General features: G+C 58.5%; 56 protein-coding genes and 5 pseudogenes (2 of these 61 cut by a window edge). 37 read left to right on the top strand and 24 right to left on the bottom strand.

The annotated features are described in order from the left end of the window. Positions 1-227, top strand: partial view of a FadR/GntR family transcriptional regulator gene (locus tag FHT28_RS16570; protein ID WP_113102530.1) — the 3' end only. It extends 529 nt beyond the left edge of the window; 227 of the gene's 756 nt are visible here — the last part of the coding sequence; its start codon lies off the left edge, out of view; it ends in the stop codon at positions 225-227. A gap of 48 nt (positions 228-275) precedes the next feature. Further along, positions 276-1,268, top strand: a complete 993-nt coding sequence (locus FHT28_RS16565; protein WP_037201355.1) for an MDR family oxidoreductase — start codon at positions 276-278, stop codon at positions 1,266-1,268. 478 nt (positions 1,269-1,746) lie between these two features. On the opposite strand, the gene FHT28_RS16560 is transcribed toward FHT28_RS16565, so the two are convergent. Then, positions 1,747-2,895: a GGDEF domain-containing protein gene (locus FHT28_RS16560; protein WP_234904005.1), complete on the bottom strand. Its 1,149-nt coding sequence runs from the start codon at positions 2,893-2,895 to the stop codon at positions 1,747-1,749. Positions 2,896-3,310: 415 nt separating this feature from the next. Here FHT28_RS16560 and FHT28_RS16555 point away from each other — a divergent pair, with 415 nt between their 5' ends. Next, entirely contained in the window at positions 3,311-3,817 is a 507-nt protein-coding gene (locus FHT28_RS16555; RefSeq protein ID WP_037201058.1) for an Hsp20/alpha crystallin family protein, read from the top strand. Positions 3,818-3,915: 98 nt separating this feature from the next. On the opposite strand, the gene FHT28_RS16550 is transcribed toward FHT28_RS16555, so the two are convergent. The 4 genes from FHT28_RS16550 to FHT28_RS16535 all read right to left on the bottom strand — a co-directional run bounded on the left by FHT28_RS16550 (position 3,916) and on the right by FHT28_RS16535 (position 6,888). Beyond that, positions 3,916-4,563, bottom strand: coding sequence for a BON domain-containing protein (locus FHT28_RS16550; protein WP_037200582.1), 648 nt, complete (start codon positions 4,561-4,563; stop codon positions 3,916-3,918). A gap of 247 nt (positions 4,564-4,810) precedes the next feature. After that, positions 4,811-5,248 carry a DUF3775 domain-containing protein gene (locus FHT28_RS16545; protein ID WP_168596773.1) on the bottom strand — a complete coding sequence of 146 codons (438 nt, stop codon included), beginning with the start codon at positions 5,246-5,248 and terminating at the stop codon, positions 4,811-4,813. A gap of 76 nt (positions 5,249-5,324) precedes the next feature. Further along, positions 5,325-5,975: a BON domain-containing protein gene (locus FHT28_RS16540; RefSeq protein ID WP_037200578.1), complete on the bottom strand. Its 651-nt coding sequence runs from the start codon at positions 5,973-5,975 to the stop codon at positions 5,325-5,327. 100 nt (positions 5,976-6,075) lie between these two features. Then, on the bottom strand, positions 6,076-6,888 hold the full coding sequence (locus tag FHT28_RS16535) for a 3'(2'),5'-bisphosphate nucleotidase CysQ (protein WP_037200577.1): 813 nt from the start codon (positions 6,886-6,888) through the stop codon (positions 6,076-6,078). Between the two features lie 140 nt (positions 6,889-7,028). Here FHT28_RS16535 and FHT28_RS16530 point away from each other — a divergent pair, with 140 nt between their 5' ends. Next, a complete protein-coding gene (locus tag FHT28_RS16530) occupies positions 7,029-8,585 on the top strand; it encodes a bifunctional aminoglycoside phosphotransferase/ATP-binding protein (RefSeq protein ID WP_168596772.1) in 1,557 nt (518 codons plus the stop codon). Between the two features lie 332 nt (positions 8,586-8,917). Here FHT28_RS16530 and FHT28_RS16525 read toward each other — a convergent pair whose 3' ends face one another. Beyond that, complete coding sequence (locus tag FHT28_RS16525) at positions 8,918-9,865, bottom strand: bifunctional enoyl-CoA hydratase/phosphate acetyltransferase (RefSeq protein ID WP_051964230.1); 948 nt, start codon at positions 9,863-9,865, stop codon at positions 8,918-8,920. Positions 9,866-10,089: 224 nt separating this feature from the next. Next, positions 10,090-10,482, bottom strand: coding sequence for a hypothetical protein (locus tag FHT28_RS16520; protein WP_037200574.1), 393 nt, complete (start codon positions 10,480-10,482; stop codon positions 10,090-10,092). Between the two features lie 731 nt (positions 10,483-11,213). Here FHT28_RS16520 and FHT28_RS16515 point away from each other — a divergent pair. Further along, entirely contained in the window at positions 11,214-11,492 is a 279-nt protein-coding gene (locus tag FHT28_RS16515; RefSeq protein WP_092576737.1) for a c-type cytochrome, read from the top strand. Here the strand turns inward: FHT28_RS16515 and FHT28_RS16510 are convergent. Next, positions 11,480-12,007 carry a transposase gene (locus FHT28_RS16510; RefSeq protein WP_234903987.1) on the bottom strand — a complete coding sequence of 176 codons (528 nt, stop codon included), beginning with the start codon at positions 12,005-12,007 and terminating at the stop codon, positions 11,480-11,482. The genes FHT28_RS16515 and FHT28_RS16510 overlap by 13 nt on opposite strands. A 152-nt stretch (positions 12,008-12,159) precedes the next feature. Between FHT28_RS16510 and FHT28_RS16505 the strand changes: the two genes are divergently transcribed. The 7 genes from FHT28_RS16505 to FHT28_RS16475 all read left to right on the top strand — a co-directional run bounded on the left by FHT28_RS16505 (position 12,160) and on the right by FHT28_RS16475 (position 19,300). Next, complete coding sequence (locus tag FHT28_RS16505) at positions 12,160-12,597, top strand: curlin (RefSeq protein ID WP_037200572.1); 438 nt, start codon at positions 12,160-12,162, stop codon at positions 12,595-12,597. 64 nt (positions 12,598-12,661) lie between these two features. Then, a complete protein-coding gene (gene csgH / locus FHT28_RS16500) occupies positions 12,662-13,060 on the top strand; it encodes a curli-like amyloid fiber formation chaperone CsgH (RefSeq protein ID WP_047557538.1) in 399 nt (132 codons plus the stop codon). A 172-nt stretch (positions 13,061-13,232) separates the two neighbouring features. After that, positions 13,233-13,646 (top strand): curlin, encoded by a 414-nt coding sequence (locus FHT28_RS16495; RefSeq protein ID WP_047557655.1) that lies wholly within the window; start codon positions 13,233-13,235, stop codon positions 13,644-13,646. 531 nt (positions 13,647-14,177) lie between these two features. After that, entirely contained in the window at positions 14,178-15,359 is a 1,182-nt protein-coding gene (locus FHT28_RS16490; RefSeq protein ID WP_168596771.1) for an acyltransferase, read from the top strand. A 16-nt stretch (positions 15,360-15,375) separates the two neighbouring features. Next, a complete protein-coding gene (locus FHT28_RS16485) occupies positions 15,376-16,479 on the top strand; it encodes a glycosyltransferase family 2 protein (protein WP_168596770.1) in 1,104 nt (367 codons plus the stop codon). A 1-nt stretch (position 16,480) separates the two neighbouring features. After that, positions 16,481-17,506, top strand: coding sequence for a glycosyltransferase family A protein (locus FHT28_RS16480; RefSeq protein WP_168596769.1), 1,026 nt, complete (start codon positions 16,481-16,483; stop codon positions 17,504-17,506). 6 nt (positions 17,507-17,512) lie between these two features. Beyond that, on the top strand, positions 17,513-19,300 hold the full coding sequence (locus FHT28_RS16475; RefSeq protein WP_168596768.1) for an ABC transporter ATP-binding protein: 1,788 nt from the start codon (positions 17,513-17,515) through the stop codon (positions 19,298-19,300). Between the two features lie 85 nt (positions 19,301-19,385). On the opposite strand, the gene FHT28_RS16470 is transcribed toward FHT28_RS16475, so the two are convergent. Next, positions 19,386-19,910, bottom strand: coding sequence for a universal stress protein (locus FHT28_RS16470; protein WP_037200564.1), 525 nt, complete (start codon positions 19,908-19,910; stop codon positions 19,386-19,388). A 136-nt stretch (positions 19,911-20,046) separates the two neighbouring features. On the opposite strand from FHT28_RS16470, the gene FHT28_RS16465 reads away from it, so the two are divergent. The 4 genes from FHT28_RS16465 to FHT28_RS16450 all read left to right on the top strand — a co-directional run bounded on the left by FHT28_RS16465 (position 20,047) and on the right by FHT28_RS16450 (position 25,744). Next, on the top strand, positions 20,047-21,552 hold the full coding sequence (locus FHT28_RS16465; protein WP_168596767.1) for a trypsin-like peptidase domain-containing protein: 1,506 nt from the start codon (positions 20,047-20,049) through the stop codon (positions 21,550-21,552). Positions 21,553-21,679: 127 nt separating this feature from the next. Beyond that, complete coding sequence (locus FHT28_RS16460; protein ID WP_168596766.1) at positions 21,680-22,996, top strand: DUF4010 domain-containing protein; 1,317 nt, start codon at positions 21,680-21,682, stop codon at positions 22,994-22,996. Positions 22,997-23,497: 501 nt separating this feature from the next. Beyond that, positions 23,498-25,117: a chaperonin GroEL gene (groL, locus tag FHT28_RS16455; protein WP_168596765.1), complete on the top strand. Its 1,620-nt coding sequence runs from the start codon at positions 23,498-23,500 to the stop codon at positions 25,115-25,117. A 258-nt stretch (positions 25,118-25,375) separates the two neighbouring features. Next, on the top strand, positions 25,376-25,744 hold the full coding sequence (locus tag FHT28_RS16450) for an SPW repeat protein (RefSeq protein ID WP_168596764.1): 369 nt from the start codon (positions 25,376-25,378) through the stop codon (positions 25,742-25,744). A 267-nt stretch (positions 25,745-26,011) separates the two neighbouring features. On the opposite strand, the gene FHT28_RS16445 is transcribed toward FHT28_RS16450, so the two are convergent. Further along, positions 26,012-26,881 (bottom strand): AraC family transcriptional regulator, encoded by an 870-nt coding sequence (locus FHT28_RS16445; protein WP_168596763.1) that lies wholly within the window; start codon positions 26,879-26,881, stop codon positions 26,012-26,014. 811 nt (positions 26,882-27,692) lie between these two features. Between FHT28_RS16445 and FHT28_RS16435 the strand changes: the two genes are divergently transcribed. From FHT28_RS16435 to FHT28_RS16405, 7 genes and pseudogenes are all read left to right on the top strand, one after another. After that, positions 27,693-28,013, top strand: a complete 321-nt coding sequence (locus FHT28_RS16435) for a hypothetical protein (RefSeq protein ID WP_210255775.1) — start codon at positions 27,693-27,695, stop codon at positions 28,011-28,013. Positions 28,014-28,366: 353 nt separating this feature from the next. After that, the gene (locus FHT28_RS16430; RefSeq protein ID WP_168596832.1) at positions 28,367-29,119 is read left to right on the top strand and encodes a glucose 1-dehydrogenase; all 753 of its coding nucleotides are present in this window, start codon (positions 28,367-28,369) and stop codon (positions 29,117-29,119) included. Between the two features lie 194 nt (positions 29,120-29,313). After that, positions 29,314-29,523: an NAD(P)-binding domain-containing protein gene (locus FHT28_RS16425; RefSeq protein ID WP_210255774.1), complete on the top strand. Its 210-nt coding sequence runs from the start codon at positions 29,314-29,316 to the stop codon at positions 29,521-29,523. A 67-nt stretch (positions 29,524-29,590) separates the two neighbouring features. Further along, positions 29,591-30,007: pseudogene (locus tag FHT28_RS16420) on the top strand (nuclear transport factor 2 family protein). A 281-nt stretch (positions 30,008-30,288) separates the two neighbouring features. Beyond that, positions 30,289-30,891, top strand: coding sequence for an NAD(P)H-dependent oxidoreductase (locus FHT28_RS16415; RefSeq protein ID WP_168596762.1), 603 nt, complete (start codon positions 30,289-30,291; stop codon positions 30,889-30,891). Between the two features lie 28 nt (positions 30,892-30,919). Continuing rightward, positions 30,920-31,549: an NAD(P)-binding domain-containing protein gene (locus FHT28_RS16410; RefSeq protein WP_168596761.1), complete on the top strand. Its 630-nt coding sequence runs from the start codon at positions 30,920-30,922 to the stop codon at positions 31,547-31,549. Positions 31,550-31,709: 160 nt separating this feature from the next. Then, the gene (locus tag FHT28_RS16405; RefSeq protein WP_210255773.1) at positions 31,710-32,462 is read left to right on the top strand and encodes a pirin family protein; all 753 of its coding nucleotides are present in this window, start codon (positions 31,710-31,712) and stop codon (positions 32,460-32,462) included. 214 nt (positions 32,463-32,676) lie between these two features. Here the strand turns inward: FHT28_RS16405 and FHT28_RS16400 are convergent, their stop codons facing one another. Continuing rightward, positions 32,677-33,099, bottom strand: coding sequence for a GFA family protein (locus FHT28_RS16400; protein WP_037200557.1), 423 nt, complete (start codon positions 33,097-33,099; stop codon positions 32,677-32,679). A 130-nt stretch (positions 33,100-33,229) separates the two neighbouring features. Then, on the bottom strand, positions 33,230-33,976 hold the full coding sequence (locus tag FHT28_RS16395) for a TetR/AcrR family transcriptional regulator (protein ID WP_234903988.1): 747 nt from the start codon (positions 33,974-33,976) through the stop codon (positions 33,230-33,232). 60 nt (positions 33,977-34,036) lie between these two features. Between FHT28_RS16395 and FHT28_RS16390 the strand changes: the two are divergent. The 10 genes and pseudogenes from FHT28_RS16390 to FHT28_RS16350 all read left to right on the top strand — a co-directional run. Next, positions 34,037-34,135 (top strand): annotated as a pseudogene (locus FHT28_RS16390) (NAD-dependent epimerase/dehydratase family protein); the annotation flags it as partial. Continuing rightward, positions 34,136-34,338, top strand: a pseudogene (locus FHT28_RS36210) (NAD(P)H-dependent oxidoreductase); the annotation flags it as partial. A 387-nt stretch (positions 34,339-34,725) separates the two neighbouring features. Then, positions 34,726-35,625: a LysR family transcriptional regulator gene (locus FHT28_RS16385; RefSeq protein WP_168596759.1), complete on the top strand. Its 900-nt coding sequence runs from the start codon at positions 34,726-34,728 to the stop codon at positions 35,623-35,625. 673 nt (positions 35,626-36,298) lie between these two features. After that, complete coding sequence (locus tag FHT28_RS16380) at positions 36,299-37,033, top strand: SDR family oxidoreductase (protein WP_168596747.1); 735 nt, start codon at positions 36,299-36,301, stop codon at positions 37,031-37,033. 78 nt (positions 37,034-37,111) lie between these two features. Next, entirely contained in the window at positions 37,112-37,711 is a 600-nt protein-coding gene (locus tag FHT28_RS16375) for an NAD(P)-binding domain-containing protein (protein ID WP_168596746.1), read from the top strand. A gap of 64 nt (positions 37,712-37,775) precedes the next feature. Next, positions 37,776-38,369 (top strand): malonic semialdehyde reductase, encoded by a 594-nt coding sequence (locus FHT28_RS16370; protein ID WP_168596758.1) that lies wholly within the window; start codon positions 37,776-37,778, stop codon positions 38,367-38,369. Positions 38,370-38,418: 49 nt separating this feature from the next. Further along, complete coding sequence (locus tag FHT28_RS16365; protein WP_168596757.1) at positions 38,419-38,835, top strand: nuclear transport factor 2 family protein; 417 nt, start codon at positions 38,419-38,421, stop codon at positions 38,833-38,835. 105 nt (positions 38,836-38,940) lie between these two features. Continuing rightward, the gene (locus FHT28_RS16360; RefSeq protein ID WP_168596756.1) at positions 38,941-39,573 is read left to right on the top strand and encodes a class I SAM-dependent methyltransferase; all 633 of its coding nucleotides are present in this window, start codon (positions 38,941-38,943) and stop codon (positions 39,571-39,573) included. A gap of 377 nt (positions 39,574-39,950) precedes the next feature. Continuing rightward, a pseudogene (locus tag FHT28_RS36205) lies at positions 39,951-40,175 on the top strand (hypothetical protein); the annotation flags it as partial. Beyond that, a complete protein-coding gene (locus FHT28_RS16350; RefSeq protein ID WP_168596660.1) occupies positions 40,112-40,318 on the top strand; it encodes a hypothetical protein in 207 nt (68 codons plus the stop codon). The pseudogene FHT28_RS36205 and the gene FHT28_RS16350, both read left to right, overlap by 64 nt. 63 nt (positions 40,319-40,381) lie before the next feature. Here the strand turns inward: FHT28_RS16350 and FHT28_RS16345 are convergent, their stop codons facing one another. From FHT28_RS16345 to FHT28_RS16295, 11 genes are all read right to left on the bottom strand, one after another. Further along, entirely contained in the window at positions 40,382-40,960 is a 579-nt protein-coding gene (locus FHT28_RS16345; protein ID WP_168596755.1) for a MarR family transcriptional regulator, read from the bottom strand. A 58-nt stretch (positions 40,961-41,018) separates the two neighbouring features. After that, entirely contained in the window at positions 41,019-41,816 is a 798-nt protein-coding gene (locus tag FHT28_RS16340) for an ATP-binding cassette domain-containing protein (protein ID WP_168596830.1), read from the bottom strand. Further along, positions 41,816-42,748: an ABC transporter permease gene (locus FHT28_RS16335; RefSeq protein ID WP_168596754.1), complete on the bottom strand. Its 933-nt coding sequence runs from the start codon at positions 42,746-42,748 to the stop codon at positions 41,816-41,818. The genes FHT28_RS16340 and FHT28_RS16335 overlap by 1 nt, the downstream gene beginning before the upstream one ends. Beyond that, positions 42,745-43,773: an ABC transporter substrate-binding protein gene (locus FHT28_RS16330; RefSeq protein WP_234903989.1), complete on the bottom strand. Its 1,029-nt coding sequence runs from the start codon at positions 43,771-43,773 to the stop codon at positions 42,745-42,747. Before FHT28_RS16330 ends, FHT28_RS16335 begins: the two co-directional genes overlap by 4 nt. After that, complete coding sequence (locus FHT28_RS16325; protein WP_168596753.1) at positions 43,763-44,983, bottom strand: alpha-hydroxy acid oxidase; 1,221 nt, start codon at positions 44,981-44,983, stop codon at positions 43,763-43,765. Before FHT28_RS16325 ends, FHT28_RS16330 begins: the two co-directional genes overlap by 11 nt. Positions 44,984-45,019: 36 nt before the next feature. After that, positions 45,020-46,447, bottom strand: coding sequence for an FAD-linked oxidase C-terminal domain-containing protein (locus FHT28_RS16320; protein ID WP_168596752.1), 1,428 nt, complete (start codon positions 46,445-46,447; stop codon positions 45,020-45,022). Then, complete coding sequence (locus FHT28_RS16315; protein ID WP_168596751.1) at positions 46,444-47,475, bottom strand: prephenate dehydratase domain-containing protein; 1,032 nt, start codon at positions 47,473-47,475, stop codon at positions 46,444-46,446. Before FHT28_RS16315 ends, FHT28_RS16320 begins: the two co-directional genes overlap by 4 nt. 91 nt (positions 47,476-47,566) lie before the next feature. Then, positions 47,567-48,367 carry a class I SAM-dependent methyltransferase gene (locus FHT28_RS16310; protein ID WP_234903991.1) on the bottom strand — a complete coding sequence of 267 codons (801 nt, stop codon included), beginning with the start codon at positions 48,365-48,367 and terminating at the stop codon, positions 47,567-47,569. Positions 48,368-48,708: 341 nt separating this feature from the next. Next, a complete protein-coding gene (locus FHT28_RS16305) occupies positions 48,709-49,635 on the bottom strand; it encodes a DMT family transporter (RefSeq protein ID WP_246704871.1) in 927 nt (308 codons plus the stop codon). Positions 49,636-49,985: 350 nt separating this feature from the next. Next, on the bottom strand, positions 49,986-51,845 hold the full coding sequence (locus FHT28_RS16300) for a glycoside hydrolase family 15 protein (RefSeq protein ID WP_168596749.1): 1,860 nt from the start codon (positions 51,843-51,845) through the stop codon (positions 49,986-49,988). A gap of 384 nt (positions 51,846-52,229) precedes the next feature. Next, a complete protein-coding gene (locus FHT28_RS16295; protein WP_168596748.1) occupies positions 52,230-53,183 on the bottom strand; it encodes a LysR family transcriptional regulator in 954 nt (317 codons plus the stop codon). A gap of 219 nt (positions 53,184-53,402) precedes the next feature. Here FHT28_RS16295 and FHT28_RS16290 point away from each other — a divergent pair, with 219 nt between their 5' ends. The 4 genes and pseudogenes from FHT28_RS16290 (at position 53,403) to FHT28_RS16275 (ending at position 55,476) form a co-directional block, all read left to right on the top strand. Further along, positions 53,403-54,137, top strand: coding sequence for an SDR family oxidoreductase (locus FHT28_RS16290; RefSeq protein ID WP_168596747.1), 735 nt, complete (start codon positions 53,403-53,405; stop codon positions 54,135-54,137). 78 nt (positions 54,138-54,215) lie between these two features. Then, a complete protein-coding gene (locus FHT28_RS16285; protein WP_168596746.1) occupies positions 54,216-54,815 on the top strand; it encodes an NAD(P)-binding domain-containing protein in 600 nt (199 codons plus the stop codon). Between the two features lie 72 nt (positions 54,816-54,887). After that, positions 54,888-55,243, top strand: a pseudogene (locus FHT28_RS16280) (nuclear transport factor 2 family protein); the annotation flags it as partial. A gap of 11 nt (positions 55,244-55,254) precedes the next feature. Then, entirely contained in the window at positions 55,255-55,476 is a 222-nt protein-coding gene (locus FHT28_RS16275) for a hypothetical protein (RefSeq protein ID WP_168596745.1), read from the top strand. 18 nt (positions 55,477-55,494) lie between these two features. On the opposite strand, the gene FHT28_RS16270 is transcribed toward FHT28_RS16275, so the two are convergent. Then, positions 55,495-55,741: the final stretch of an NAD(P)-binding domain-containing protein gene (locus FHT28_RS16270; protein ID WP_168596744.1), read on the bottom strand. Its footprint extends 374 nt past the window's final position; only the last 247 of its 621 coding nucleotides appear in the window; its start codon lies beyond the right edge, outside the window; its stop codon occupies positions 55,495-55,497.

Raw genomic sequence — 55,741 nt, 5'->3', positions numbered from 1 at the left:
ACATCGTGATCGAATCCTTCATTCCGATCACGAACATGATTGTCTTCAGGGTGCGCGAGCGCCGCCAGGTCGTTGCCTTCCACCAGAGGATCCATGAGGCGCTCAGCAATCGCGATGTCGGTGAAGCAACGGCGGCGCTCACAAATCTCCTCGCCTATGTGCGGGACAGCTATAGCGCCGCGCTCGATGCGCGCGGCCGCCGGGCGAGCGAGCAGGCGCAGTCCTGAACCCAGTCGGCTCACATCCTCAGAAGCATTGAAGTTCAAGGGAATTCCATGTCAGATTCTTTTACGGCAATGGTGATCGATACGGTTGATGGCAAACAGCAGGCCGGCTTCCGACAACTGACCCTGGCCGATCTGCCCGACCATGACGTTCTGGTCGAAGTTGCGTTTTCCACCGTCAACTACAAGGACGGTCTCGCCCTTTCCGGCAAGGGAAGGATTGCGCGCCGCACGCCGATGGTTGGCGGTATCGATCTTGCCGGCGTTGTCGTCGAGTCGCGCTCGGATAAATGGGTTGCGGGCGACAAGGTTGTGCTGAACGGCTGGGGTCTTTCCGAGACCGAATGGGGCGGCTATTCCCGATACCAGCGGGTCAAGGCGGAATGGTTGATTGCGCTGCCGCAGGAGTTCTCCCTGGAGCAGGCGATGGCAATCGGAACGGCTGGCTATACCGCCGCCCTTTGCGTCAATGCCCTGGAGGATTGGGGAACGATCGGCGTCGACGATCGGGAAGTGCTGGTCACCGGAGCGGCGGGTGGCGTCGGCTCGGTGGCTGTGAGCCTGCTTGCCAGCAAGGGCTACAAGGTTACGGCTTCGACCGGCCGGCCCGAAACCCATGATTATCTCGCCTCGCTGGGAGCGTCCGGATTCGTCGAGCGCGCGGCGCTTAGCGAGAAGGGCGGCCCGCTGCAAAAAGAGCGCTGGGCGGGAGCAGTCGATTCCGTCGGCTCGACGACGCTTGCTAATGTGCTGTCCCAGACGGTCTACGGAGGGGCGGTGGCTGCTTGCGGTCTTGCCGGCGGCGCAGATCTGCCGGCGACGGTCTTGCCGCATATCTTGCGCAATGTGGCACTGCTCGGCATCGATTCCGTTATGGCGCCCGTTGCGAAACGTCTACGTGCCTGGCAGATCCTTGGCCAGCACCTAAACCCTTTACACCTGCAAGCGTTAACGCGGATTGAGCCGATGTCCGCGTTGCCGAAAATAGCAGAAGATATCGTTGCGGGTCGCATCCGTGGTCGCGTAGTCGTAGAGATCAGCTGACGTTGCTGTCACATTGATTTCTCATCAATGTTGCTGCGATAGCTGGCAACATGAGCGAGGCAGCCCTGATTTACAAGAACCATCTGTTTTCGGTCGAGATCGTAGCGCGTGCCGTCTGGCTGTTGAATTCCGGCTTGATTTGACCCCTCGGGGATGCGGATAAAAACTTGGACTGGTTTTATATCGTTCGTCCGAACCTCTTTTGGCAAGCGATGGGGTTGAGAGAGCCAAGGGATATTTTTATCCGCTTTTCTTTGTACCAGCGGATACAGGAATCCACGACCTGAATGAACTGCTCAATAGTTGTGGTCTTCCAGTCCCGGGGTAGAACAGTTCCGTGAAGAAGGGGGGCTGCCGTAAGCAGAATTGCAAGCCATGTCTGGCATCAAACCTTCTATATGTCGGGGAGCGCTTACCATATTCAAAGGCCGTCATTTCGGCCGCTCAGTAAGCGGCCTCGGCTGGTCGTGGTTCTGCATCATCCTAAGCGCCGACAATGCTCCGGAACGGAGTTGAGTTCGGCGTCACAAACGCGGTTTCGGCCTGCGGCTTTGGCCAAATACAAGGCCCGGTCGGCTTCCCGGCAAAGATCCGAGAGCTCCGCATGTTCCTGCACGGCTCTTGCTACACCAATGCTCGTCGTCACAGTCATCTCGGCCCCAAGTGTGGGATAGCGAAGCTCAGCGACGGCCTGGCGAATCCGATCGGCATGGAGTAACGCGTCTCCGGCTTTTGCAGGGAGAAAAACTATGAACTCCTCTCCCCCCTGACGTGCAAGCAATGCCGACTGTGGCAAGATCGATTTCATCGCCCGAGCCATCGTCGCGAGAACTTCGTCGCCTGCGGCATGCCCCCAGCGATCGTTCAACTGTTTGAAGTGATCGATATCTAGATAGAGAATGGCGTCGCCATGGCCGGGCCGACTGGGCGTGTTCGCGTTGAAAAAGCGACGGTTATAAAGACCCGTGAGAGCGTCGTGGTCGGCCAGATGTTTAATCTTGATATGCTGGCGCTCGCTGATGAAAATCACGATTGCAATCGCAAGCACGAACTTGGAAAGGATCATCAGAAAAAAGCCGCTCGCCACATCGAGCAGAGGAAAGGCATTGAACGAGAACTCCAGACCCATGACCAATGAGAGAAGACTCGCTGCTGCAAGTATTGCTGCAATCAGTTTCCGAATTGGAAGCGGCTCGCGATGTGCATCGAGAAACACGACAACCGCCGTGGCCGCCATCGTCAAGCAACCGAGAAAAGTGAAGGTCGTCGCACGATACGTGTTGTTCAGATGGAACGCTGTAATCAGTCCCGTTGCCAGCGTTAGTGCGGCGGGGATGAGTATATGTGTGGTGTTTATCTTTCGATCGGGGTTGCTGATCACGATAAATGCCAATCCCAGCATGCAGTAGCCCAGCACGGCAAGAACAATGTTGATAAGGCTGAGAGGCCCATAAAGCGCGGGATGAACTTCGGCATATCCTGCAAGTGTTGAACCTGTCGCTAGAATAATGAAGCTTGCTGCTAATAGTCCTACGCCGCGACTTTCGGCCGAGGTAAGCCGCAGATACCCTAAGGTCAACGCTCCGGCGATATAAGATGTCTTCTGTAAGAAGAGGACCGTCGGCATATCCAAGTGGTTGATCATTAAGCACCAAATTAATGTATGTCGCCGCGGCAATACTTTGAATAGTTGAAAAATTTGTGAAGGTTGACACAGCCCGGAACTTCTTCACTTTTTGCCGGCAATCGTTGACGTATGAGCTTGCCTGCGGAGAGGTTCAAGCCTTCAAGTTGAAGATAGGCATCGGTCCACGACCCCGATCACCTAACCAAAAACAAAGGGGGCGCCGATCGATTTCATGATCGGCAAGATGACGACCGCGATCGCCTCGGGACGCGCGACAGCGCGCCATTTTGATGCTGATCAATGAACAACGTCGCAACACTGTCTTTGATGATATCGCGTCTTACGAAGACGATTTGGAAAAGGGCCGGGGCAAGGTCGTCCTCCAATGGTCCTCGCAACGAAGAGGAGAAATGATATGGCCGATATGGCAAGGAAGCTCCCTGTGAGCACGGAGAAGAAGGCGGCACCCGCTATGGAGCGATGGGCGCCATTCGAGAGCCTGCGATCGGAAATTGATCGCGTCTTCAACGACTTCACCCCTGGCTTTTTCGATCGCACACTCGCACGTTTCCCGAATGCTTTCGCGCGTGGCATGCCGGCCATCGACTTCGTCGAGTCCGATAAGGCCTATGAGCTCACGGCAGAGCTTCCAGGTATCGATGCGAAGGACGTGGAACTGACGCTCGCGGACGGCATCCTGACGGTCAAAGGCGAAAAGCATGAAAGCAAGGAGGAAAAGGAGAAGGAATACTACCTCTCCGAACGGCGCTATGGTTCGTTCCAGCGCAGCCTCCAGCTTCCCGACGGCGTCGATGCCGAGAAGATCGATGCCTCCTTCGCAAATGGTGTTTTGAAGGTCGTTCTGCCAAAGACAGCCAACGCGCAGAAGAATGACCGGAAAATTGCGATCAAGGCAGGCTAACCCATCTGGCCTCAATCCCGTGTCCGTCGCGGCTCAGCTGTGGGTTATCAAGGGGGCCGGCGGCACAGGAAGGGAGGGGTTCACCCCTCCCTTTGGCGTCAACCCACATGAAGGTGATTTTCAACGATGGCGACGCCCGGAACCGACCACGCGGCCTGCTCTGCCGCCTGCCGCTCATTCCAGGCATGTACGTCGCCTTCGAGGACGACCTTGGTGTCGGATACGCGAACTCTTATCCTATCCGCCTCGATCTCGGCATTCCGCTGAAGAGCTCGCTCTATCCGATCCTTGATGTCGGACGTGCCCACAAGTTGCCGGATGGTTAGAGCATTCGTCACACCTACAATGCCGCCGAGCTTTTTGACGGCATTTTCAGCCGCCATGCGCTGGAAGTGCCAGCGCACTTCGCCGGAGAGTGTTACCCATCCGTGCTGGACCTTGACATCAATGGCGCCGTCGGGAAGTGCAGTATCCCAGGAAATGATATCGAGTGCACGCGCCGCGATCTCGTCATCGGCATGCCTTTTCTGCTCGGGCCAACGCACGTCGATCTCCTCAGCAATCGCCCGGACACCCTTCACGCGCCGGGCAACAGCTTCCGCCGCCGTTTTTTCGGCGTAGCTCTTTACATGGCCAGATAGTGTCACGACACCATTCTCTACAGAGACGCCGATCGTGGCTGCGTCAATACTGGGATCAAATTCCAGTTCGTCGAGGATGTCCCGACGTATCTTCAGATCACTCATGATTTCCTCCTTGAAGACAATTGATCGAGGCTCGCACCTCAAATCAAATTTCGGCATTCCGGCGTGTGACGTCATTGCGCTGGGTCAAAGTCGAGGTGGGTCATTTTGTGATCCTGTTCGGCGGCGTGACGCAATCGATGCTGGCACGGCATAGCTTTTGCCCACCCTGGCTTCGGCAATGACTCCGGAGATGAAGAGTTGTCGCGAGCCCGCGGCATAGTTGCGATTTGACTATTCTGCGCGATCGTTAGAGATGCTCGTTTTCCACGGCCTGACAGGATTCGCCAAACATCGACAGGGCTTCCTCGAGATAGTCACCGAGTAATGGAGTGCCCAGAAGATATGCAGCCGTGCGATTGTTATGCGCGTCTGCTGCTGCGCGGCGTATGCTCGACCACTCGGACGCGGTGCCATCACCGCGACCGAGCCAAACAAGAGTCACGAGATCGATTTGCTCGTCGACGCTGAGCGCCCATATGGCGCTACGAAGTTCCTCTTGAACTGGATCGTCGCTGCTGTCTTCCAGTATGTCGATCATACGGTCGTCCGTGGGATTGGAGGAGGAATCCTCGTCGCTCGGGGCTTCCTTGGCGTCGAACTGGCGAGCTTTGAGGATAAAGTAGCAGACTTTTTCAGGCGCTATTGTCATCGGCCAGGCAGGCCGATCCTCATCGATCTTCTTCATCGCGGTTCTCCGGGTGTTTATCATAGCATCGCGGCAGTCGCCGGGCAGCTGATGGATAAGCTGCCCGGCGATCGGCCTAGTAACCGACCAAGAGGCGGTCCTCGACGTTGTGGACGCCAGGAGCCGACCACGCGGCATGTTCCGCGGCCTGTCGCTCCGACCATGTCTTGACCTTGCCTTGCAGCGTGACCTTGCCGTCGGCGACGTTGATATTGATACCCTTCGCCTCAATCTCGGCGTCGCGTCGGAACGCGTCTTCGATGCGCTTCTTGACATCAGCCGAGCTGACCCGTGGAGTCACTTCGATCATGTTGGAAACGCCAACGACACCGGAGAGATCGCGGATGGCGTCGGCGGCCGCCGTCTTTTGATATTGCCACTCAACTCGACCGTTCAGGGTAACCCAACCGTTCTGGACCTTGACCTGAACCGCATCCTTCGGAACGGTGACGTGCCAGCCAAGCGTATTGACTGCGCGTTTTGCAATTTCGTCATCTGCAGTCTTGTGCGTGCCCGCCGGCCGCACTTCGATGTCCTGTGCGATGGCCTTCACCCCCTTGATGCGGCGTGTTGCCCGCTCGGCGGCTTCCCTTTCGGCATAGGTGGAGACATGACCCGTGAGGGTAATAACGCCATTGTCCGCGGCGACGCCGATATTGGCTGCGTCAATGCTCGGTTCGAATTCCAGTTCATCGAGAATGAGTTGACGAAGTGTGATGTCGTCCATGAGATGATCTCCTCTGTTGATATCTCGAACGAGGGAAGACTAAGGGGCGGCGCAATCCTTGACATTGACCTAGCTCAAGGGACGTTTCCCGGGTCCATTCTTAAAGGGATAGCTTTTGTGCGGTGTTGATGCGTTGCGCGAGCTGCGGTGTTCGAGCCGCAATGAAGCCGTCAATCCTGAGCGTGCGCCGCTTCTCGTCGAGTAGTGGCGATCCGTCGGTCCGCAGCACCGTGCCTCCGGCGGCTTCGACAAGCGCCAGCCCGGCAGCGCAATCCCATAGCATCGTTGGTGAGAGCCTGACGTAGGCGTCAGCCTCCGCTGCCGCGATCAAGGCGAACTTAAGAGAGGAGCCGAGTTTGCGGATCGTGCAGGGTTGCAACGTGCTAAGCAGGCCCTCTGTCTGACGGTCAAGGTGCGTACGGCTTACGAGCACGATTGGTCGTCGTGGGGTGACGATGCGGTTGAAAAGGTCGCGGCACTGCCCATCGGGAGCCTCTTCGAACACGTATCCATTGCCATAGGAAAAGAACAGCCTCTCGCGTGCGGGCGCATAGATCAAACCGGCGGTGGCGTGGCCATTCTCGACCAATGCGATATTAATGGTAAACTCATCCCGCCCGCGGACAAATTCCTTCGTTCCGTCGAGAGGATCGATGACAAAGGAAAGAGGTTTCAACGCTTGCGTTGCGGAGTTCTCGTCCTCCTCGCTGATAATTGGAATCGCTGCTGCCAAGGCTTTGCAGCCGGCACACAGAATCTCATGACTGGCAAGGTCGGCGCGTGTAACGGGGGAACCATCCGGCTTGAAGTTCGGTGCGACGCCAGTTTTTTGAAGAGAGCGTACCAACGCGCCAGCCCTTCGAATGACCGGTATCAGGGCTTCGACAAGTTGTTGTCGTGAAGTGAGATCCATTGACCGTGCCCTTGCGCGCCATGACTGCAGCATCTCCTTTAGCGCGACCCGTGTCTTTGCATCATTGACGCACATCAATGATGCAAAGAGCCAAATGAGGTCACATTGGCCCGTAGCGAAATAGCAAATGAGGCTGGTAAATGATTGTCGAAGACCAGTCCGAGGTCACATCCTTTTTGGAGCGTGTCTTGTCTCGGGAAGGCAGCCCGATGCAGAAGATGGAGACGCACATTTCCTGCATATTCCTGTCAGGCGATCGCGCCTACAAGATGAAACGGGCGGTCCTTTTGCCTTACGTGGACTTCTCCACCGTAGAAAAGAGGCAGGCCGCGTGCTTGAGGGAGGTAGAACTGAACGGCCCGACGGCCCCAGGAATCTATCTTGGCGTTCTGAGAATCACGCGGGCATCCGACGGAAGCCTAGCTCTCGACGGAGAGGGACAGGTCATCGACGCGGTGGTCGAGATGCGACGCTTTGACCAGTCGCAGCTGCTTGATCAGGTTGCCCAGTCGGGTGGTTTGACCTCTGCAATAATGACAGCACTTGCTGGTGCTATCGTGCAGTTCCATCATCAGGCGCCGGTCATTCACGACCGCGGCGGAGCGGCAAACGTGGAGGCAGTCCTTAAGATCAACGAGGCGGGCTTCGCGACAAGCCGCGCCTTCCCACAAAAGGACGTCGCGGAACTGACAGCGCTCTTCCGCCGCCGGCTCACTACTCTTGCTGCGTTGCTGGATAAACGAGAATTGGCTGGAAAGATCAGACGCTGCCACGGTGATCTGCACCTGCGCAATATCTTTCTGCCCAATGGCCACCCTTGTCTTTTCGATTGTATTGAATTCAACGATGAGATTGCGACAATCGATATCCTATATGATTTGGCGTTCCTACTGATGGATCTCTGGCATCGTGGACATGCCGATTTTGCCAATCTCGTCATGAATCGATACCTGGACGAAACTGGTGAAGATGACGGTTTTGCCGCGCTGCCGTTTTTCATGGCGATGCGAGCCGCCGTGCGTGCCCATGTCATTGCCACGCAGGCGGAGGAGGCCGGCGCCCTGGCGCCGGTGCTCGTATCCCAGGCGCGATCGTATTTCGCGCTTGCTCACTCCCTGCTGCAGCCACCTCAAGCGAATCTCATTGCTCTTGGAGGTCTCAGTGGGTCAGGCAAGTCTACGCTTGCCGAGACGTTGGCACCGCGCATTGGACTGCCGCCGGGAGCGCGCATCATCGAGAGCGATCGCATTCGCAAGTCCATGCATGGCGTTCCTCCGGAAACGCGCTTGCCTCAAAGTGCCTACCGTCCCGAGGTCTCCGTCAGAGTCTATCAGGAGATATCATGGCGTACGCGGCTCATTCTTGCGCGGGACGGTACCGTGGTGGCCGATGCGGTGTTTGACAAGGCCGGTAACCGTGAACTGATTGAGCGAGCCGCTGATGAGAAAAAGTGCCCGTTCTCCGGCTTCTGGCTGGAGGCGGATCCAGCCTTACTTTGGCAGCGTGTCGAAGCACGCACAGGCGGATCTTCGGATGCGACGGTGGAAGTGCTGGCAGATCAACTTTCGAAGGGCAAAAGCGCGATCGACTGGACAAAGCTCGATGCGGCGCATCGGCCTGACGAGTTGGCGGATGAAATTCTGCGCCAAGTTGCGATCGGAAGTGCAAAATTCGTCGGCATAGCTGAAGGCATCTGAAGATGGTGGCAAACAAACGGCCATCTCCGAAAACGAGAAGGAGCTCTTTTGCCGAATGCGCCTGCACCGGTGCCGTTCAATCCGACGGATAGGCCGGCGACTTTGTCGCCACATTCCGTGTTGATAGCTTGAAATTCGCGTCGCCGATGGGCTGCCGTCTATTGGGTCACGACCCGTGCCGGTGCCGGTCGTGACGTTTACTGAACGGGAGCACGTGATACTTATTTCACTAACTTGAACGACAATTTAGCCCGAGGCCTGGCCGCTTTTCACAGCAATATTCAGGCTCGCGGAATTCGTCCGCAATGGTTGGCTCGTTAGAATGAATAGGCTCAAACCAAGCCTTTGGGTCGTTCCAGGCCGATGAGCTTGGCAAGTGCGGCCGAGGCGAGCCGAACCTTCAAGGAATCGGCGCGGCTGGTCAGGATGATCGGTACGCGGGCGCCCAGCACGAGGCCGGCTGCATCCGCTCCTGCCAGGTAGATCAATTGCTTGGCTAGCATGTTGCCCGTTTCGAGGTTGGGCACGACAAGGATATCCGCTCGACCGGCAACGGGCGAGACGATCTCCTTGATGCGGGCCGAGTCCAGGCTGATGGCGTTGTCGAAAGCAAGAGGACCGTCGACCTTTGCGCCCGTAATCTGTCCACGCCTGGCCATGACGGTAAGAGCGGCCGCATCAAGCGTCGCCGGCATGCAAGCTTCCACTGTTTCCACTGCGGCCAGCACCGCCACAAGCGGCTCCTCGACGCCGAGACGATGCAGAAAATCAATCGCGTTTTGGGTGATATCGCGCTTGTCGGTAAGGGTCGGCGCGATGTTGATCGCAGCGTCGGTGATGACGAGCGGCTTATGATAGGAGGGTACGTCAAGTACATAGACATGGCTGACACGCCGCTCGGTTCTGAGCCCGGATGAAGTGGCGACAACAGCTCCCAGGAGTTCATTGCTGTGTAAGCTACCTTTCATCAGCGCATCGACCTTACCTTGCGCCGCAAGTTCGACTGCTCGCGCGGCAGCGGCATGGCTGTGTTCCGTCGCCTCGATCTCGATACCGTCGAGCGATATGCCGGCGGTGGTCGCCGCGGCGCGAATCTTCGCCTCTGGTCCTATCAGCAGCGGGGAGATCAGGCCCTCGTCGCGCGCCTCCACCGCCGCCAGGATCGCCTCCGGGCTACAGGGGTGCACGACGGCCGTCCGCAGCGCAGGCGCGGCTCGGGCCCTAGCGATGAAGTGTTCGTAACGGTTATGTGGGAGGAAATCGGTCATGGGCCGGATCATCGTTGTATCACGTGGTTTCTGGGCTCATCGCAAAGTGGCGTGTAGCTCCTGGCCGCATCATCCACCAGCGGGTGGCGCGACGGGCTCGGTGCTCGTCTATGCCGACGGTCTTGCTTCTCAGCCCGGCCCCCAGGATCTTTCGCGAACTGGCGCCGCGGCTTTCCAATCTTCAGGAATACGGCACGGGTCGTCACAGAAGCCGGATGCCGCTCCTGAGGCTCCCGCTAAAGCACGGCCGTTTTCGCAGCCGCAGCTCCAAGGGGATTTTCGGCTTCTTCTCTGATAACGCCGATGGCGTCGGATGCAAATCGTGCATTAATGGCGACGGTTTTGTTGACTTCCTTCGCATAGTCCGAAGCCGCATTGCGCCAATAATCGCCGATGACATCCGCGGTTTCATTAGTCTTTTCCGCAGCTACAATGTCATCCAGCAGTTTGATATCGCACCGGAAACGATGCTGAAGAAAGGATAGGCCTTCAACCTGATAGCGAAGCATTGCTTTGATGACAGTTGTCGGCATCTTCAATGCGGAATCGACAAATTGTTTACTATCGCCCGATGCTAGGAACGACGCCATCGGAAGGTCGAACGCTGACTGTAGAACCTGTTTCTGCATGACACGTTTTCTCCATTAAACACACAGGAACTTACGGCGTCGAAAGGCAAAACGCTTTGATCAAGGTCAAGGACCGCTCAACGCTGCAATCGAAAACTCAGACCTCATGGCTGGCACGCATGTTGGCGCGCAAACGGCGATTGGCCGCGCCAACAAGATGGCTCGCTCGACCTGGGCTATGCCATCTGCGAACGACGGTTATGAGATCCAGCGTTCCGTGGGAAAGGCTGCCTAACGAGAGCACATCAAAAATGGAAATACACATCTGAATATTGCAGCGAACGGCAGGAGATGCAAAACGGTCACTCCCGTCGCTTTTCAAGCCTGATGTGTCGTCGCGTCGATGTCTTCGGGGCATTGAAGTGGAAGCGGTGAAAACCCATCGAGGCTCGCGACGATGGTGTACGCGCCGCGACAGGAAGCTGGATATACGTCAGCAGTTTTGACCGGGAATCTTGTCTTGCCAAACCTGCTGCGATTGGGCGGGCCCCATATACGTTCCGCAGATGGGGAATATTCTGGATGATTTTTCTGGCCCAATCGTCAAATTCGTTCCGCGCGGATTGAGGAGCAACTGTCGTCTCAAACACTTTTCACTGTTCTAATACGGACTCCGGTGCCATAATGGCGTGCGCTGCTACCAAGTTGCAGTTGCACCAAGCGGGAAGGGCGCGCAGATGCGATCAAAGCCTACGTTTCGGGCATGTTGGGGCGTTGTAGCCATTCTCTTCATGGAATTCTTTTTTGGCGAGTGCGCGGCGGCTGATCGCGTTAATGGCCAGCGGATTGCCGAGCGCTGGTGCGCTGAATGCCACGTCGTGGCATCCGGACAGCAGCACGGCTCGGACCGGGTTCCGACGTTCGCCCAGATTGGCGAGTCGAAACGTTTTGACGGGGCGTCACTTTCAGCCTTCCTGATGGACCCGCATCATTCACGCATGATAAATCTTTCGCTCACGCGTTCCGAAATCTCCGATCTCGTTGCATATATCAAGAGTCAAGGGCGCTGACGCGGTGCGCGTTTGCGTAAATCGATGACCTGAGCCGCTTCAAGCCATTCAGCCTGTGTGAACTGACATGGATCAAAACCACGCTGGATACCGCATTGACCTTGCCCCCTATGTGGAATGGCCCGCGGATAGGGTTTGCCCTGGTTCAGAAGCGCCCTCAACCACGGCCGCGTCCGATTGCCGGTTCGGGCAACCCGCAAGACGACGGTTGCCCCGACGACGCGAAGAGTGCGGAGTTCCGGATTTCCCGTCTTCGATATTCGTCCCAGCCTCTCCTTACCTCCGCTTGAATGAGGCCGTAGTGTCAATCCGAGCCAGGCGGCAAAGCGGCGCGCCGACTTGAACCCGCCGGGATCCGACACAAGCGCTTTGATGGTCGCTGCCATAATGGCGCCTAGGCCGGGAATCGCGGTCAACCGATGCATGTTCTCGTCCCGCTTGGCCTCCACGAGAATTGCGCGCTCGAGCCTGTCGATCTGGTTGGCTGAAGCTTCGATCAGATCGGCAATAACCATCAGAGCGAAGCGTGCTGCCGCGGATGGCCGAGCGTCTATCCCATCTCTGCGAATGAACCCCGACTGAATGGTGCCTTCAGCTTCCGTTCCAAAGGGAGCGTCTAAAAGAGGGACGTTCAACCGCGGTCCTATCCGCCTGAGGAGACACAGTCATGATCCGCACGTCTTTCATTGCAACCGCACTCGTCGCTCTTGTTGGCCTCACCGCCGCAGCCCCCGCCATGGCCAACGATGTGCGTATCGAACAATATGGCTGGTCGAACTCTGCCGGTGGCGCGCAGGAAGGGTACGGAAACCGCATCAGAACCTACCAGAACGGTGGCTACAACCGGATTGTCGGCCATCAATATGGTCGCCACAACCTTTCGGCAGTCGGTCAGGAAGGCAATGACAACTACGGCGCCACCTATCAGAACGGCAACCGCAACATAGCCGGCATCGGCCAGTTTGGCTCCAACCACACGACCATCCTTACCCAAGACGGCAATGGCAACATCGCGGCTGGCGTCCAGGTCGGCCGTGGCTGCAACGCAAATGTCAGTCAGGGCGGCAACGGCAATGTTGCGGCCTTCGTCCAGGCTTGCCCGTAAGCAGCTGCGCGATGACGTGAAAGAGGTCAAGATCGCAGCAGCAAACCATTAGGGGAGACGACCCATGCCAAATAGCGTCAAACATCCACGCCGCCTGATGACGATTCTCGCGCTGGTCCTGTTTCCCGTCGGCGCCATTGCGGCAATGACGACTGCCAACCAATCTGACGAAGCGCAGCTTTGCGAAATCAAAGTAACGCCTGGAGCAGGTATGGTGAGACTGGATGCGCTCGTCCACGCCGACAAGCATGTCGGCGGAACTTACACCTTCCATGTCGATAAATCAGGAGACGGTGGAAGTTCCACGATCAACCAGAGTGGCGATTTTGATGCCACAGCCGGACATGCGGCAATCCTTGGTTCCGTCTCGCTCGACTCCAAGGGAAACGAGTACAAGGCGACGCTGGATGTCGTGATCGGGGATAAGAGTTTCAGCTGCACGAAGCAGATCGGCGGCAACTAATCGGCCTCTACACTCTGCAAATCCCTCAAAAGGGCGCCGGTTTCTGGCGCCCTTTTGCTTTCGATCAGGCCGAAACGACTGAACGACAACTGAACGGTCAATTTCGACTGGGTTCAGCTTAAAGATGCGAAAGTTGATCATCGGCCAAGGCAGCCGGCAAATGGAGATCAGGATGACCCGCAACGTGTTTAGGATCCTTACCATCACTCTTCTGGCCGGGAGCCTGGGGCAAGCAGCCTTGTCTATGCCAGCCCACGCCGGCGGCCGGATTTCGTTCAACCTCGCGCCGGACAATGCCGAGGATGCGGGTCTTTTCTCAACCGGACTGCGCTTCTATTCGCTCTACCGCGGCCTGAAAGACGCCGACATCCGGCAGCTGGGCCGGGGTAACGCGGCTGGCATCGCCCAAGCTGGGCGGGGCAATCTCGGCTTCATCCAGCAGCGGGGCAATGGTCATTCCGCAACCTTGCGGCAGAACGGCAACAACAATGCTTATGGCATCTTCCAGTATGGACGGAATACTGAAACTGACGTGGTGCAGGATGGGGATAACGGCAGTGGTGCTACCTTCAGCTATGGCTGGTAAGGCAGCTCACGGCAGTCCCGAACGCGATGTCAAGTTGTCAATCCATAAGCAATCGGAAAAACAACTCTTAAAACGAATAGATCGAACGTAGTCCACCAGAAATGGAAAAAAGGCGGAACGGGCCGAGAAGTATGCCGGCGGCTACAGTCTCAGGAATGTCTGATACCTCTGAAAACCCTCAGTAATTGTATTATGCAGGCACGGGGTTGACCGAAGTAAGGCACGCCCAACATTACAGTGCGGCACCCCGATCCGCCCCCGCCACTGGCGGACCGGTCTGCATGGTGAATGACAAAGTCTTGGCCCTACGAAAGGGGACATTTCCGTAATTTAGAAAACTTGGCCATTATTTCAAACATAGGATCGACCACTGCCCTATCAGCTCAGAACAGCCCAGGTTTGGCCGGATTGCTTGGCAGTTCATCGATCCATGCGCAGCGGAAAAAGAACCGTAGACACAAGCGGCAGAGTACCGGGGAGTCAGCGCTGTCGAGGAGAGGGTCCGATAAAGGCTGAAAGCCGGGGGTGTCTATGTCGAGTGCACGCGACCGCCAATTGGACGGCCTGAGAACTCTTGCCGTTGCCACTGTGCTATATGCACATTTCTTTGCGGCGGACGGCTCCATCTGGGGTCATCTCGGCGTCCGGCTCTTCTTCGTGCTTAGCGGTTTCCTGATCACGCGCTTGCTGCTGGAAGCACGAGCCGATGCCCGCTATCAGCCTATGACGGCGCTGAAAGCATTCTACATCCGCCGCGCGCTGCGCATATTTCCTCCCTATTTCGCTGTTCTGGCGCTGGTGTGGTTCGTCAATCTCGAAGGTGCTCGCGGCAGTCTGAAATGGCACGTGCTCTATTTGGCAAACTACTGGTATGCCCTGCACAACGAATGGACACCCTGGGTTTTGTGCCATACTTGGAGCCTCAGCATCGAGGAACAGTTCTATATCGTCTGGCCTCTGGTGATCTTACTGGCGCCGCGCCGGTTTATTGAACAGATCTGTATCACCGTCATTGCCTGTTCGCTTGCCTATCGCCTCTGTTGGCCGCTGACGGGGACACCCTCCCTGATGCGGGACTTGCTCCCTTCGGCCTCGATGGACGCGCTGGCGGGAGGTGCCTTGCTTGCGGCCTACCGCCAGAGAACACAGGCCTGGCCGCAATGGATGCGGATGAGCTGGATACCCCTGGCGGCCGCAGCCACCGTGGCGCTGTGGCTGAGACCCGATCCGATAACACCGATCCTCGATTGGGTGATCTGGATCGGCTCGGAGGTCTTTCCGCTCGTTCCGCTCGTTATGCTGGTCGGCTGCAGCTCTTCGGGCTTTCGATCTCCCTTTGGCCGGCTGCTCGAACTCTCGCCAATCACCGCCGTCGGGCGGATAAGCTACGGCCTCTACCTGTTCCATCCGATCGTCCTTTCGCTGATCGTCAAGGCCCAATCCTGGATTCCGGTCAGTGTCTCCGAGCAGGGTTTCGGCCGCTTGATCGTCGGAAGCGTTGCCACATTGGCGCTGGCCTCGATCTCATGGTTCGTTTTCGAAAAGCCGCTGAACAACCTCAAGCGCTATTTTCCCTATGTCTCGCGCAGCCATCCGTCGCTTGCTCCGTCGACCGCCACAGCCGGCGAGCCGCGGGAACAACGGCACGGCGCGAAGACGTTCGAAACGGCGCTTTATCGCGGCGACGCCGTCCAAACTTCCGATCTCCAATAGGTGCGCGAGCTAAAGAATGTCCGTTCCACTGGTTTCTGTCCTACTGCCCGTCTACAACGGCGAACCCTATCTCGCCGCCGCCCTGGAAAGCGTCCTGCGGCAGGATTACAAGCGCCTCGAGGTCATTGCCATCGATGATGGTTCCACCGATCGATCGCTGCACATCCTGCGACGCTATCAGGAGGCCGATGGCCGGCTCCGCGTCGTCTCGCGCGAGAACCGCGGGCTTGTTGCGACCCTCAACGAAGGCATGACCATGGCCAAAGGCGAGCTGATCGCCAGGATGGATGCCGACGATATCGCCTATCCAACCCGCTTTTCGCGCCAAATTGCGCTGTTCCAGGAACAGCCTCGGCTCGGAATCAGCGGCACGGGCGTCGACCGGCTCATCGGCGATCGCGTCGTGCGCGGCACGCCCAATCCGATCCATCGATCGGCCGACTGGCATGTATTGTCGATGTTCTACACCGTCTTCATGCATTCGACCGTGATGTACAATCGCAACGTCATTCCAGCGGACATGCTGACTTACGATGCGACTTATGTGCATGCGGAAGACTTCGATCTGTTCCGGCGTATTACCCGCGAATTCCCTGCGGCCATGATTGATGAGAGCCTCGTTGCCTACCGCGTTCACGACGAGAGCGTCACCAACAAGCACAGGCGGCCGATGCGCCGGACACATCTGAAGATCGCCGCCGAGAATCTCCAACGGGAATCCCTGATCGACGATCCCGATGCGTTTCTTGCTATCGGCACGACAGTGACGCCGGACACGGTTCGGCGTGTCGCCGACTGTCTCCTCTCCATCGAAGGGAGGATCACCGCGCGCGGCATGCGGTCGTCCGCGAGCCATGAGGAAGGATTGATGTGCTTCTTCTATTTTCTTTACCAGCTCATCGCCGACGAGAAGCAGCCCGGGCTGACGCATCAGTTCCTTACGCAGACGGACAAATGGCACAGGATACGGCGTCGCGAGCGATATGGGCTTCGCGCCGCCACCCATGCGCCCTGGTGCAGCCGCCTCTGGAGCGACGCGAGCCTGCGTCTCGACGCCCTGGCAAGATACCGACAATCAGTGCCGGCGAGGAGCGTGCTGCCGCTGCAGGGGCTTACCTGACATGGCGGGAGAGCGTTCAGAAATCACGCGGGAGCGCGCGCAGCCGTCCGCAAAGCCTCCTCACCCGTCCACCGGTCGAGATCCCACGGCCAGCTTCATCGTCTGCACCTACAATCGCGCCGAAGCGCTTCAGACCTGCATCCGATCGATCGAAGCGGCCTGTCGCGCGCATGCCTCCATGACAAGTGAGTTGGTGGTGGTCGACAACGGCTCGACCGACGACACCGCCGAGCGGTTGGCCCGCATTGCCGCAACGTCGAGCATGACGATTACGCCACTGGTGGAACACCGCCGCGGCTTGGCCGCCGCCCGCAACGCGGGGATCGAGCGGTCTCGCGGGCACATTCTGATCTTCATCGACGACGATTGCGAAATAGACCTGCACTACTTACGGGACCTGGAGCGACATTACGCGAACGGAGAGCGCTGTGTCGTCCGAGGTGGCCGCGTCGAACTGGGCAACGCGCTCGATCTGCCATTTACGATCAAGCGATCGCCGCACCGAGCCCGTTTTACGCCCGATGTCCATCCAGGCGGCTTCGTCCTGGGCTGCAACATGACGATGCACCGGGAGGTCGCCATGCAGGTTGGCCGCTTCGACGAGCGCTTCGGTGCCGGCAGCGCCCTGCAATCGGCGGAAGATACCGACTACCTTGTCCGCGCCTTTCGGCTTGGCATCCCGATCGAATATGTGCCCGATATGACGGTCCTGCACAATCATGGGCGTAGTACACGCGAAGCGATCGAAGGGCTTCATCGCAGCTATAGCCTCGGAAACGGCGGCCTTTGCCTGAAGCACCTGTTCACGGCACCGTGGCTGCTGCGCCATTTCTGCTGGACTTGTCGCTCGGCCTGGTGGGAATTGTGGGGCGGATCGCGCTTCGATCCGGAAGTTTCCTTGTCCCACTGGCCGATTGTGTACATGAATTTGCTCGGAGCGGTCGAATTCGCGCGACATGCCGTGATGAAGCTGCCCCGGTCGCCGGAACCGGACCAAATCAAACAGGCAACCCGCTCGTTGAGGTGAGATTTTATGATGAAACTCCTCCTGCCGGGTCTGCAACTCCTGCGACAAGCGCTCGGCCGACAGATGCGCCTTCTACCCGTCGTCGTCATGTTCGGCCTGATGAGCGCCGTGCTTGAGGGCACCGGTATCGGCCTCATCATTCCGATGCTCAGCATCATCGGCGGTCAAAAGGACCCGACGGGACTGGGTGGACTTTCCGCTCTCTTCCAGCAGATTGGATCAAGCGTGGACGATCGGCAGCGGATGATGGCGATTGCCGCCTGCATCCTGGCGCTGATCACCTTGAAAAACATTATCGCCTTTGCAAATACCGCGCTTACTAACTTTGTTTACGGCAAGGCGGGCCATGCGATCCGCAGCGCGCTCGCCGACCAGCTCCTGAAGATCGGATATCCCTTCTTCCTGCAGGAAAGTCCGGGTCGGCTGCTGAACATCATTTCCAATGAATCCTGGCGGGCATCGGACGCTATACAGACGGTGCTTGCTGCGATCGTGAACGCATCTGCGAGCATCATCCTGCTTACCTTCCTGCTGCTGTTGTCGTGGCAAATGACACTCTGCGTCGCGGTCGGCCTCATCCTTGTCCAGGTCGCGCATGCCGGCCTCTCCGCCAGCTTGAAGATGCCTAGCCGCAACGTCACCTCCTTCAACAACGAACTCGCCAGCACAATGCTGCACCTCGTCCATGCCGGACGGCTGATCCGCATCTTCGGCCAGGAGGCGCGCGAAAAAGCTGTGTTCGACGGCGCATCGAACGCCGTCAGAAAGGCGGGCTTCATTCTGCAGACCCGCCAGGGCGCGCTGCCTCCACTGACCGAGGTACTGCATTCCGCACTTTTCCTCGCGGTCGTCGTCAGCGCCTGGGCCTGGGGCGTCAGCTTTCCGATCATTGTGGCCTTCGTGGTCCTGCTCTACCGACTGCAGCCGCATGTGCGCGCCTTGCAGCAGGCATGGAGCCAGGTGCAAGGCTGGAGTGGATCGCTGGAGGAAGTCCGCTGGCTGCTGGATTCCTCCGACAAGCCGCGTCCGCCGACGGGAGACGCGCCGGCTGAGGGGCTGAACCGGGAGATAAGATTCGACCGTGTGACCTTCAAATATCCGGGCTCTGCCGCGCGCCCGGTGGTGCTGCACTCCGCCAGCTTCCAGATCTGCCACGGTCGCTCCACCGCGCTCATTGGCCGCTCCGGTGCGGGAAAGACGACGATCGTCAACCTTCTTTGCCGCTTTGTCGAACCCGACGAGGGCGAGATTCTGATCGACGGATTTCCACTCAGCCGTATCGATCCCGCGCAATGGCGAAGCCGGCTCGCACTCGCCAGCCAGGACCTTGAACTGGTTGATGGCACCATCCTCGAAAATATCACCTATGGACTGCATGCCTCACCCGCGGAGGCCGAGCATGCCGCCAGGCTTGCGGAGGCGCATGAGTTCATCGAAACGCTGCCCCATGGATACAAAACCCTCGTCGGCTATCGGGGCGCCAGCCTGTCGGCCGGACAGCGGCAGCGGATCGCGCTGGCAAGGGCACTTGTGCGCGATCCTGATATCCTCATTCTGGACGAGGCCACCAACGCCATGGATGGTTTGTCGGAAGCTGCCATCGTCGAGACGCTAAAATTGCGTGCCGGTCGCCGGACGACGATCGTGATCAGCCATCATCGCAGCACGATCTCGTTCTGCGACGACATCGTCATCCTTAGCGACGGGCATGTCCGCAACCAGACCTCGTTTACGCAGGTCGCGTCCCTCAGCATGGACCAGCTTTACGAGCATGAGCTGCTCGGCAAACATTGAACTTGTTTTCCCCTAAACGTCTCCCAGAGCCTGGCATACGCCGTCACCCGGACCATGCAGGTCGTTTAGTGCCATAACCACGGCATCAATGCACGGTGATGCAAGTCGCAGAGCAACGCTGGGCGATTTTGGTGGACACGCTGCCGAGAACGAGTTGCGACAGGCTGGAAAGGCCCCTTGCACCACAGACGACAAGGTCGGGATGTTCTCGTTCGATCACTTTCATGATTTCCTCGACCGGGTTCCCATCCAAAAGATGGGTTGAGACGCGATCGACACCATGCGCATTGACCGCATACTTGGCACGTTTGAGAATATCTGTCCCAATCGCCTCTATGGCCCGATACGAGGCACCAGGATCTGTGATTGGAAAAGCGATTGGAAAGCCGGGCGCAGCGACGGGTGGGATCGTGGGGTCATCAACTATCCTCAGGCCATCGAGATGTTCGACTGTGATCATGCGCTGGAGATCGTCATCCAACTCACCAGAAAGCATGACATGCACCAAATGAACTTCTGCATACCGCCCCTTGGCGAGCTCCGATCCGATTTTAACCGCCTTCTGCGCGTGAGGTGAACCATCTGTAGCGATCAAAACCTTCCTCGACATATCACTTCCTCCTGGTGATCTAGCGGCAACGCTTATTGGACCATAGCCATACCAAGAGTAGCGCATCGGAACACACAAAACGCATTGATGAAGATCAAAGGCGGCGACTATCCCGTTCGCTTGCAATGAAGGATATTTGCGCCTGATCAATGCACGCCGCATTCCTTCACGTCACTTTACAATTTTTACAGGAAGAGGGGCGGCAAGGATGTCCGGGTTTTCGGCAACACAAGCGTGGACGGTATGCGTCTCCATCGGCGGTCTTCATCAGAACTTCCGAAGCCGCGGCCTCACCATAGCTATTCTAGCTGCTTTGTTGTTCGTCGGTTTTCATCAAGCCGGCGCTGCACCCTTGCAGCCCTCCTTGGCACCGATGCTGCAGACGGTCATGCCGAGTGTTGTCAGCATAACCGTCCGCTCGAAAGAAACGTCGAGGGATGAAGGCTTGCTGATTGTGCCTCAAGAAGAGCGCTCGAAGAGCGCCTCCCGGGAGGCAGCGGCGGTGATGCACATTTCCCAGACCGTGGGAGCTGGCGTGATCGTCGACGCGGGCAACGGATATATTCTGACGAACAACCACGTGATTGAAAACGCTGCCGATATCAAGGTTACGATTGCCGACGGCTCCACATATGACAGCAGGGTGGTGGGCACCGATCCCGAGACCGATATCGCCGTCATAAAGATCAGCGCGCCGGGGCTGATCGCCGTGCATTTCGGCGATTCCAGTAAGCTGCGGGTCGGCGACTACGTCGCCGCCATCGGCAGCCCCTTCGGCCTCGGCCAGACCGCCACATTCGGAATCGTCAGCGCGCTCGGCCGAGCCGAGCTTGGAGTTGAAGGCGATCAGGACATCATTCAAACCGATGCTTCGCTCAATCCCGGCAACTCCGGCGGCGCCCTTGTCAACCTCGACGGAGAGCTTGTCGGCATCAACAGCGCCATCATCGGCCCCTCAGGCAGCAATATCGGCATCGGCTTTGCCATCCCGATCAACACGGTGAGAGGGACCATGCAACAACTGATTGACCATGGTGAAATTCGCCGCGGCCACCTCGGCGTTCTAGTGCAGGACAACAATACAGACTTCGAGAAAGCTCTGGGGATCAATGTATCCATTGGCGCATTGGTCAACGATGTCATTTCGGGATCGGCGGGTGCAGCGGCGGGAATAAAACCCGGCGACGTCATCATTGCCGTTAACGATTCCTCGATTAAAAATGCCAGCGAACTGCATGCGAGGATATCGTCTTACGTCCCGAAAACATCTGTGAGGCTGTCACTGCTTCGTCCAGCCGGTAGGGTCGACCTAGATGCAACGCTCAGCGCGACGCTTCCGGAAGACCAGTTGCCTGTTCCGGCCGAAGTCGAAGGAAAGGGATTGCTGGAGAGTGTCACGCTCGACAAGCTCGGATCCGATTCCGATGCTTACGGCAAGGTGGAGGGAGCGCTGGTGTCGGCCTTGATTGATGGTAGCAAAGCGGCGGCAGCCGGACTGACAACCGGCGATGTAATCGTCAGTGTCAATCAACAGCTCAGCCCGACACCACAGATGGTTGCCGACCTGGCCCAGAAACAGAAAACTCTCCTGCTGCTTGGAATATTTCGGGACGGCCATCGGCGTTTTCTCATCGTAAAATGACGATCCGAAACTCTGGCATGCATCGGATGCGGCCGGAACGCTGATCCGCTTTCTTTCCAGGCCCCGGCTTACCCCACGACACGGCACGGAAGCTAACAGCGGGCCATGCCAAATGAGGTCAGCGACCATGATTGCTACAATGACTACAATGGAAGCATTCCAACGCCTAAGTTTGGCTCTCGCCATAGGCATTCTCGTTGGCATCGAACGCGGTTGGCAAGAGCGTGAGACCCCCGCGGGCAAACGAACGGCCGGGATCAGAACCTACGGACTCGCCGGCTTCCTGGGCGGTTTTTGTGGCTTCCTCTATCCGGCTGTTGGCCCCCTCTTGCCGATAGCGATCTTTCTCGTCTTCAGCGTTGCGATGATCATCTTCAGCTACATGCAGGCAGCGGAGGAAGGCGACTATAGTGCCACAGGTGTCATTGCCGCGCTCGTCGTATTCGCACTTGGACTGGGAGCGGTTGTCGCCGACATGACGGCAACGGCGGCCGCGGCCGTTGCCATTACTGTCTTACTGGCCGCCCGTGAGCCATTGCATGGATTCTTGCGAAGGCTGACGTGGCTCGAGCTTCGCGCCGCCCTGATCCTGCTCTCCATGACCGTTATCGTCCTTCCCATTCTGCCCGACAGAGCCCTCGATCCCTGGGGAGCGATCAATCCCTTCGAGTTATGGGTCATGACGATATCGGTCGCGCTCATCTCGTTTGTCGGTTACGTCCTGATAAAGCTCATGAGTTCCGGGGCTGGTATCATTGTGACCGGCATCGCGGGAGGCGCTGTTTCCTCTACTGCAGTTACGCTCTCCTTTGCTCGGCAGTCATGCCGAGCGCCGCAGCTGTCGACTACTCTGTCCTCGGGAGCTATGGCGGCAGGTGCGGTATCCCTGACACGCACACTACTGCTTTGCGCTGTAATTGCGCCACAGACCGCACAGATACTAATTACCGTCCTTTTACCTGCAGCAGCGGTCCTTGCGGCGGGCAGTCTCGGCAGCGCCTGGCGCAATAACGTCGGACTGCCCGACTTCATTCCGGCTAACCCGCTGGAAATATGGGTTGTCCTTCGATTCGCCGGCATTCTGATGATCATCAGCTTAGCAACGCATGCCGCGCTCGCAACACTGGGTTCGAGGTCCTTCCTCGCGGTAGCCTTCGTCTCCGGCCTTGGCGATCTTGATGCAATCACATTAACTGTGGCGAGGCTGGTTCCGGTGCAAATCGGCGACATTTCAGCTGCATACGGGATTGCTCTTGCCGCCGCAGCGAATCTTTTAACAAAAATCACCCTGGCAACACTTGCCGGCACAAGGCTCTATTCATTACGCCTGCTCCTTGTCACCCTCGGTGCCATGGCGGCGGGAATAATCAGCATCGCCCTGCATTATCAGTCAATGATTTTGGGATTGGTCAAGGCACAGCTTGCGGTATTCGGCCTATATTGAGCCGCCAAGTTTTCTCGGCATTCGGAAGCTCAATGACGCTTGGGAGTTAGGCAGAGCCAAAGTCCGGCGGCTGATATCGTGGCTAACTGACCTAGGCGCCGTCGATCATCGGCGACGGAGAGAAATCCCGAAATCCGAGTTTGGCGTCTGCACACCACGGGTCGAACTTTCCAACCGGCTTCATGCGTTCGCGATAGCGGCCTGTCCGGAACGGATGGTCCGGTACATGAACATATCGCCCCGATACCGCGCAATTCCTCATTGCCGAAGAAAGAATTGTAGTCATGAACAATGCCTTCACTGTGGCCTTCTCGATCTTCGATAAACCAAAGGCCTAAAGTCGTAAGCACTGGACTGCATTGCGGAAGATCAATCTTCTCTGTCCTACCCATTTCCTGCCCATGTGCTCGTTGACGTCGGTCAAATTCATTCCGGCGAATGTGTGTTACCGAATACTGATGAGCCGTCAGGCGATCTCATGGCCACTTCGGGAGACGGGAAATGGCACACAAACAAGTTTTCTTCCATGCGGAAGCCAGGGGCAAGGTTCTTCTAGGTGCAACCAGATTGGCGGATGCGGTTCGCATCACGCTCGGTCCACGTTCCAAGTCGGTCCTGATCGAAAGGAAATGGGGCGCTCCAATCGTCTGCAACGATGGAGTGACAATCGCCAAAGAGTTCGATCTGAAAGAGCCTGAGGAAAATCTCGGGGCGCGCATGCTGCGCGCCGCTGCTGAGAAAACCGGGGAAATGGTCGGAGATGGAACGAGTACGTCGACTATACTCGCCCATGCAATCCTGGCGGACGGCCATCGAAATGTGGTGGCTGGCGCCAGCGCCATCGATCTCAAGCGCGGCCTTGACCGCGCGGTCAGCAGGACCGTCAAGGCACTGCACGATATTTCCAAGCCGGTCACGACAGATAAGGAGATGCAGCAGGTCGCGGCCATCTCGGCTCACAACGATGAAGCCATCGGCAAGCTCGTCGCCGAGGCCATGTCCAAGGTCGGCAAGGAAGGTGTAATCACCGTCGAGGAAGCCAAGACAATGGAAACCCGCCTCGACCTGGTAGATGGTATGCAGTTCGATCGTGGCTACATCTCACCTTATTTCGCGACGGATTCTGAAAAGATGGAGACCATCCTGGAAGATGCCCGTATCCTTATTTTCGACCGAAAGATCTCGGCACTCGGCGATCTGGTCGGTTTGCTTGAGGAAATCGCCAAATCTGGCAGGCCGCTTCTCGTCATAGCCGAGGATGTTGAGGGAGAGGCGCTTGCTACCCTCATTGTCAATCAGATCCGCGGAACGTTCCGCAACTGTGCAGTCAAGGCTCCCGGCTTCGGCGATCGCCGCAAGGCAACGCTTCAGGATCTGGCGATCCTGACCGGAGCTCAACTTATCTCCGAAGATCTCGGCTTCAAGCTCGACAAGGTCACCCTCGAGCAACTCGGCACGGCAACGCGCATCGTCGTCGACAAGGACACCACGACGATCATCGGCGGCGGCGGCACGCAACAGGCCATCAAGGGACGCAGTGACCAGATCCGCAACGAGATTGAAACGACGACCAGCGACTACGACAAGGAAAAACTGCAGGAACGGCTTGCCAAGCTTTCCGGCGGCGTGGCCGTCATTCGTGTCGGCGCTCCATCGGAAGCGGAGGTAAAAGCCAAGAAAGATGCCTTCGACGATGCGATCAATGCCACCAAGGCCGCGGTCGAGGAAGGCATCGTTCCCGGTGGCGGGCTCGCGCTGCTGCGATGCATAAAAGCTATAAGCCAGGAAGAGGAGGTCTGCGAAGGGGATGAGCGAACAGGCGTTCAGATCCTGAAGCGTTCGCTCGAAGTTCCGGCGCGGCAGATCGCCGAAAACTCGGCCGTGGACGGCGGAGTCGTTGTTGCCAGGATGCTCGAAAGCGAGGGAGTCGTGGGCTTCGATGCCGCCCGCAATCGCTACGTCGACCTCCTGCAGGAAGGCATTATCGATCCAACCAAAGTTATACGCGTCGCACTTGAGAACGCAGTCTCTGTTGCCAGCATATTGCTGCTGACCGAGGCGACAATGACGGAGATCCCCGAGCCACTCCCACAGCCGGCTCCGCCGCCGATGGAGATATAGACGCAGGGGTCGCCGATTGTGACCCTTTCGACTGCGTGCTTGTGTCCGGCTGTCAGGCGAGCGCGTCGTGACGGCACATCCGCATGACACCCTTGTCACAATGTGGACAGAACGATTGAGCGCCGTTCGCTAGCGAGAAAGTTCGATACCAGTCTATCTTCGATAAATTAAAGCGTGACGGCTGAATATTTGACTCAGCTCAAATAACGCCAATAGCCGATGCATTAGGATGGCATAGTTCTAGCAATGGAGACTACAATGAATGAACCACGTTGGCAGAACTGGCTAAGTCTTATCCTTGGAATCTATATAGTCGCAGCGCCTTGGGTCGTTCCCATTTTTCTACCTCAGACTTCGGCGTCCACGATGATAGAGGTTGCCGGATCGATCGCCGGACTGGCACTTGCGATCGTCTCAATGTCCGGAATTTTTGATCCGGAGATCTGGACCGATTGGGTGAAGGTCTTGTTAGGCATGGTGCTCCTTGTAATTCCGTGGGTCGCTGATTTCAGTGACAACATTACTTTCACCTACAACTTTGTACTGGCCGGTATGGTTCTCGTCATAATAAGTGGATTGGCCTTTGCCTCAAGGCGCCCAAAGATTGGACGCGACTGGCAAGAATGATGGCTTCGAGCATAGACCGCGCCAAATAGGCCGGACATATGACTGCACCATCCGACGGCGATTTGCGCAATAAACACCTTGCTAACCGGGTCGTTCCACATATGAGGAAGAGCCCGATTTACTGCTAAGAGCGACGCCTTGCTGCGCACGGACGACAACCGTGCAGCAATTGGGACGTCGCAGTGCGTATGAGCGACGTTCATCCGATGCCTCGTGGTGGGTGGAGCATTGAACTCGCGGTCACCGTCCGGCGGCCCGGGCCGACGATTAGCTCAGGAGAGCAGCCTGGAATGCGCCAGGCGTCACACCCATTGTTCGCCTGAATGTTGCGACGAAGTGCGCCGGCGTTGCGAAGCCGACACCGTCGGCGACCTCGGCGACAGACTTCCCTGGCTTCTTCAGGAGTGTGATCCCGCGTTCAAGCCTGCGGAGAACGAGGTGACGATGCGGTGTCACCCCGGTCTGTTGGTGGAACGCACGAATGAAGTGATTGACGCTCAAACATGCGGCGCCGGCCAGCTGGTCCAAAGTGGGCGACGCGACGGACGTGTCATCCAAGGCTGCGGTGATCATGTCGTTGACTCGAAGGAGAGCCGCCGGAGCAAGGCCTCCTTGGGTGGGTTGGATCAGCTCATGGCTGGCACGGTCCGACAGGCGGGCCGCGATACGATGGATTCCCGATTCGAACAGCAGTGAATCGTCCGGCTCGCCTCGTGTCGCTGCAACGAAGATTTGCATCGCCGCCGCCTGTAGTTCGCTATCATGAGAATTGAACAACGCCTGGCAGGAAAATTGCCCTTCAACCGCCCCGTCTAGAAATGATTCACGAAGAAATAGTTGCAAGAAGTCTGCCTTGCCTCGCACGGCAATCTGGGTGCGTTGATGTGCTGGCACTACTGAGACGTTGCCGACCGCCGCAATATAGGAACGCGGCGGAACGTCGCCCGTCTCATGGCGGACGGGGACGCCATCTTGCAGATTGATCGTAACCCGCACGATATCGGATGCAGCAATGTCGAAATCACCGCCGTTGTGGCAAAATCGAGCAACCACCGCTTTGGGCGAGGACACTTCTCCCACGGAATGTAGGAACATTGGTTTGCCTACTGCAGCAATCGTCTCGCTCAGCGGTCTCATAATTCGTCTCCAAATGCAGGTAGGATAAAATTCCTCGGCAGTTGGCAAACACTTTCAAAGGCTTCATGTTCCTGCCGGCAACACTATCAATTTTCTGAGAAACTGCATGCTGCTGACTCTGCTGCATTTCCCGCGATTTAAATATTTTGCCAAAATAAAATGGGTGCGGCCTAGATAGCTCGGGTGACTGGCTCGGCCAGCGAGAGAGCTTCATGGATGGTCCTGTGATCTTTCCAGAGGAGATCGAATCCCGCAACCATATTCTGATCAAGCGCCCGAAACTTCGGAAAACAGAAGTGCTCCTCGACGTTGTGGTGCCATTCAGATGCTGAAGGAATTGGGCCTTACGCGGGGGAAGGTGCGTCGAAAATCCGTCGCGGTCCGTTTCCCACCCCGAAATTCTTCGGCCATTTGGCGCAACTGCGCGCCCTCAGAACGGAGCGATACGTGAATGTGCAGCGCCAAGTCGCCGAAATTGTCATGTTGCTGCCAGCTGGCCTGTGGGTAGGTTTCGCGCAGCTAAGCAACAGAACTTGGCAATGTTGTACGGGTGTCCCGTGATGGGCTTGAGATTGTTCGGGCCATGAAGATTGCTTTCTCGCGTTCGAGAAAGCCTTCCGGCCAGCCCTTAGCGGCCGTCTTTGCGGATCAAGCGTTTGTCGAGGCTCATCCAGGTTCCAGGTCGGAGCGCGACCTTCCAGAAAAGCCACGCACCGATATTCTGCTGAGGTCGACAGCAGCAATATCGCGAAATCACCCTTTATCTTTAGTTTTAGGAACGAAGCCATATCGCACACGTTTTGGACGCAGCATGAGCATGAGCACTGTCAGCATAATCGGATCAGGCGGAATGGCCGCGGCGCTCGGCGGCCTTGCCGTCAAGTCCGATTTCACGGGCTTCCTGAACCCTGAGGACAGTTTCGGCGCGCAGGAGATCGCCAAGGTCGCCCCCGCCGATGCGGAAGTGGTCAAGGCGTTCAACACCCAGAACGCCGGTGTCTTGTCTACAGGTCCAGTCGAGGGCCACACACTGGACGTGTTCATCGCCGGGGACGACGCGCAGACAAAGGCACGCGTCTCGGCGTTTATCGAGCGTGTGAACAAGTATCCAAGAATGACCCTGCTGGTATGAGGCTTAAGTTATTGAAATATATTCCTTGTTGTGGAGAAAGTGGCGACCATACCTGCGTTGCGCATGACCTCATCGATGTTCCGATTTTCCTAATTCAAACTGTTACAGGATCTCAGCGGGTTCATTGTTCAGAGCCGGTTTACAGTGATCATCTCCCGCGACCGAAAGCATGTGGCTGTAATTTTATTTGCCTCAGAGCGCGTGAGGCACCTTGAAAAGTGGACCGGTGATCCGAATATACAGATCAGTGATCCGTTTATAAGCGGATCGATGATCCGTTGGATAGGGCAAACGTGCAAATGGCAACAGAGGCACTATCCGACAAAACTCAAGAAACGCGAAGGATATACGATATGACAAGACTGAATGGAAAGATCGCCGTGATTACGGGCGGAAGCAGCGGGATTGGCTTGGCCACAGCCAAGCGTTTCGTGGAAGAAGGTGCGCAGGTCGTAATCGTGGGGCGGCGCGAGAATGTCTTACAGGAGGCCGCGGCCCTTATCGGGAGAAACGTGACAACAGTCGTGGGCGACGTCTCGCGCTTGGAAGATCTGGACCGGCTCTACGCCACCGTGAAAGAGAAACATGGTCACATTGACATTCTCTTCGCAAACGCGGGCGCAGGGACAATCGCGCCGCTTGCGGCAGCTACTGAGGCCCATTTTGACCAGACCTTCGATGTGAACGTGAAGGGGTTGTTCTTTACGGTGCAGAAGGCCCTTCCCATCTTCAAAGACGGCGGATCAATCATTCTGAACTCTTCCGTCTCGAATGTGATGGGGCTGCCAGCGTTCAGCGCTTACGCAGCAAGCAAGGCGGCTGTTCGCAGCTTCTCGCGGTCCTGGACCCAAGAGCTGAAGGACCGCAATATCCGCGTCAATACGATGAGCCCCGGCGCGATCGAGACTCCCGCCTTGACGACAACGACCGGCCTTACCGCTGAGCAAGCCGACCAGGCGGTCGCCCAGTTTGCTGCACAGATCCCAATGGGGCGCAGGGGCAAGCCAGAGGAAATCGCGGCTGCCCTCACATTCCTCGCTTCCGATGAAAGCTCCTACATCACCGGTATCGATCTCGCCGTCGATGGTGGTTGGGCGCAGGTCTGACCCGGATGGGTCCCACGACTGGCTGGCCTCCGGCCAGCCAGTCGTGGGACCCCGCTTCGCAAATTTTGATTCTATGCAGCTGAGTTGAGGCAGGGAGCCGGTTCGCAACGAGCCTAGCGGACATCGAAATCTCAACCGGGGGATGCCCTGCTTAGACAGGACGAACAATGCCCCAACTCACAAGGATACTAAACATGAGCGCTATCAGTATCATTGGCTCAGGAACCATGGCTACTGCGGTTGCGGGTCGTATCGCCAATGCCGGACACACCGTCGAGGTCGTCAACAGCGACGCCGCGGTGGTGGCCGACTTTGGCGACGCCCTCGGCGGCAAGGTGATCATCGACCTCGCCAAGAATGGCGCCGGCTCCCGGAACATCGCCGTGAACGTCGAGATCGGCTGAGCCACCGACCGCACGCTTTCGGGTAGGTCCACAACGCAACCGACACCAGGAAAAGGGAGAAACTTCGATGAGCATCGAAGACGACGTACGGACTGTTAAGGCATTCTTCGCGGCGATGGGTGAAGGCGATAAGCAAGCCCTGATCGCCTTGTCTGCCGAAGACATCGAATGGATCGTCCCGGGCGAGGGCTGGCCGCTGGCCGGTACACACCGCGGACACGCCGGATTGGCGGATTTGCTTCAGACGGCCTCGAAAGAGCTGGAAACGTCATTCCTGGTGCCTCCCGAATACGTGGCGCAGGGCGATCGGGTTCTGGTCGTCGGCTCCGCGGAGGGGAAAATAAAGGCCACCGGCAAGGCGTGGGAGGATAACTGGGTCTTCGACATCACCGTTTGAGATGGCAAGCTGAAGAACATCCGTGAGTATATCGATACCCAGGCACTGGCGCGGGCCTCCGAGACGGCCGCGAGCCCCAGATCCTGAGCCTCACGATGACGAGGCAGCACAACCGGCGGGTCGACTGCCTCGTTATCGGCGGCGGCCCCGCCGGACTGACCGCGGCGGCCGCGCATGTGCAGCGCTGTTGCCTATATCCACAATCTATAGTGGCAGCTGGAGACCGGGCCAATGCCCGACTGCGCTATTTCCGCGGATCCAGGCTGGGACCCCAAGTCCGTCTCCAACCATCTCGAATGGCTGAGGTCAACGAATGTCCTGCCGTTTCCCGGGGCAACCGCAAACCTTTGCCGCATTGGAGCTCCAAAATGACCTCAATTCTCGCCACCAACGCCAGCCCTCGATACGAGCGGTCGACTTCTCGTAAGCTCACGTCGCTCTTCGTCGAAAAATGGCGAGCAGCACACCCGGGCGGCGAGGTGGTCGAACGCGACCTGGTCAAGACCACCCTGCCGTTTGTCGATCTGCCATGGATTGGCGGCGCGTTTACGCCCCCGGAGCAACATTCACCGGAGAGCGCTGCCGCCATCAAGATCTCCAATGATTTGGTCGCCGAGCTTCAGGCGGCCGATCGCATCATCATAGGCGCGCCCGAGTACAATTTCACCATCCCGGCGGTGCTGAAGGCCCACATCGACCATATTGTCCGGGTCGGCGTCACCGTCGTCGACAACGTCGGGCAGTTGACGGGCGAGAAGGCCACCGTCCTTTTCGCGAGCGGGGGTGATTTCAGTCCGGGCTCGCCGATCGAAGGCTATGATCACGCCAGCAGCTACCTCCGGCAGGTGCTGGGGTTCATCGGAATTACAGATCTGGACATCGTACTCGCCGGCAGTGCGCGCGCTGGAATGGCAGGCGAGACGGCGGTCGAGGAGTTCGGCGAAGTGCTTGCATTGGCTGCGGCTGCTTGAGTCAGCGTTTGATCGGGGAGAAAAGATTATGAAAGTTGGGTTCATCGGCGCTGGTCGCATGGCTACGACCATGGGTCGTCATTTGATCGGTGCAGGCCACGAGGTCGTCCTGTCCAGTTCGCGGGGGCCGCAGGCGTTGGCGGGGCTCGTCGCCGATCTGGGTCCGGCCGCCAGCGCAGGATCCAAGCAGGAAGCTGTGGAATGCGACGTGGTGATCCTCGCCACGAATTGGGCGGATGCGCCCAAGGCGCTCAAGGGAATCGACTGGAGCGGCCGCATACTCGTCGACGGGACGAACGCTCACGTGGGCGAGAAACCGGACATCAGCGCCGCCGGCGTAGCAAGATCGATTGACGCGTTGGAGGGCCGCACGTCGAGCGAGATCGTCGCCGCAATGGCGCCCGGGGCCAGGCTGGTGAAGTCGATCAGCAATATGCCGATGGCATGGATACAGGATTTCTCGCCGCAGAAGCCGAAGACCGTACTGTTCGTGTCAGGAGACGATTGCAATGCCAAGGCGTTGGTGGTCGAACTTATCGATTCGACTGGCTTGGTCGCGCTCGACCTCGGCTCTCTGGCGGACGGCGGTGCGATGCAACAGCTCGGCGGCCCTCTATCCGCTGTGGAACTGCACTTCGTCCGCCGGATCGTTCGCTAAGCTAAATTTGAGCCGCGTCCATTGTGAGTCCGCGAATTAGTCGCCGTTTCAGAAGGAGTCAGCATGAACACCCCCCAAACCGATGTTTGTTCGAGGATTAGCGCGCATCGACGCCCCCCGATTCGTGTCGGGACAGGTCGCCGGACATCGCGCGCGCCGTTTGATCGACGCACCGGACGCCGCGTTCGCCGATCCGTTCGTCCTGATGGCCGAGGATTGGTCGCAGCCGGGGCTATTCGGTTTGCATCCACATCGCGGCATCGAGACGGTTACATTCGTCATTGAGGGGTCGATCGAGCATCGCGACAGCGCCGGATATGAGGGGGTGATCCATGCCGGCGATGCTCAATGGATGACCGCCGGCCGAGGCATCCAGCATGAGGAAAACCCTCCGGCCGGGACAATCGCTCATACTCTGCAGCTCTGGGTGAATTTGCCTGCGACCGAGAAGATGGCTGTGCCACGCTACCAAGATCTGGTGGCTTCCGCCTTGCCGGTCCGGAGCGAGGATGGGGTTGAGATCAGGGTCTTTTCCGGAGCCTACGGCGATATGATCTCGCCCACACTCAACCATCTTCCTGTTGCGATGTTCGAGGTGCGGGTCGAAAACGGTGGTGCGTTTCGGCGCTTGTTTGCAGCGACCGACAATGCCTTTGTCTACGTCCTCGAAGGCGCGGTCGAGATCGGGCCCGCCTGTGACCTTTTGGAGGCCAGCCAGCTTGGCTGGCTGACGCGATCGGAGGAGCCGGGATCGTCGGAACTTACCATATCGGCGCGGGGCGCTGCCGGCCGCTTTCTGCTTTTCGCCGGCCAGCCCTTGCGCGAGCCGATCGCGTTTGGAGGCCCCTTCGTCATGAACACGCAGGCGGAAATCCAGCAAGCGTTCGCCGACTACCGGGCCGGCCGCTTCTGAAGACCCAAATCGATTTCGCGGATTGCGGTTTTCCGGCGGAACGGAACTGCAAGTCGACAGCGGCGATGCCGAGGATTGACCCGGCTGCACCGGCCCGCACTCATTATCAACGCTATCCGCGCCGCATGTGGAGCGGCAACACATGCAGGTTTGAGACCCAACGGATACCGATGCGCGTCCAGCTCAGAGACCAGGATTTTGCTCTCAACAACATTCACAGGAGGCGCGTGTCGGCCGGCTCGTGCTCATAGTCATCGTGGCGGCCATCGACATATTTTATCGACTTGGCAATTTGGTCGGTGTCCTGCCCGATATCGTCCAACGCGGCGATAGACACTGCGTAGAATCTGCCGAGTGATTCCTTGTCTCCCTGTCCAAATGTGCGGACACCACAGGTCTCGCAGAACCGATAGTGGAGATTTGCCTTCGATTTGCCGGGCGGAATCCACGTGTAGTCGGACAGGTTATCCTCGCCCTTTTCTATTTTGAAGTCATCGGCCTGCAGGATCGCGAACCAGAATCGTGCCTTGCTGCATATTGAGCAATTGCAGCGCGTCGTTCCTTTTTCGAAATCAATCGCGGCTTCAAATGCGACGGCACCGCAATGACAGGAGCCGTGGTAGGTCTTCTTGGTCATCATATTCTCCTCAGTACGCGTTGAGTAGTCTCCACGGCTGGAACAAAGGTAGATCCTCTACGGTTGCGCAGCGGGCGGCCTGTTCCCGTTTGGCTGAGGGCGAGCATCGACCGTTAGATGCGGACGTTGTTCAATACACTGCCTTCTCAACATCGTTGCTCGACGGATTAGCCAGGATGGCGCTCGCGACAATGTGAGTGAGATGGTCGGCCCGAGGCGCAAATGAAGGTAAGTCGACGAGCCATCCGAGCGCCGACATCAAGCCAAACAGATCGTCCCCATTCATGTCGGCGCGCGCCCTGCCTTCTCCCTGAGCACGGGCCAGTAATCGCGCGCTCGCTGAGTGCACCGCAGCGCATGAAGCATAAAGGGCGGAATCCGGGTTCGTATGTGCGGCCGCCATCATTGCGACGACGCCCTTCTGGCCTTGGGCGAATGCTATCCATTCGCGAAACCAAGACAGGAGTGCTTCGTCAGGCCGGGCTGACATTTCGAGCTCGTCTGCCTTCTGCGTCAGTGCGTCCAGCTTCGTACACACCAACGCTTCAAACAAGGCTTCCCGCGTCGGGAAATGACGAAGCAGCGTGGCCAGCCCGACGCCGGCGCGGCGGGCAATATCGCGCATAGATGCGTTGACGCCGTGCTCTGCGACGACGTCACGCGCGACCGCGAGAATATGGTCGTAATTTTTCCTAGCGTCGGCTCGCATATCTTGCCTTGATAAAAGGATCGGTGATCCATATATTTGGATCAGTGGTCCAATAGATATAGTGAATGTTTGAAAAATGGCAACAGATGCGCTGTTCGAAAGCGTGGAAATGGAGGCAAAGGGAAGCACGAACATGAGCGATATCAGCGTCATCGGCTCAAGCGACATGGCTGCAGCAGTCGGCTAGCCTTGCCGCCACAGCCAGTCACATCCTCAAGGAGAAATAGCATGCGTGTTTTCGTTACTGGCGCGACCGGTCACGTTGGTTCGTACGTAATCCCTGACTTGATCGCAGCTGGCCACGAGGTGACCGGCCAAGCCCGGTCGGTACCAAGTAAGAACGCCGAGGCGTTGCGCTGGTAGGAAACGCTCGCGCGGTGTCGTATTCGTGGTGGCCGAGTACAATCACTCCGTCACCGGTGTGCTGAACAATGCGCTCGACCAAGCGTACCCGAGCGTTCAGGGAGTGGGGGCCGAAGCCGTTCACGGCAATCGGTTACGGCGGGACCGGAGCAGCGCGGGCGGTCGAGGCAGCAGGCTCAGGGTGACGTCACAGTAAATCAAGGCAACATACGCAACTCAGTTCATGGTGTTTGGTACTTCTGTGGTTGCCGCCCGTTTTGCAAGAAGTTGCTGACCTTTTGTGCATGTGATCGAGTGCGGTCTTCTGTCAGGCCTTTCGTTGCGGCGCTTCCAAAAGCCGCCGGCCGGTATGGTGATCTGCGGAGCGGGTCCAAATCTTAATCCCGAGCTTGCAGGCTCACAGAGCCAAACTGGTTTTCCCGTTCCCGATCGGTTTGATCATGCGCCCATTCTGGTTATTGCCTTCTCACACCCCGTTTCCCGGCAGAGTTAAGCACTGGCGATCGTTGGAAAAAGCGGCTAAGTTTATACAATCTTGATATATGGATTAGATCATGGATACTCTAACCCTCGATCAGATCAGGGTTTTTCTGTCGGTCGTTGACGAGGGCAGCTTCCCGAAAGCGGCAAAATCGCTGCGGCGGGCTCAGTCGGCAGTTACCTACGCGATCCGAAAGCTGGAGGCTGAAATCGGCGTGCCGCTGTTCGATCGTTCGGCCTATCGCTCGGTACTCACACCGGCCGGCTGCGCACTAGTGACCCGAGCGCGTCGTATTGCTGAAGAAGCGGGAGCGTTCCGCGAACAAGCACGCGGCCTAGCCAGCGGCCTAGAAGCCGAGTTGAGAATCGTGCTCGACGCGCTTTATCCGATTCCTCAGATATTTGATGCGCTTCGGGCCTTCACCGAACAATTCCCGACAGTACCGCCGCGCCTCTACGTCGCGTCACTGGGTGCCGCTGCGAACCTGGTGATCGACGGGACATGCACCATCGGATTGCTGCCGAGCAACATTGCTCAACTCACGGCGCTCCGCCTTACGCCGCTCACCACCATTCATTTCTGCCCAGTGGTCTCTCCATTCCATCCCCTTGCGACCATACAGGGCATTATCGAGCCCCACCTGCTCCGCCAGCATGTTCAACTTGTGCTGACGGACGCGTCAACTTTGACGGCTGGGAAAGATTGGGGCGTGCTTTCCAGTCGAACTTGGCGCTTGGCCGATCTTGGTGCCAAAAAATCGATGCTGCTCGCAGGGCTGGGTTGGGGAAATATGCCGACGCACATGGTAGAGGACGAAATCAAAGACGGTAGATTGACCGTCATTCAACCGGGGGGCTCTGACCCCCTCAAAGCGTTGGTACTTGGCGCCGCCTACAACTCGGAGCACAGCCTCGGACCAGCTGGACGGTGGATTCTGAATTACCTGACCTCCGTGGCGAGCGTTGGCAAGTGAAGGCTAGGAATGAAGCATTGCGGGTCGGTTCGATCTTGCCCTCACGCTCGCCGTCGGCGCACGCACACCCGAGACCCTCAAAATCCACCTATCAAGCCCGTCGCGTTCAAGTCTGGACTCGTTCCTTCGTCGCCCGGTGCAACCCGGTTTCTGGATTAGGCCGGCTTAAGCCGCCCCGTCTGCTAGGCGACGCCTTGCCTATAGTGCGTGCCGTCATCAGGCGGAACGACTCGTTCAGTCGCCCCCGTCATGCAGGTTGTCGGTCATTCAGACGCTCTCTCCTGATTGCGCCACAGGTGCGGGCAGCACCGTGTCCAATAGCTTTCCAGCGTCGCAGCGTCACCGTCTCGTATAGCGTTCACCACTGCGCCAGCGTATCGACATCGAACAGGGCAAGGTTCAGCTCGGAGTTACAGGGACCCGAACAGATCAGTGGCGGGTGCTGAAAAAGAAAACGGCTTCAGCGGAGCTGGGTGAGCCAACGTGTGGTGGCACGTAACGTACTGAGATCAAGGGCTGATCGATGTCGACCGCGCACATCATCTGATTCGTATACCAAGATTGTCTAAACTTCATTAGTTTTCTTTTGGCTCCGGCGCCCCAAGTCAATGGATCAAGCGCAAGTGGAAACAGATCCCTGCTTCCGCACAAAATCCAACGAAGGATGCAGGACATGACTAGACTGAATGGAAAGACCGCCGTGATCACCGGTGGTGCTACCGGTATCGGCCGCGCTGCCGCAAAACGCTTCATCGAGGAGGGCGCCTTCGTCTTCATCTACGGCCGCCGGCAGGAAGCGCTCGACGCCGCGGTGGCCGAGCTCGGACCCAATGCCCGCGCGGTGAAGGGCTCGGTTTCGGATGAGGCTGACCTTGATCGCCTCTACGCGGCGGTGAAGGCAGAGCGCGGAACGCTCGACATCGTCTTCGCCAATGCCGGTGCGGGAAGCCCGCTTCCGCTCGGTAAGATCACCGCCAAGCACATCGACGAAACTTTCGACACCAATGTGAAGGGTACGATCTTCACGGTCCAGAAGGCGCTGCCGCTGATGGGCAAGGGTGGGTCGATCATCCTGACCGGCTCGAGCGCCGGCACCACGGGCGCTCCGGGATTCACTGCCTACAGCGCAAGCAAGGCGGCGGTGCGCAACCTCGCGCGGACCTGGGCCGAGGACCTGAAGGGCACCGGCATCCGGATAAACGTGCTGTCGCCCGGGGCGACGGCGACCGAACTCGCGAAGGAGGCGCTGGGCGAGGAGGGTCAGAAGGCCTACGGCGCGATGACTCCGCTCCAGCGCATGGGCGATCCGGCAGAGATCGGGGCCGTGGCCGCCTTTCTCGCGTCGCCGGACAGCAGCTTCATGACCGCCAGCGAAGTCGCCGTCGACGGCGGCCTGGCACAGCTCTGACGCACCATGCCACGACCTTCGGCGCTCTATTAATCGTACTGAGCGCCGTGGGACGTGATAAATCCAAGGAGAATAGATATGAGCTACGCAATTATCGGCTTCGGCAATATCGGCCAGGCCCTGGCCAAGGCGTTTGCCCGCAAGGGCATCGAAGTATCGGTCGCAACCACGCGCGACCCGGAGAGCTTTGCCTCTGCCGCGGCAGCGATCGGACCCACAATCATTCCCAAGACACTCGCCGAGGCCGTCAAGGCGGATATCCTTTTCTTGGCTGTCCGTTTCGAGTCGCTTCCGGATGTCGCGAAGGCGCTTCCCACATGGAAGGGGAAGACGATCATCGATGTGACCAACGCCTACGGCGTGCCCCCTGAGGAACTGGGGGGACAACCTTCGTCCAAGTTCGTCGCGCACGCCTTCACTGGCGCGAGACTGGTCAAGGGCTTCAACCATTTGGGTGCTGCCTCCCTTGCCCAAGATCCAGCCGTGCATGGTGGCAGGAGAGTCGTGTTTCTCGCGAGCGACGATGACGCTGCCGCAGACGAGATTGGTGCGCTCGCGGAAAATCTCGGTTTCGCGCCGATCAAACTTGGCGGGCTTTCGGAAGGTGGTCTGCTCGTGCAGGCGCGCGGAAAGAGCTGGGGGCAGCTGATCTTCAAGGACTTGGTCAAGTTCGATTGATGAGCGGGATCGCCGATGTGGCCGCGATTACCTGATCTGCATCTAATCAGAAAGTGAGCTATCCATGACCGCCGCGTTACCCGACCACTCGCTCGATCAGATCTTTCGTTCCGCTCGCACCTTTAACGGCTGGGCCGACCGTCTCGTGGAAGACCCCACCGTTCGCGCGATCTATGACCTCATGAAATGGGGGCCGACTTCTGCGAATAGCAGCCCCGCGCGTTTGGTCTGGGTGCGTAGCGCCGACGGAAAGACAACGCTCGCCGGACTGGCTGCGGAACCGAATAAGCTGAAAATTCTACAGGCCCCGGTCACCGTCATCATTGGCCACGATTTGGATTTCGCCGCCGAGCTCCCAAAGCTTTTGCCTCACGCTGCCGAGGCCATGCAGCAGTACTTTGCGGCGCCGGGCTTGGCCGAGGTGACGGCGATGCGGAACGGAACGCTGCAAGGCGCTTACCTCATCGTCGCGGCGCGGGCGTTGGGACTGGACTGCGGCCCCATGTCGGGCTTCGACAACGCTAGCGTGGACAAGGTCTTTTTCTCCGGCACGCGAATCCAGTCGAACTTTATCTGCAGCATTGGCTACGGCGATCCAGCTTCCGTGTTTCCGCGTAATTCTCGCCTTAGTTTTGAGGAGGCCGGTCGCTGGGCCTAACCATGGAATAGATCGGACACGATCCGATCCGAGGAATGGAGAAGTTTTTATGAGCATCGAAGAGAATACCCAGATTGTGAAGGATTTCTTTGCGGCAATGGGAAGCGGCGACAAGCAAGGTCTGCTCGCGTTGGTTGCCGAAGATATTGAGTGGATCATTCCGGGCGAGGACTGGCCGCTGGCCGGCACGCACCGCGGGCATGCGGGATTGGCGGTTGTGCTTCAGAAGGCCTCCGAAGAGATAGAAATGACATACCCAGAGCCCCCCGAATTCGTCGCGCAGGGAGACCGGGTTATGGTCGTCGGCGTCGCCACGGGGAAAATCAAAGCCACGAATAGGGCGTTCAAGGACGACTGGGTCTTCGCCATTACCGTTCAAAACGGCAAGGTGACGAAGATCCGGGAGTATATCGACACCCAAGCACTGGCGCAGGCCTCCGAGATGGACGCGTCCGCGCCGGCGTAGCGTTTGCTGTCTGCGGCCCTCGGTGCGGGGTCGACGGTGAATGAGCCATGGATTGCCGCCACGCACGCCGTGCTTGTCGAATACCCAACCGAAACGGAGATCCCGATGTACGCCCAATCCAAACTATCCGAATTGATCCGGTTTGCACGCGTAAATGCGGGCTCCACCGTCATCGACGTTTACCCGGGCGACGGCGACTGGACCCGCCTGTTCTCCGACGTCGTGGGATCCAAAGGGCGGGTCTTCAGCTTCGTGCCAACCGAAATCGCCGACTTAAAGAACGATCAGGTCGGCAACATGCGGACGCTTGCGAAAGAGCCGGGCCGACAGAATATCCAAGCCGTCTCGGCCGACCTCGTGGCGATGCCGGAGGTCACGCAGCCAGCGGATGTCCTGTGGTTGCACTTGTTCTACCACGATCTCCACACCGCGCTGATCCAGAAGAAGGGCGCGACGGCTGCCGATTTCAATCGAGCCGTCTACAAGGTACTGAAGCCCGGTGGGTCCTACGTCATCGTCGACCATGCTGCCGCCGCAGGGGCGGGCACGAGCGACGCTCAGTCGCTGCACCGGATTGAGCCTGTATCCGTTCGCCAAGAGGTGGACGCGGCCGGCTTCGTGCTGGACGCGGAAAGCACCTTGCTCGCAAACAGCGACGATCTGCACTGGATAAAGGTGTTCGATCCCTCGATCAAGGGCAAGACCGATCGCTTCGCCTATCGGTTCGTAAAGCCCTGACAGGATGCGGGTGGCGACGGGCGCCACCTGCGTGCGCGCGAACGAATGCTTGAGGCCTCCCGACCTGTCGGCGCAGGCGCGGCGGGCGAGTGTGGAAGAGACCGATCGGTATTCGGCTAGGTCTGGCAGTCATGCTCGCTCGAAACGGCTCTGTTGCAAACATTCCGATTGGTTGGCGAGGTCCTGCGTTCTCCGCCGTCACGCGGCCTGACCTCCGGAATTCGAAGCGAGCAGGGCGATGGCTTCTGTCAAGGCGCTCGGTCCAATGCTGAAATCCCGTTCAACGATGTGTGCTTCTCCACACACGTCGCCCGTCAGGTTGAAAATTGCAGCCTGGCCCTTGCGTAGAGCGGCATGAGCTTGAGTCCTTTGATTTGCATCGGCAGGTCAAATATCTGAACAATGTCGTCGAAGCAGATCACAGCAAGCTGAAACAGCTGATCCGTCCGGTGAGACGCGGGTGTTTCCGAATCTACCGCATGATCATATGGCCCTCAAAATCAGCGCAAAGGACGAACGGCTGGGGAGAGCAGATTTCATGCGTTCACCGCGCCGGCAGGTATTCCGACGGCAGCCGCCGCCAGGGCCATCAGATGATCTGATCTCAGTGCTCTCGCACGGCCTGGACGATCTTTCGCTCCCGTCGCCGCCGACCAATGGTGCATTCGGCGTGGTGCGGGCAGCGCAGATGCGAACGATTGTAGACGGCCGCCTCGATACCTTTAACCAGCGTGGCCCGCCATAGAATCAGCATGCGACGACGATAGGGACCTGCCGGATGGATCGCGACGCAGAAGTTCTGCGATGCCTACTCGGACGAAGTGAATTCCGGGACCAATCTTGCCGAATTGGCGTCGCCAGCAACAGCCTGCCAGCCGCGAGCGACTGCGCCGGCACATGCATCTTCGATCCGATCGAGCATCGAGTGGAGGCTTTCGCGCTCGGCGTCCGACAGGCTCTCGAGGATGCGTGCTTCCATCGCCTGACCGATGACGACGATCTCCTCCAGCACCTTGTAACCATCAGACGTCAATTCTACCGCCGAGAACCGACGGTCTCCCACGCCCGCATTGCGCCGGGCAAAACCGAGCGTGACCAGTTGGGCAATGCCGCGACTGACTGCAAACTGATCGAGCGCGCCGGCATGGCAAATTTCCTTGCTCGAAAGCCCAGGACGCCCACCAGCAATGGCGAGAATCCGCCAAGACGCCTGCGATAGGCCGTAGCGTGGCCCGTAATAGGAGGCAAGCAATTCCGCAGTACTGCTCGCCACGAGGAACATGCGGTAGGGTATCCAGCGGTCAAGCCGAAACGAAGGCTTGACAGCCCTCCCATCCTCGCGCTCCTCCACCACTCTGCTTTCGTTTTGGTTGTCTTTTAATTGCATTGTGCAGATATAATCCAACATGGTTCTGAAAACAAGCGATTGGCGGTCGCGGTGCCAATCAAGCGAGCAGAAGCCGATCTTCGGCAACCTCACCGCCACTAACCGCTCCGAACAAGGCGATCAGATCGGGCACATCGTAGCCAGCCCGCTCGTTGCCTGCGACATCGAGCACGATGCGTCCACCGCACATCATGATGGTGCGTTGGCCGTAGTCCAGGGCATGGCGCATGCTATGCGTGACCATCAGTGTCGTCAGTCGTTGGCGTTCGCTGATCTCCGCCGAGAGCGCCAGTATCCGTGACGCCGCCTTGGGATCCAGAGCCGCCGTGTGTTCGTCGAGAAGAAGCAGCTTCATCGGCAGCAAGGTCGCCATCAGCAGACTCACCGCCTGTCGCTGGCCGCCGGAAAGCGTGCCGATCCGCGCCCTGAGCTTCGTCTCAAGTCCGAGACCAAGCCCGGCGAGCTGTTCTTCGAACCGCACACGCCCTATCCGCCCGGCGAGCGCAAGTGACAGTCCGCGTCGTCCGGCACGTGCGGAGGCAAGCGCAAGGTTTTCCTCGACGGTGAGGGTTTCGCAGGTTCCGATCCGAGGATCCTGGAATACACGGCCGATAAATCGGGCCCGCATCCGGGTGGACAACCGTGTGATGTCGACGCCATCGACGGCGATCAGGCCTCGATCAGGCGCCATTGCGCCAGCAATGGCCGAAAGCAGAGTCGACTTTCCGGCGCCATTGCTGCCGATCACGGTTACGAACTGCCCCTGGGGGATGGCTAGCGATACGCCACGCAGCGCGGTCACTTCGAGAGCCGTCCCAGGATTGAATGTGACGGAGATCGTATCGAGGTTCAACATCACGAGGCTGTTCCTTCTGCTTTCGATGGCTCCGGCACGCGGGTGCGCCTGATTGGGAGTCGCTTCTTCAGCCGAGCTTTTGAAACCATCACGGCGGCGGCGACCACGACTGCGGTCACCAGATTGAGATCTTGTGCCTGGATCCCGATCACGCCGCCATCCAGCGCCAGCGCGATGACAAGCCGGTAGATCAACGCACCGAGAATACAGCCGAGCGTGGCCCGCGCGACCGATCCGGCACCTACAACGGTCTCGCCGATAATCAAAGCGGCAAGACCGGTGACGATCGTGCCGATACCCATCGAGACATCGGCAACGCCCTGGCTTTCGGCATAAAGCGCTCCTGCAAGGCCGACGAGGCCATTGGCGAACGCCATGCCGAGCATGACCATGCCGCCATTGTCGACCGCCTGCGCCTCGGCCATCGTCGGGTTGGCGCCTGTCGCGCGCACGGCTAGCCCGACCTGGGTGGCAAGGAACCAATCGACGGAAATCTTTGCGGCCGATACGATGCAGAGAAGCAGCACCGTATTGGCCCAGACCCCGAGTGCAGCGATCCCATCGATCCAGGTGAATATCGTGTCGATGCCATAAAGCGATATATTCGGTTTGCCCATGACGCGCAGGTTGATCGAAAACAGTGCGACCATGGTCAGGATTCCGGCGAGCAGGTTCATGATCTTCAATCGAACCGACAGGAGCGCCGTCACGAAGCCCGCAAGGGCACCCGCGGCAAATCCAAGGAGCGTTGCGACGATCGGCGGAACGCCGGCCATGATCGCCGAAGCCGCGACCGATGCGCCGAGCGGGAAGCTACCATCGACGGTCAGATCCGGAAAGTCGAGCACCCGGAACGAGAGATAGACGCCAAGGGCAACGAGGCCAAACAACAGGCCTGCCTCGCAGGCTCCGGAAAGGGCGATGAGGCTCATTGTGCGACCACCTTTGCGGCCCCTTGCGTCACCGTCTCGGACAAGCTTACTCCCATCTTCTTCGCCGATGCGCTGTTCAGGTATAGATCCTCGCTGTCGAGCGTGCCGACGGGGATGTTGGCGGGCTTTGCGCCATTCAGGACCTTCGCTGCGATCTCACCGGTGAGCCGGCCCAGCTTGTAGTAATTAAACCCAAGCGCAGCCATTGCTCCGCGTTCGACGGAATTGGTGTCGCTGGCATAGATCGGGATCTTCGCATCGACGCCGACCTTGACCACGCTTTCGACAGCCGAAACCACCGTACTGTCGGTCGGGAGCAGGATGACGTCGGCCTTGCCGACGAGGCTGCGCGCGGCATCTGGCACGGCTGCCGACTGTGCGGCCGTCGCTTCGACGATACTCATGCCGAGCTTTGCCGCTTCGGCCTTCATGTCTGCCACCTGTGCGACCGAGTTGGCCTCGCTAGCATTATAGAGGACCCCAACTCTCGTTGCTGTTGGTGTGAGCTTGCGGATCAACTCAAAGGTCAGGTTTAGGGGTTGCTTGTCGCTGGTGCCGGTCAGCATGCCGTCTGGCTGCGAAAAGCTTTTGACCAATTTAGCTGCAACAGGATCCGTTACAGCGGAAAACACAATCGGGATTGCCCCCTTCGCCGCGGCCTGACAGGCCTGAGCCGATGGTGTCGAAATGGCGACGATCAGGTCCGGTGATTTGCCCGCAAAAGTCTTGGCGATTTGCATTTGCGTCGGCATGCTGCCTTGTGCGCTTGCAACATCGAGCGTGATGGTCTTGCCGTCGACAAAGCCGGCGTCGGCCAGCGCATCAATGATTCCCTTGCGTGCGGCATCGATCGCGGGATGTTCAACGATGTAGGTCAGCGCCACCGTCTTGTCTGCTGCCGTGGCGACAGCGGTGGCCAAAGGCAGCAGAAAGGCCGACAGGGCCAGGGTATGCAATAAAGCGGTTCTGCGGTTCATCGGACAATCTCCTCGTAAGGGCTTTGTGAACGGCGGGTCAGGCGGCAAAGGGCGACTGTGACCGCAGCGATGCGGATTCTCGGGCCGAGACTTGCTCAGGCCGCATCAGAACTGGGGGAAATCGAAGCTTGGAAGGTTGTAGATCGGCAATGGCGGGTGCGCCCGTCATTGCCTGGGCGACGTCGAGTTCAGCGGCAATGATGCCGAGAGCCTGGAAAACAGCTTCCTCACCGCCGGTCGCCAACGCATAGAGTGTCGCACGTCCGATCTGCACAGCAGTTGCCCCGAGCGCCAGCGCCTTGGCAACATCGGTGCCGCTTCGAAAGCCGCTGTCGACCAAAATCGCGAGCTTGCGCCCGACGGCGCTCACGAATTCTGGTAGGATATCGATACTCGCAACCGCTCCATCGAGCTGTCTGCCGCCGTGATTGCTGACCACAATACCGTCAAGCCCAAGTTCCGCTGCTCGGATTCCCTGCTGTGGATTGAGCAACCCCTTGAGGATCAACGGCCCCTTCCAGCGATCGCGAATGAAGGCGATGTCGTCCCAAGAGACGCTCGGGTCGAGCTGTTGCTCCATCACCTCCGCGATCGTTCCCGCGGATTTGAGGTCGAATTCGGCCGCCATGACCTCTAATCGCGGAGCGCCGGCACGAGCCATTCGCAATGCCCACGCGGGATGAGCGAGGAGGCTCAAGAGCTTTCTCGGCGTCCAGTGGAAGGGTAGCGAAAAGCCATTGCGGGCATCTCGCAACCGCCTGCCGGGTATGGCGTTATCTACGGTGATCTCAACCGCTTCAAAGCCCAGCGCCTCGGCGTGCTTGAGCAGTCTGAGGCTTACGTCGCGATCACGGAACAGGTAGAGCTGAAACCACTTTCTGCCTTCGCTGGCGGCTGCCACCGCTTCCATGGTCGCGCTGGCTGCCGAACTCATGACAAAGGGAATACCCGCTCGCCCGGCAGCCCGAGCCAGCGCCTGATCGCCTGCGGGCCAGGCCGCGCCTGCTAGCCCGGTTGGCCCGATGATGACTGGCATTGCGAGCGGCTTGCCGAAGAGCGTGATGGCAGCCGAGCGAAGACTGACATCGACCGGTGCTGAACCGACGAGACGGATACGGTCGAGCGCCGCGCGGTTTTCGAGCAGCGTTAGCTCCGAGCCGGCCCCGCCGTCGAAGAAATCAAAAACCATTCTCGGCAAGGCGCGCTGTGCTGCAATTCTGAAATCGGCGATCGAGGCCGGGCCATGCTGGTTAGACATGAATGTTCTATTACCTCCCTGATTTATGGATCTCGCTCAATTGAAAGGCGGCGCCTCGGCGAGATTGAAAATCTTGCCTGGATTCATGATGTTGTGAGGATCGATCGCCCGTTTGATCGCGGCCATCACCCGGATGGCCGGACCATGCTCGGCGACAAGTGCTGCCATTTTGCCGTGGCCGATCCCGTGCTCGCCGGTCGACGTCCCTTCGAGGGCAATAGCTCGGGACGCAAGGCGTTTGGTTAGTGCCTCGACGCGTTGGCGCTCATCGGGATCGGCGGGATCGAAAAGCACGCAAAGATGAAAATTGCCGTCGCCCACATGACCGCAGATTGGTGCAAGAAGGCCAAGATCTCGCACGTCGGCCTTGGCGGCAAGTATGGCCTCGACAAGCCGCGATACCGGCACGCAACTATCCGTCGGGAGGGCGCTTGCGCCCGGGCGGAGCGCAAGGTTGGCCCACCAGATATCATGGCGTGCCTGCCAAAGCTTGGCCCGTGCCTCCGCCGACACGGCCGTATCAAACCGGCTGGCTCCGGCGGCATGCGCCTCGTCCTCAATAAAGGGCAAAGCCGCCTCGACTGCCCCGCGGCTGCCGTGCAGTTCGATAAAAAGTGTCGGCTCAACCGGCAAAGAGAGTTTTGAATAGCTATTGACGGCCTCGACCTGCAGTTCGTCGAGCAGTTCGATGCGAGCCAGGGTATCGGTGAGCCTTGTCGCAACAAGCACGAAACCGACCGCTTGTTCCAGCGCCGAGAAGCTTGCCGAAATCGCAACGACGTGGTCTGGAATTGGATGCAGCTTGACGGTCACGTCGGTCACGATGCCGAGTGTGCCTTCGGATCCCACCCAGAGCCGTGTCAGGTCGTATCCTGCAGCCGACTTGCGAGCGTGGCTTGCGGTGCGGATCCGATCGCCATTGGGTAGAACAACGCCGAGTGAAATGACGTTGTCTTTCATTGTGCCATAGCGCATGGCATTCGTACCGGAGGCGCGCGTTGAGGCCATCCCGCCAAGCGAGGCGTCCGCGCCGGGATCGACGGGGAAGAACAGCCCGGTGTCACGTAATTCGGCGTTGAGGCGCTTGCGAGTCACTCCTGCCTCGACGGTCGCGGTCATGTCGTCCGGCTGAACCGTCAGAATTCGATCAAGCCGTGAGAGATCAATACATATTCCGCCCATGAGGGCGGCGACATGTCCCTCGCATGACGTGCCGGTTCCAAACGGGATCACCGGTACGTCAAGGGCGTGGCAGGTCGCCACGATGCGCGATACCTCATCAGCCGTCTCGGGAAAAACGACCGCGTCCGGCGGATAGGAGGGATGCCAGCTTACGTCACGGCCATGCTGATCTCGCACCGCCGTCGCCGTTGTCAGCCGATCGCCAAAATGCAGCCTCAATTTCGCGATTGCGGCATCGGCGAGATCATTTTGGTGTCCGCTATGGCCGATCATGGCTGTCATCTCAGGCTCTCCTGTTGGCCATTGGACCATCGAAAGGCAGCCGGAGGCTTGGTTCCCCAAAGACGGAGATTTTCCTCGCTGCGGTTGCGCAGATGGTGGCTGGCCATCGGGAATGTGCCGAGCACAACCAACTCGCGGGCATGGCGAGCGAGAATATCGAGCGCAACGGCCACCTCTGGCATGGCTGGATCGCCCTCGAATTCGCAGAGGAAACGGGACGGCACGAACTGACCGCCGACAAGATAGCTTTCGATCTTGGTCATGTTGATGCCGTTTTCGGCAAATCCGGCGATGGCGTGATAAAGGCAGCCCGGCCGGTTCTGGGTGCGGAAGACGATTGTCGTCAGAAGCTGTGTTCTGTGCTCGATGGCCTGAGGTTCAGCAGACAGCACATAAAACCGTGTCGTATTATGCGGATCGTCTTCGACGTTGCGTTTGAGGATATGCAGTCCATAGAGCTTGGCGGCGAGATCTGAAGCAATCGCGGCTTCGCTGGGATCTTCGCAAGACGCCACTAGCTCGGCGGCGTGCGATGTCGTCGGAGCGGCAATGGCCTCGAGATCGAGCGCGGCAATAAGCCGGCTGACTTGACCAAGCGCCACAGGATGCGAACGGACCCGTCGGATACTCGCAAGCGTGGCCCCCGCTGGCGCCATGAGGCAATGTTCGACGCGTTGAAAATGCTCGCCGACGATATGCAAACCACTGTCGGGCACGATCCTATGCACATCCGGCACGCGCCCAACCAGGCTGTTTTCGCATGGCAGGAGGATCCGGTCGACGTCGCCGCGGACAATGCTGGCGATCGTGGTTTCCAAGCTCGGCATGGCGATGCGATCTGCGGATGGGAACGCCATCCTGCAGGCAACATCTGCAAATGCACCCGGCCGACCATTATAGCCAACTCTATGGACGGTGGTGTCCGAGCTGAATTTCTTGAGGTCCGGAACCATTGGGTTGGAATCTGGATCGAAAGAGGCCGCGGGGGGAGGGGCCGTGGATCCACAGTTTGCGGCGGTAAATGTCATAGGCGATCTCCGAAAATTTGCACACGTTAGGTCGTGTCGCGGCCGGATTTGTCCCGCCTCGCGTTAGGTGCCTGTCAACGGCCATCTATGATCAATTTGCGGGTGGCAGCCGCGTCGTTTCCATCACTGTCATCGGCCAAAGCAGGGCGATGCCGTTGCCGTCGGAAACGACGTCAAGATGGCGTTCCGCTGCCACAAGGCAGTCGTCGTCGTCGAAAATCTCGGTTGCAGAGAACAACAACCGCAAAAAATGCCCGAGATCTGCTTTGGTGTCGAAGCGCCAGCGGGTGGTGACATCGGTAAATTGAGGTTTGTCCCATCCGGTCAGCGCGCACAGGCTCGTTGCAAATTCCCGCGAGAGAAACGAAACCTCGTGGCCGGTACAGCAGCTCAGCGCGATGAAATCGTCGAAATATGCGGCAAGCCGCGTTCCGGCGAAGATGTCGGCGATCACCAGCTTGCCGCCGGGCCGGACGTGGCTTGCGATTGCCTTCCAGGCGGCGGTCTTGTCTAAAATATGGTGCACGGCGCCGCGTGACCAAGCCATGTCAAAGTCGCGGATCGGCAGGTCGAGCATGTGCGCTGCCTGACCGAAGACCTTGATCCGGCGGCCACTTTCGACTTCGAGATCCTCAAGCTGCTCGGTTGACGGATCGGTCGCGACCAACAAGCCGGTCGGGCCAATATCTTCGGCAATCGCCCGGCTGAAATGACCATTGCCGGCACCGATCTCCAGGACGCGCCGACCGTCGATCGGGTGCAGGAAACTGCGCATGGCGGCAATATCGTCAAGCCAAGCATCGGGAAAGAGATGGAGCGCATCGCGGTAGGTCGCCGAGCGGCGACCGGAAAAGACGACTTCGGATTCGATCGGTGTCGTGGACATATACATGAACATATGCCTTCCAGAGTTGTTGCGGTTCGAACGTCTCCCTAGAATCTAGTTTTGCGGGTAATCGCGATGCGCGCTTACCTCTTATGATTAAAACTACAACACAGACTTGATAGAAAATCAATTGCTATTTGCAAGTAATTTATACATGCACAATCTTTGTGCAATAATCTTGTTGGAGGCAGTTTTGCCGGAGCCAACAACCGATCTGGCGGGATATTCTTTACTGGACCGGCGCTTTACCGGCGATCGGATCGCCGTTAAACGGCACCTCGACCGTCAGGACGGCGGTCGAACAAGGATCGGGTCTCGTCGCAGAACGTGGGCTTGATTGCTTAGCTTCAGGCGTTGAGCACCAGGATATTGCCAAGAAGAATTGTCGCGCCGCCGAACGCGAGACGCGTGTCAACGTGCAGGCCCTCGAATAGAACGGAAATCGTTATGGCAACAATCGGAACGACGGTCAGCGCATAGGCCGCTCGTGCAGGACCGACCTTCTCAATGAGTGTAAAATACATGAGAAACGTGACACAAGAGGCGACAATTGCCAGATAGGCAAGCTGTGCCAGATAACCGACGGTTACCGGTATTGTTAGAGACGTGCCGACAACCACAGCCCAGACGAACCCGAAGCCGGATCCACACAATGCGCCCCAACCCATGAGCACCGGGATCGGCAGGCCGCGCCGCTGGTTACGCGCAGCAATCGCCGTCCCAGCACCTGTCGCCATCGCCGCAATGCCGGCCCAGACGAAGCCCGTTACGGTTTGCGGGTTGAGATGCAGTGCGAAGATCTGTGGGGCGGCAACAATGCCAAGACCCAGCAGACCAAAAACTATGCCAATTGTCGTGCGTCGGCTTATCCGCAGATTCAACAGCAAACGGCTGGCAATGGCCGCAAACAGCGAAGAACTCGACAGTACCAGCGCTGCGATCCCACTCGGGATACCCTTGGTCGCCTTGTAGAAGGCGATAAAAGCAAGTCCGAAAAATAATATGCCTTGCATCATCACCCAAAGGCGGTCGCTGCGGGCTATTGTGATCGGTTTGCGGGTGGCGATCGAAAACCCAAGCATGCCTAACCCAACAAGAAACATCCGGATCGCCACCGACAACTCGGGAGCGGACGCACTTGCCTGCAGGGATGTCACAATGGCGCCCGAACCCCAGAAAAGCACGGTTGCGAGAAAGAGGGTTGCGGTCATCACACATCCTTCGTGGCCCAAGTGCGATCCAGGTAATAGCTTGGCCTCAACGCGGTGCGTCAAGCATGGCATATAATGTCAATCATTTGCTTGCAAAATGCAATTAATATTAAATAATATTGGTCCCGCCGGCTCTGTTGCAAACATTCCGATTGGTTGGCGAGGCCCTGCGGTCTCCGCCGTCACGCGGCCTGACCTTCGGGATTCGAAGCGGGCAAGGCGATGGCTTCTGTCGAGGCGCTCAATCGAGCAGCAGCAAGATTTCGGAAACAGAGCCCTCGAAACATCAGGCCCGGCCATCTTTCGATCACACATAGTTGGCGGACCCATGACTGCGCTTCTGCACGCTTTTCAGCCGCTAAAAATTGCTGATGGCAAGGTTGCGCTCCAGCGGTTGGCAGGCTGTCAAAAGTTCAAGGTCGCCATTCCTGAGCCATTTTTCCGTTCAGCTCACGATCGAGATAATAAGCAGCACTTATCAACGCCAAATGTGTGAAGGCCTGTGGGAAATTACCTGACAGATGTGAGCGAGCATCGAACTCCTCGGCGTAGAGGCCGAGATGATTGGCATAGTTGAGAACCGCCTCGAAAACGCGTCGGGCTTTCGCAACATCGCCGGCGCGCGCGAGACACTCCGCGTACCAGAAAGAACAGGCGGAGAATGCGCCTTCCCGTCCGTGTAATCCATCGTCGCTCCTGTAGCGATAAACAAGACCGTCATCGACCAGAGCCACGCCGATTGCGTCGAGAGTGGAAAGCCATCGGGGGTCGGTGGCGCTCACGAATCTCACCAGCGGCATCAACAGCAAGGAAGCGTCAAGGCTTTGCCCGCCCCTAGTCTGTACGAAATGTCCTTTCTGCTCATTCCAGAAATTTGCCCAGATGTCCTCATAGATCAGGTCTCGGACATCGATCCATCGATTGAACGGGGCGGCGAGTGATCGTTTGCTCGCAAGCCTGATTGCCCTGTCGACCGCGACCCAGCACATCAAGCGCGAGTGCAGGAAATGCTGAGGCTCGCGGCGCATCTCCCATATTCCCGCATCGGGTTCTTCCCAATGATCACAGACGTAGTTGATGACGTCACGCACGCCATTCCAGGCGTCGTGAGAAATCGCATGGCCATATTTGTTGCTGAGATAGACCGCGTCCATGAGCTCGCCGTAGATATCAAGCTGGACCTGTCCCACCGCATCGTTACCGATGCGGACCGGACGAGCACCGCCGTAGCCGCGGAGATGTTCAAGGGCAATTTCGTCGGGCACCTTTCCTCCGTCGACCGCATACATGATGTCCAGCTTTCCATTCGCTTGGCACTTCGTCGCGCGCTTGCCGATCCAGGTTGTGAACGCCTGGGCCTCCTGCTGGTAGCCAAGGCGCATGAGGGCGTAGACAGTAAAGGACGCGTCCCGAATCCAGGTCGCGCGATAGTCCCAGTTGCGCGTGCCGCCGGGTGTTTCCGGCAGGCCGAAAGTTCCTGCCGCAACAATGGATCCATGCCGACGGGAAGTCATGAGCTTGAGCGTCAAGGCCGACCGCGTGACCATTTCGCGCCAACGGCCTCGGTAAGATGATTGCGCCGCCCAATCTTGCCAATATTCAATTGTCGCTTTCTCAAGGTCCTGAATTTCGGGGAGCTTAATTGGGTCATCGTCGATACCCGCGAGTAGAAAATCAGCAGTTTCGCCGGCTGTCAGGCGAGCGCTGGCACCAACGCCGTCGCTGTCGCTGTCGCTTGTAAGAGGCATGTTGGATGTCAGGCGGATACCATCTACCTTGACGGGCCGCCACACGGCCTCGTTGCCTATAACATGAGCGATCACGGTTTCCCGCGCGTAGTCAAAGCGCGGGGCGCAGCGCATGATGAAGCTCACCTCGCCACGAGTGACCTTCAGCCTCCTAGCAACCGTTGTCGGCGCATCCGCGCTGCCATCTTTGACGGCCATGAAGTCAGTCAGCTCAGCGCTTGCGTGCTCGCCCATCCAGCGTGTGAGCAGCACATTCGTGTCTGGGAGATATTGCTGCACGACCCGTGCGTCGGGGATGTCGGGAGCCAGTTCAAAGACGCCGCCGTGCTCTGGGTCGAGAAGCGCTGCGAAGATTGTCGGGCTGTCGAAGTTCGGCCAACACATGAAATCAATTGCACCGTCCTTGGCCACGAGCGCCAGAGTTGCGAGATCGCCAATTATTCCATGGTCTGCGATGGGGCGAGGAACCCCATGATCCGTAGCCGAAATACTGGTCGAAGCATTGGCTTCTGTTCGAACATCCATGTGACACTCCGTCAAACCGCGCGTTTCTGGGAACCTTAGAAAACCTGTTCGGTTTCTTGGCTCTTCGTCACTACCGCCAATGCCGTTTGGGCCGATCGCAATTTAGAAGCGCTCGCGTCGGTAAACCCCAGGAACTGCGCGCTGATACGAGGAAGCCGGGTCGAACGTTCATTTCCGCGTCAGTGTACCACTGTTCCCCGATCGTCCATCAACCTTGTAGCTTAGGGATCAGGACGTTCTCCTGCGTGTCATGCCGCATGATCACAAATGGATGTTATCCACCTTCGCCAGTTTGCCGGGCCAGGAGCTCCGGGCCTTAGCTTCTCTGACCTACCGACATGGGTGTTACTCGAAGCAGTTTAGCCGGCAGATTAATCTTCGACCTCACGCATTCTGCAGACTGATCGCGGTTCGTCGGTGGCTATCGAGTTTGGACGATTGATCCTGGCGAGACGTGTCGCCTGCAAGAACGCCTGCGTGAGCACGCAGTCTCTCTGATATGAACTCCGTGAACAGGCGGACACGCTTGGTCTTTCGCGTTTCGCCCTGTGTCAGCACCCACAGCGTTCCATGGGGGCCGAGACGTGTGCCGGGAACTCTGACCAGCAACGGCTCAGCATCTCCGACGAAGCTTGGAAGCGCCGATATCCCCAGGCCCAGCCGCATCGCCTCGAGATGGGCTGCATCTTCCGGGACCCGGAACGGGGCTCCGGTAATTTCGACGACATCGCCCTGGGCCCACTCCGGCACGCCCTCTATGTTTTTCGATATCCATCTGATGTTGCCAGACTTGCCGTCTTTCCAAGCCGCAAGAAGGTCGCGAGACATATAGACACCCACGGAAAGGTCGGGACCTTTCACGCCGTGAAGGTTTTGCGGCAAAGAGTTGCGATCAAAAACGACTCTCAAGGCCACGTCGGCTTCGCGATTTGTCAGGTTGGCATTTTCTAAAGAAGAGTGGATCTCCATTTCGATCTCTGGGTGCTGTCGTGTAAAGGCGGCAAAGTCAGGCATCAACAGGTGGGTCGCCAGGGTGGGCGCCATTGTGACTCGCAGGGGACCACGCACGGCCTGATCACGGCCGGACACGCGGCTCACCAGCAAATTAGACGAAGCCTCCATCTGTTCTGCCAGTTCCTGGACCTGTTCGCCAGCTTCGGTGAGGCGATAGCCTGCGGGCAACTTTTCGAACAACTGCGAATGGAGCTGGGCCTCTAGCTGCGCGATGCGCCTCAGGACCGTCGTGTGATTGACTTCAAGCTGGGCCGCAGCCGCGCGGACGGAACCATGTCGGGCCACGGCGAGAAAATATCGAACATCATCCCAGTCGATCGTCATTGTGTTCCTGGCCAAATCGCGATGCTGATGTCTTGAAGCGGTGCTTTAGCACAATTCCTCGCGATGCGGGCGGTGTGATTATGCACCACGCTTGTGCAATTTTCCACACTGATAGCGCGGAGCGCGGTCTCCTACCTCAATGGAGCAAACAAAGCAGGTCGGAGCGCTGACCCTAAACGTTTCTTTATTCCGCACAAAATCCAACGAAGGATGCAGGACATGACTAGACTGAATGGAAAGACCGCCGTGATCACCGGTGGTGCTACCGGTATCGGCCGCGCTGCCGCAAAACGCTTCATCGAGGAGGGCGCCTTCGTCTTCATCTACGGCCGCCGGCAGGAAGCGCTCGACGCCGCGGTGGCCGAGCTCGGACCCAATGCCCGCGCGGTGAAGGGCTCGGTTTCGGATGAGGCTGACCTTGATCGCCTCTACGCGGCGGTGAAGGCAGAGCGCGGAACGCTCGACATCGTCTTCGCCAATGCCGGTGCGGGAAGCCCGCTTCCGCTCGGTAAGATCACCGCCAAGCACATCGACGAAACTTTCGACACCAATGTGAAGGGTACGATCTTCACGGTCCAGAAGGCGCTGCCGCTGATGGGCAAGGGTGGTTCGATCATCCTGACCGGATCGAGCGCCGGCACCACGGGCGCTCCGGGATTCACTGCCTACAGCGCAAGCAAGGCGGCGGTGCGCAACCTCGCGCGGACCTGGGCCGAGGACCTGAAGGGCACCGGCATCCGGATAAACGTGCTGTCGCCCGGGGCGACGGCGACCGAACTCGCGAAGGAGGCGCTGGGCGAGGAGGGTCAGAAGGCCTACGGCGCGATGACTCCGCTCCAGCGCATGGGCGATCCGGCAGAGATCGGGGCCGTGGCCGCCTTTCTCGCGTCGCCGGACAGCAGCTTCATGACCGCCAGCGAAGTCGCCGTCGACGGCGGCCTGGCACAGCTCTGACGCACCATGCCACGACCTTCGGCGCTCTATTAATCGTACTGAGCGCCGTGGGACGTGATAAATCCAAGGAGAATAGATATGAGCTACGCAATTATCGGCTTCGGCAATATCGGCCAGGCCCTGGCCAAGGCGTTTGCCCGCAAGGGCATCGAAGTATCGGTCGCAACCACGCGCGACCCGGAGAGCTTTGCCTCTGCCGCGGCAGCGATCGGACCCACAATCATTCCCAAGACACTCGCCGAGGCCGTCAAGGCGGATATCCTTTTCTTGGCTGTCCGTTTCGAGTCGCTTCCGGATGTCGCGAAGGCGCTTCCCACATGGAAGGGGAAGACGATCATCGATGTGACCAACGCCTACGGCGTGCCCCCTGAGGAACTGGGGGGACAACCTTCGTCCAAGTTCGTCGCGCACGCCTTCACTGGCGCGAGACTGGTCAAGGGCTTCAACCATTTGGGTGCTGCCTCCCTTGCCCAAGATCCAGCCGTGCATGGTGGCAGGAGAGTCGTGTTTCTCGCGAGCGACGATGACGCTGCCGCAGACGAGATTGGTGCGCTCGCGGAAAATCTCGGTTTCGCGCCGATCAAACTTGGCGGGCTTTCGGAAGGTGGTCTGCTCGTGCAGGCGCGCGGAAAGAGCTGGGGGCAGCTGATCTTCAAGGACTTGGTCAAGTTCGATTGATGAGCGGGATCGCCGATGTCGATATGATCCCGCCTCGTGGGACCCAACGTGTCCGACTAGATCGGGCACGATCTGCTGGTCTTGGTTGCAGACGATATTGAATGGATCATTCCGGGCGGGGACTGGCCGCTGGCAGACACCCACCGCGGGCGTGGGGAATTGGCAGCAGTGCTTAAAAGGGCGGTCGAAGAGGTGGAAATGACGTACCCGAAGCCCCCGAATTCGTAGCGCAGGGGTATCGGGTAGTGGTGGTAGGCGTCGCTAAGGGAAAAATCGACGCGACGAACAAACCTTACAAGGACGATTGGGTCTTCGCCACTACCGTTCGAGATGGCAAAGTGACGAAGATCCGGGAATATATCGACATACAAGCACTGGCGCGGGCCTCCGAAATGGCCGTGAGCCTCAGACCCTGGGCTTCGCGATAGAGCGAGGCCACTTGCAGCACAACCAGCGGATCGACTGCCTTGCGTCGGCGGCGGTTCCGCGGGGATTGACGGCCGCGCTCTACCTGGCGCGGTTCCGCCTGACCGTTCAGGTGGTCGACCGAGGCGCGGGGCGGACCGCATCGATCCCGCTAACGAGGAACTATCCGGACTTCCCCGATGGCATCACCGGCCGCGACCTCGTCCAACGCATCGGAGAGATCGCGGGCTCGTGAGGACGTGGTGTCGGTGATTCAGCCGATATCGACGGTCATGGCGAAGTCCCAGGTGCCGGCGCCGTTTTTGGCGAGGCCAATCATCATCAGCCCAAGCGCCTCAAGCGTCTGGGCCATGTGCAGGCCGCCGACATCGAACGGACGCAGCCCGAGGCTCTCGAGGAAGGCCGAGACGCGCTTCTTCGCCTCCGCATCGTCGGCTGCGATGAACGCGTCGAGGCGTCCACCCTTCGCAAGGACGTGACCGAAGATCGTGTTGAAGGCC

The sequence above is a fragment of the Rhizobium sp. SG570 genome, from assembly GCF_012275345.1.
In the GTDB taxonomy this organism is placed as follows: domain Bacteria; phylum Pseudomonadota; class Alphaproteobacteria; order Rhizobiales; family Rhizobiaceae; genus Rhizobium; species Rhizobium lusitanum.
Note: the sequence above shows the minus strand (reverse complement) of the source record. Positions and strands in the feature narration are given on the sequence as shown.

What these genes read in the sequence shown, in the direction of transcription:
- FHT28_RS16370 (WP_168596758.1), top strand. Translation starts at nt 37,776, where the DNA reads ATGACCGCCGCGTTACCCGACCACTCGCTCGATCAGATCTTTCGTTCC.
- FHT28_RS16375 (WP_168596746.1), top strand. Translation starts at nt 37,112, where the DNA reads ATGAGCTACGCAATTATCGGCTTCGGCAATATCGGCCAGGCCCTGGCC.
- FHT28_RS16285 (WP_168596746.1), top strand. Translation starts at nt 54,216, where the DNA reads ATGAGCTACGCAATTATCGGCTTCGGCAATATCGGCCAGGCCCTGGCC.
- FHT28_RS16495 (WP_047557655.1), top strand. Translation starts at nt 13,233, where the DNA reads ATGACCCGCAACGTGTTTAGGATCCTTACCATCACTCTTCTGGCCGGG.
- FHT28_RS16410 (WP_168596761.1), top strand. Translation starts at nt 30,920, where the DNA reads ATGAAAGTTGGGTTCATCGGCGCTGGTCGCATGGCTACGACCATGGGT.
- FHT28_RS16545 (WP_168596773.1), bottom strand. Translation starts at nt 5,248, where the DNA reads ATGAAGAAGATCGATGAGGATCGGCCTGCCTGGCCGATGACAATAGCG.
- FHT28_RS16480 (WP_168596769.1), top strand. Translation starts at nt 16,481, where the DNA reads ATGGCGGGAGAGCGTTCAGAAATCACGCGGGAGCGCGCGCAGCCGTCC.
- FHT28_RS16475 (WP_168596768.1), top strand. Translation starts at nt 17,513, where the DNA reads ATGATGAAACTCCTCCTGCCGGGTCTGCAACTCCTGCGACAAGCGCTC.
- FHT28_RS16380 (WP_168596747.1), top strand. Translation starts at nt 36,299, where the DNA reads ATGACTAGACTGAATGGAAAGACCGCCGTGATCACCGGTGGTGCTACC.
- FHT28_RS16395 (WP_234903988.1), bottom strand. Translation starts at nt 33,976, where the DNA reads ATGTCGCTTGAGCCGATGACGCTGATATCGCTCATGTTCGTGCTTCCC.
- FHT28_RS16565 (WP_037201355.1), top strand. Translation starts at nt 276, where the DNA reads ATGTCAGATTCTTTTACGGCAATGGTGATCGATACGGTTGATGGCAAA.
- FHT28_RS16485 (WP_168596770.1), top strand. Translation starts at nt 15,376, where the DNA reads ATGTCCGTTCCACTGGTTTCTGTCCTACTGCCCGTCTACAACGGCGAA.
- FHT28_RS16400 (WP_037200557.1), bottom strand. Translation starts at nt 33,099, where the DNA reads ATGACCAAGAAGACCTACCACGGCTCCTGTCATTGCGGTGCCGTCGCA.
- FHT28_RS16340 (WP_168596830.1), bottom strand. Translation starts at nt 41,816, where the DNA reads ATGTTGAACCTCGATACGATCTCCGTCACATTCAATCCTGGGACGGCT.
- FHT28_RS16385 (WP_168596759.1), top strand. Translation starts at nt 34,726, where the DNA reads ATGGATACTCTAACCCTCGATCAGATCAGGGTTTTTCTGTCGGTCGTT.
- FHT28_RS16550 (WP_037200582.1), bottom strand. Translation starts at nt 4,563, where the DNA reads ATGAGTGATCTGAAGATACGTCGGGACATCCTCGACGAACTGGAATTT.
- FHT28_RS16515 (WP_092576737.1), top strand. Translation starts at nt 11,214, where the DNA reads ATGGAATTCTTTTTTGGCGAGTGCGCGGCGGCTGATCGCGTTAATGGC.
- FHT28_RS16460 (WP_168596766.1), top strand. Translation starts at nt 21,680, where the DNA reads ATGATTGCTACAATGACTACAATGGAAGCATTCCAACGCCTAAGTTTG.
- groL (WP_168596765.1), top strand. Translation starts at nt 23,498, where the DNA reads ATGGCACACAAACAAGTTTTCTTCCATGCGGAAGCCAGGGGCAAGGTT.
- FHT28_RS16430 (WP_168596832.1), top strand. Translation starts at nt 28,367, where the DNA reads ATGACAAGACTGAATGGAAAGATCGCCGTGATTACGGGCGGAAGCAGC.
- FHT28_RS16310 (WP_234903991.1), bottom strand. Translation starts at nt 48,367, where the DNA reads ATGTATATGTCCACGACACCGATCGAATCCGAAGTCGTCTTTTCCGGT.
- FHT28_RS16350 (WP_168596660.1), top strand. Translation starts at nt 40,112, where the DNA reads ATGCGTTCACCGCGCCGGCAGGTATTCCGACGGCAGCCGCCGCCAGGG.
- FHT28_RS16425 (WP_210255774.1), top strand. Translation starts at nt 29,314, where the DNA reads ATGAGCGCTATCAGTATCATTGGCTCAGGAACCATGGCTACTGCGGTT.
- FHT28_RS16320 (WP_168596752.1), bottom strand. Translation starts at nt 46,447, where the DNA reads ATGACAGCCATGATCGGCCATAGCGGACACCAAAATGATCTCGCCGAT.
- FHT28_RS16530 (WP_168596772.1), top strand. Translation starts at nt 7,029, where the DNA reads ATGATTGTCGAAGACCAGTCCGAGGTCACATCCTTTTTGGAGCGTGTC.
- FHT28_RS16470 (WP_037200564.1), bottom strand. Translation starts at nt 19,910, where the DNA reads ATGTCGAGGAAGGTTTTGATCGCTACAGATGGTTCACCTCACGCGCAG.
- FHT28_RS16450 (WP_168596764.1), top strand. Translation starts at nt 25,376, where the DNA reads ATGAATGAACCACGTTGGCAGAACTGGCTAAGTCTTATCCTTGGAATC.
- FHT28_RS16510 (WP_234903987.1), bottom strand. Translation starts at nt 12,007, where the DNA reads ATGGTTATTGCCGATCTGATCGAAGCTTCAGCCAACCAGATCGACAGG.
- FHT28_RS16315 (WP_168596751.1), bottom strand. Translation starts at nt 47,475, where the DNA reads ATGACATTTACCGCCGCAAACTGTGGATCCACGGCCCCTCCCCCCGCG.
- FHT28_RS16365 (WP_168596757.1), top strand. Translation starts at nt 38,419, where the DNA reads ATGAGCATCGAAGAGAATACCCAGATTGTGAAGGATTTCTTTGCGGCA.
- FHT28_RS16300 (WP_168596749.1), bottom strand. Translation starts at nt 51,845, where the DNA reads ATGGATGTTCGAACAGAAGCCAATGCTTCGACCAGTATTTCGGCTACG.
- FHT28_RS16540 (WP_037200578.1), bottom strand. Translation starts at nt 5,975, where the DNA reads ATGGACGACATCACACTTCGTCAACTCATTCTCGATGAACTGGAATTC.
- FHT28_RS16295 (WP_168596748.1), bottom strand. Translation starts at nt 53,183, where the DNA reads ATGACGATCGACTGGGATGATGTTCGATATTTTCTCGCCGTGGCCCGA.
- FHT28_RS16415 (WP_168596762.1), top strand. Translation starts at nt 30,289, where the DNA reads ATGACCTCAATTCTCGCCACCAACGCCAGCCCTCGATACGAGCGGTCG.
- FHT28_RS16325 (WP_168596753.1), bottom strand. Translation starts at nt 44,983, where the DNA reads ATGTCTAACCAGCATGGCCCGGCCTCGATCGCCGATTTCAGAATTGCA.
- FHT28_RS16290 (WP_168596747.1), top strand. Translation starts at nt 53,403, where the DNA reads ATGACTAGACTGAATGGAAAGACCGCCGTGATCACCGGTGGTGCTACC.
- FHT28_RS16335 (WP_168596754.1), bottom strand. Translation starts at nt 42,748, where the DNA reads ATGAGCCTCATCGCCCTTTCCGGAGCCTGCGAGGCAGGCCTGTTGTTT.
- FHT28_RS16560 (WP_234904005.1), bottom strand. Translation starts at nt 2,895, where the DNA reads ATGCCGACGGTCCTCTTCTTACAGAAGACATCTTATATCGCCGGAGCG.
- FHT28_RS16360 (WP_168596756.1), top strand. Translation starts at nt 38,941, where the DNA reads ATGTACGCCCAATCCAAACTATCCGAATTGATCCGGTTTGCACGCGTA.
- FHT28_RS16490 (WP_168596771.1), top strand. Translation starts at nt 14,178, where the DNA reads ATGTCGAGTGCACGCGACCGCCAATTGGACGGCCTGAGAACTCTTGCC.
- FHT28_RS16345 (WP_168596755.1), bottom strand. Translation starts at nt 40,960, where the DNA reads ATGCAATTAAAAGACAACCAAAACGAAAGCAGAGTGGTGGAGGAGCGC.
- FHT28_RS16445 (WP_168596763.1), bottom strand. Translation starts at nt 26,881, where the DNA reads ATGAGACCGCTGAGCGAGACGATTGCTGCAGTAGGCAAACCAATGTTC.
- FHT28_RS16525 (WP_051964230.1), bottom strand. Translation starts at nt 9,865, where the DNA reads ATGATCCGGCCCATGACCGATTTCCTCCCACATAACCGTTACGAACAC.
- FHT28_RS16435 (WP_210255775.1), top strand. Translation starts at nt 27,693, where the DNA reads ATGAGCATGAGCACTGTCAGCATAATCGGATCAGGCGGAATGGCCGCG.
- csgH (WP_047557538.1), top strand. Translation starts at nt 12,662, where the DNA reads ATGCCAAATAGCGTCAAACATCCACGCCGCCTGATGACGATTCTCGCG.
- FHT28_RS16555 (WP_037201058.1), top strand. Translation starts at nt 3,311, where the DNA reads ATGGCCGATATGGCAAGGAAGCTCCCTGTGAGCACGGAGAAGAAGGCG.
- FHT28_RS16535 (WP_037200577.1), bottom strand. Translation starts at nt 6,888, where the DNA reads ATGGATCTCACTTCACGACAACAACTTGTCGAAGCCCTGATACCGGTC.
- FHT28_RS16520 (WP_037200574.1), bottom strand. Translation starts at nt 10,482, where the DNA reads ATGCAGAAACAGGTTCTACAGTCAGCGTTCGACCTTCCGATGGCGTCG.
- FHT28_RS16505 (WP_037200572.1), top strand. Translation starts at nt 12,160, where the DNA reads ATGATCCGCACGTCTTTCATTGCAACCGCACTCGTCGCTCTTGTTGGC.